The organism is Nisaea sediminum, assembly GCF_014904705.1.
GTDB lineage: Bacteria > Pseudomonadota > Alphaproteobacteria > Thalassobaculales > Thalassobaculaceae > Nisaea > Nisaea sediminum.
On record NZ_JACZCQ010000012.1, the window covers coordinates 1 to 46,548 of the forward strand.

Below are 46,548 nucleotides of genomic sequence, written 5' to 3' on the forward strand. Positions count from 1 at the left end.
GGGCCCGGGGCCAGGCCGGGAATGCCCACCTGGATTGAAAAACCCGCCCCCCGTTGCGGGGCGCCGGCCTTTCAGAGATCACACTTCGCAACCCGCTCAAGCGGCCTTGAAGCCCTTCTCGAAGGGCAGGGTCCGGACCCGCTGGCCGCTGGCGCGGAACACCGCATTCGCGATGGCGGGGCCGATCGGCGGCACGCCCGGCTCGCCGATGCCGGTCGGGCGTTCCGTGCTCGGCACGATATGCACTTCGACCGTCGGCATGCGATCGATGCGGAGCGGCAGGTAGCTGTCGTAATTGCCCTGGTCGACCTCGCCACCGGTCAGGGTCAGTTCCTCGCTCAGCACGGAGCCGAGACCGAACCCGATGCCGCCCTCGACCTGCGCCTTGATGACATCCGGGTTGATCGGCGTGCCGACATCGACCGCCGCGACCACCCGGTGCACGATCACCTGACCGTTCTCGACCGAGACCTCGGCGATCTCCGCGACATAAGAGTGGAAGCTCTCATGAACGGCGACGCCCCAGTGATGCCCCTCGGGCAGCGGCTTGCCCCATTCCGCCTTTTCCGCCGCGAGCCTCAGCACGCCCGCATGGCGCGGATGGTCCTTCAGCAGATCGAGGCGAAACTGGACCTGATCGGCGCCGGTCGCCGCGATCACCTCGTCGAGGAAGACCTCGGTCGCATAGGCGGTATGGGTCGAGCCGACGGAGCGCCACCAGAGCACCGGCACCCCGACCTCCGCCGTCGTCAGCCCGACGCCGAGATTGGGAATGGCATAGGGCAGCGTCGAGGACCCCTCGACCGACGTCGCGTCCACCCCGTCCTTGATCAGGCCGGAGAAGATCGTGTTGGCGACGATGGACTGGCCGACGATGTGGTTGTCCCACGCCACCAGCTTTCCGTCCGCATCGAGCCCCGCCCGCATCTTGTGGACATAGGCCGGACGGTAGCGGCCGCCCCGCATGTCGTTCTCGCGGGTCCACTGGAGTTTCACCGGCGCCTTCCAGCCGATCGCCTTGCCGATGGCCGCGACCTCGGTGATGACCTCGGCATCCGGCGTCGCCCGACGGCCGAAACCGCCGCCGGTCTTCATGACATGCATGCGGATCTTCTCCGGCGGCACGTCCGAGAATTTGGAGGCCATCTGCTGGTAATAGTCCGGCATCTGGTGACCGCCCCAGATCTCCAGCACGCCATCCGCGTTCATCGCGGCGACAGCGTTCAGCGGCTCCATGGCGGCGTGGGCGAGATAGGGGAACTCGTAGGTCGCCTCGATCACCCGGGCGGCGGAGGCAAGCGCCGCGTCCGGATCGCCGTCCTTGCGGGCAACCGCCATCGGCGGCTTGGCGACGAGGTCGCGATACTCGGCCATGATCTCGGCCGAACCGCGCTTCTCCGCCTTGCTCTCATCCCAGGCGACCTTCACCAGGTCGCGGGCCTTGAGCGCGGCCCACATGTCCTTCGCGACCACCGCAACGCCGCGATGGATCGTGACGACATCGGTGACGCCCTTCACCGCCCTGGCTTCGGCGGCTTCGACGGAGGCGACCATCGCACCGAACTTGGGAGGATGGATCATCACCGCGGTCAGCATGCCGGGGAGCTTCACGTCGATGGTGAAATCCTGCTGCCCTTTGGTCTTGCCGACCCGGTCATAGCGCTTGAGATCAGGGTTGCCGATCTCCGTCCATTCGGAACGATCCTTCAGCGCGACATCCTCCGGAATGGTCACGCCCGCTGCTGCCCTGGCGAAGGCGCCGAAGCCCGCGGACTTACCCGAACCGGCATGGGCGATGACGCCCTTCTCGACCGTGATCTCGGAGGCAGGCACGTCCCATTCCTTCGCCGCCGCCTCGGCCAGCATCATGCGACCCGCGGCGCCGGCCTTGCGGTAGCGGTCCCAGGAGGAGGCCATGGAGGTGGAGCCGCCGGAACCCTGGAACTGGCCGCCCCACAAAATGTTGCCGTAATGCGCGACATTGCCCGAAGCGCCCTCGACCTTCACCTGGCTCCAGTCGGCGCCGAGCTCCTCGATCACCAGCGTGGCGATCCCGTGATAGGAACCCTGCCCCATGTCGAACTGGGAGGAATAGATCGTCACCGTGTCGTCGTCGGCGATCGCGATATAGGCCGCGAGATCGGCACCGGCTTTCGCCGGCTCGGTAGCGGCAAGCCCGGCGAGCGGGCGGAAACCGATGGCAACACCTGCCGAGGTCGCGGCGGCGCCGAGCAGGAAGCCACGGCGAGAGACCGCTTCGGTCTTCGCACGTGCGGTCATTTCCCGGGCCATTTCATTGAGTTTCTGTACCAGCATCGATCAGGCCTCCAGACGGTCGGCCGCTTCGTGGATCGCGGCGCGGATGCGTTGGTAGGTGGCGCAGCGGCAGAGATTGCCGCTCATCGCCGCGTCGATATCCTCGTCCGTCGGCTTCGGCGTCTCGGCGAGAAGCGCCGCTGCGGACATGATCTGCCCGGACTGGCAATAGCCGCATTGCGGCACGTCCAGATCGGCCCAGACCGCCTGCACGGTCTCCGCCACCTTGCCGTCAATGCCCTCGATGGTGGTCACCTTCGCGCCCTCGATGTCCCCGAGGAAGGTCTGGCAGGAGCGCACCGGCACGCCGTCCACATGGACGGTGCAGGCACCGCACTGCGCCAGGCCGCAGCCGAATTTCGTGCCGGTCAAACCGACATGGTCGCGGATCGCCCATAGCAAAGGCATGTCGCCTTCGGCATCAAGCCGGTGCTCGGTGCCGTTCAGATTGAGTGTGATCATTTTTCGCTCTCCCACACGCGCGAAAGCCCGTGACGCATCACCGCGCCGCTTCCGTCGCCGTTGGGAAAGAAGATGGGTGCATATGCGAAAATGACATCCACCCTTGAACCGCAAGGATTATTCAATATTTCTCAGCAATGAGCCGTGACCTTCTCCCCCACCTCCCCGTCGTTCTCGCCGTCGCCAGGCGCGGCGGGTTCGCCGCCGCCGCCAAGGAGCTCGGCATGAGCGCCTCGGCTGTCAGCCATTCCGTACGCATGGTGGAGGACCGGCTCGGCCTGCCGCTCTTCGCCCGCACCACCCGCAGCGTCTCGCTAACCGACTGGGGCCAGCTGCTGGTGGATTCGGCCGGGCCGTCACTTGCCGGGCTGGACGATGCGCTGGAGCGGCTGAAGTCTGCGCAGGGCAGCGTTTCGGGTCTGCTCCGGCTCACCGTCGCCCAGCCTTTCAGCTCGATGGCGGTCATCCCCGTGGTGAAGGAAATGCTCCGGCGCTATCCCGACCTGAAGATCGAACTCGATTCCGACAAGCGCTTCGTGGATATCGTGGCCGGGGGATTCGATGCCGGCGTGCGGCTCGGCGGCAGTATCGATCAGGACATGAAAACCTTCCGCCTGACCCCGCCGTTCCGGACCATCATGGCTGCCGCACCGTCCTATGTCGAACGCCGCGGACTGCCGAACTCCCTCGAGGATCTGGCGAACCACGATTGCATGTCCTACCGCATGCCGTCCGGCGGGATCTACGACTGGGAACTGGAATCCGGGACAGGCGAAGTCCGGGTGCCGAGCACCGGAAACATCATCGTCAACGACTGGACGATCGCTCTGGAACTCGCGCTCGAAGGCCTCGCCATCATCTACATGTTCGAGCCGATGCTCACTGACGAGCTGGCCAAAGGCCGTCTGGTCGAGGTGCTGCCGGAGGCTTCCGTCGAGGAAACGGGTCTCTTCCTCTATTACCCGGACCGCATGTCCAACAACCCGAAGCTGCGCGCTTTCATCGATACCGCGAGGTCGGTACTGCGGCGGCGGCATCCCGCCGGCGCGGACTGAACAGCGGCGCTACGCCGGCTCTCTCTCAAAGCTCTCGCATCCGGCGGGAATCGTAATTCCGGGCAGCTTGCTTTGCGTCCAGATGTGCTTGACGCCTGTCAGATCAACAGGAGAGGCAAGCGATCCGCCCTTGATCGAGACCACGTCTTCGGCCGGATCCGCATGAGAGATCCGGCTCCCGCAGGTCTCGCAAAAGAGACACAGGATCTCGCCTCCGGACGCGGTGGGGCGTGTCCAGATCCTGGTCTTGCCTTCGACAATCCGCATCGCCTCGGCCGGCACGATCACCGAGATCCCGAAAGCCGAGGACGACTGTTTCCGGCATTCGGTGCAATGGCAGACGTAAATATCGATCGGCGTGGCATCGACCTCGTAAATCACCGCGCCGCACTGGCAGCTTCCCTTCAACATATGATCGAACCTCCCCGAGAAATCCGGGCGCCGCGACCGAAGTGGACCGCTAAAGCGCGACCTCGAACCCGTCGCCCTCGGCCCGCTCCAGGCCGAGATACTTCAGCCAGCGCTGCAGTTCCGCCTCGATCTTGGCCTTGCGCTGCGGCGTCAGGGTGAGGCGCGGCTCCAGCCAGAGCTTACGTATGCGGAGCGCGCCCGCCGGGCGGTCCGCTTTCATGTCGATCCGGCCGGTCAGCTTGTCGCCCTCCAGCATCGGAAAGACGTAGTAACCGTATTGCCGCTTCTCCTCCGGAACGAAGACCTCGATCCGGTAATCGTAGCCGAACAGGCGCTGCAGCCTCTTGCGGTCGCGCAGCGCCGGGTCGAACGGGCTGAGGAAGCGGACGCGTCCGGGCGGCGGCGGGACCTCGCCGGCGAGATCGAGCGCATCGGGGCGCGCCAGATGGCGCCGCACCGTTCCATCCGCATTGCCGATATCGACAGGGATCGCGGTCTCCGGTCCTTGGCGTTCCGCCCAGTCCTTCGCCTCGGCCGGCGTGATCGCGTCCCAGTAGGCGGCAAGCTCTCCCGGAGTCGCAAAGCCGAGCCTTTCCAGCGCCGAGCGGCAGGCCCAGTCGATGAACTCCTCGTCATGCACCTCCGGCTCGTAATGTTCCGGCGGCACCACTTTCTCGACCAGATCGTAGACCTTCTGGAACCCCTCCCGCGCCGAGACGGCCAGCTGGCCGGTGCGCCAGAGATGCTCGAGCGCCGATTTCGACGGTTTCCAGCCCCACCAGGCCTTGTTCTCGTCCGAGCCATCGTGATGGCTCTCGTCCGCCGTCAGATCGCGCGAGCGGACCGGACCGTTCTCTTCGATATGGGCGCGAATCCGGGCGCAGGTCTCCTCGTAATCCTCTCCAAGCCGCTCGCGCCACCAGTCGAACCGCATGAGCCGCTCGCGCGTGCGGTGGAACTTCGGCTTCCAGTAGCGGAAAAACTCGACCGGGATCACGGAGGCGTCGTGCGTCCAGTTCTCGAACAGGGTCCGCTCGCGCTCCAGGTGATGGTGCAGCCAGTCCGGCTTGTAGGCGTTGGCGCGGGAAAACAGGATGTGGTGATGCGCCCGCTCCACCGTGCGGATGCTGTCGACCTGCACGAACCCGATCCGGTGGATCAGCTCCGGCACGTCCTTGCGCCGGAACGGCCGGCCCGGCGAGTCGCCGAGGGCGTGCAGGTGGAGGAAGAGGCGGCGCGCATCGCGGTTGGGAAGTTGATCGGTCATGGACTATGCTTAATGGAGACGGGGAGAAACTGAAACATAACGTGAACAGAAAGAAAAGCCCATGGCGCTAAAAACCCTCGATCACGTGAATATCCGGACGAAGGATCTCGACGCGATGGTGGCCTGGTACGGCCGCGTCCTCGACATGCACCCGGGCGAGCGCCCGCCTTTTCCCTTCCCCGGCGCCTGGCTCTACGCGAACAGCGCGGCCATGGTGCATTTGGTCGGCGTGACGAAGGATCCGGCTCCCTACCGGCCGGACGCGCAGCTCGAACATTTCGCCATACAGGCCGAGGGCCTGGCCGAGTTCCTGGCGCATCTGCGCAAGGAAAAGGTTGCATATCGTTGCGGTGTGCTGCCGGAAATGGGCATCCAGCAGGTCAACATCAACGACCATGACGGCAACCACATCCATGTCGACTTCGCGCCGGGCGAGAAAGCGGATCTGACGGACTATGTCGGAGACTGACCCACGGCAAAGCGGTATTCGCGCCCTTCTCGAATACCTCGCCTCTCCGGCTTTCGACGACAGGCTCCGTGCCGTCGTCAGTCCTTATCTCGATGACCGGGAGCGGACCGTCGTCGCGCCGTTGCCGCTCGCACGGCATATCGGGCATTTCGGCCCGGAACCGCACTATCTGAAAACCATCTTCGGCCGCAGTTACGACCGGATTGCGCTGATTACCCCTCCGAGACGGGAACCGGGGATCACCCAGGGGCTTTTCGATCTTCTCGGCGAAGAGTTCATGCTGATCGAGACGGACGACAAGGCTGTCCTTAATGCCGGCATCCTCAATCAGGGTGTGACAAACAAAGGCGGCTTCGATTTCTACGGGGCGCAGATTCTGCGGTTCTACAGGGATTACGGACTGATGCGGCACCTTCACGGCCCTCTTTTCCTCGGCATGAGTCCCGCGCTGCTGGAAAAGGGTCGAGCTTGGCTTGCGCAACTCGGCCTTACCCCCGATTCCGGGTTCGTTTTGCTGCATGTCCGGGACAAGGGATATGTGGCATCGGCCGCCAATCGCCTCGAGGGCGAAATGCGCGCGACCTCGCTCGGAAACGTCCGCCCGGCGGTCGACTGGCTCGCCGGCGAGGGAATGCCGGTCTTCCGCATCGGCGGCAAAGACGATGAGCCGCTGGATCACCCGAGCGATATCGTGTTCGACGTCGCGAAGATGCCTGACCGTGAAGATTGGATGGATGTATTCCTCTGCGGCGCCTGCCGGTTTTCCGTGAATTGCCAGTCCGGCCCGGAAGGGCTGGTCCGTGCCTTCGACCGGCCGAGCCTGACGACGAACCTTCTCCCCACTGTTCTCGGACATCACCGGCCGGACGACCTGTTTCTCTACAAGTCCCTGTTCCGGGGCGATGCATCCCTTCCCATGAGCTATGAGGAAATCCTCGCCGCCGACCTGCCTATCGCCCTGAGCGCGGTCCCGTTGCCGAATCCCCAAGTCTATGCCGACATGGCCATCCGACCGGTTGAGAACTCGCCGGGGGTGATCCTCTGTGCCACGCAGGAGATATATGCGCGATGCTCGGGCACCGCTCCGCCGGAGCCCTCGGACCTCAAGAAGCGTTTCCTCGCGGCTAGCCGGGCCTACCAGGCGAAACTGGAACAGAACCCGGAGGCGCGGGCGCGCAATCTCGATCTGTTCACACACGCGCTCGGCTGGGGATCGCCGGCCGACGCACAAGGCGATGAAGTGCCGAACTTCGTCTAGCCGTCCAAAGGCCGGTCGGCGCCCGCAATCCACCGCAGGCGCTCTCCGCGCAGAGCCGCGTCATAGGCCTTTGGGAAGAACGCCTCCAGTTCGCGCACACAGCCCTGATTCTCGATCAGCTCGTGCTTTCGCGCCTCGATCTTCCCAACGACCCGCGCACGCCATTCGGGATCGGTGCCGCAGGCGAGCGCAATGCGGACATAATCGGCATGATCCTTCGCCACCAGTTCCATGACGTCGATCGCCTTCAGCCAGCCGATCGTCATACGGCCGCGGACATAATCCGCCGGCAGCGTGACCGGCGGGATACCCAGCCCGAGTGCCTGGATGGTCGTATTCCCGCCGCAGAAATGCGTTGTGTCGAGCATGACAGCGCTGTGCATCAGGAGTGCGTAGTAGTCGAGCTTCGGCGTGCGGCCGACCCAGTGGATGCGCTCGGTCAGCGCGCCAAGCGTGTCGTCCAGCCGCGCCTGGAGCTGACGGTTGCGGGTCTCCTGCCGGTCCTTCAGCAGAACCACCATGCCGTTCGGATCACCCTCCAGAATACCGCCGAGAATGGCATCGAAATCCGGGTGAAACTTGAACAGGGTCTGCGGACAGAAATAGAGCGTCCGCTCTTCCGGCAGACCGAAATGGGAGAGCGGCTTTGGCGGCACCTTCGGCAATGCCGGGTAGCAGAGCGGAATGTCCGCGGTCCGGATCGGCGACTCGGTATAGTGCGCCTCGCAGCCCTCGATCTCCTGCAGAGCTCCGCAGACGAAATAGTCCATGTGCGGGAGCCCCGTCGTCACCGGATGGCCCTGCATCACGCATTGTACGGGGGCGAAGCGGGAAAAGCCGAGATAGTAGCTGAGCGGCTCCATGCCGATGTCGCCGAAAACCAGGACGTCCAATTCCAGTGCCGCGATCTCCGCCCGCGCCTTGGAAAGATCCTCCGGTATCCGGGTAAATCCGGCGGGCCCGCTGCCGGGTGGGAAGATATCGACCTTCTCTTCCGCCGTGGGGCTGATCAGGTGCACTTCGAACCGCTTCGGATCGAGATTACGGATGATCCCTTCGCTGATGAACTTGACCGAGTGATCGTAGAAGTATCGCGAGAGAAACCCGATCCGGAGCCGTCGCCCGTCAAGGGGGGCCGGGGCGCAGCAATGGGGCGCGACGAAACCGAGCTCCGGGCAGAGCGCCAGATAGGTCTCGGCGATCAGGGTCTGCAGATCCCGATCGTTCCTGCCATGATAGGCGAGGTAGAAATTGGGGCGGCCAACATCCTTGAGGGGATCAGCGATCCGCCCGCCCGAGCTTTTCAAGGTCCGCATCCGGGCCTCGATATCGGCGCGAATGGCATCGATCTCGGCTTCCGAACGCAGGATGGTCGGAAAGGTCATCGCCCTCTTCACCGCCAGAGCCGCGTCGTCAGGCACCAGCGCCAGAGCAGCATCGTAAGCCGTCGCGGCACCTTTCATGTCCGTCATGTCGAACAGCAGGGCTGCGTGATTCTTGATCGCAGGCAGTAGTTCCGGCGCGATCAGTCTGGCACGGCGAAAGGCGGTGTCCGCTGCACCGTTCGCGCCGAACGGTTTCAGCATGGCACCGCGGTCGTTCCACTCCGAAGCGTCGCCGGGGACGAGCAGCAGGCTGCGGCGATGCTCCGCGATTGCTGCCTCCTGCCGTCCTGCGGCAAATGCCGCAAGCGCTTTCGCGGCATGAGCCGTCGCGGAATGCGGTGCCGATGCCACCGCCTCTTTGCCAAGCCGCCGCGCAGTCGCGACCGAACCGTGCAGCGCTTCGAGCCGCGCGCCGAGGGTCAGCCCATCCGCCCATACCGGCGCCAGCGCGCGGGATCGGCTGTTCATCCGTATGGCCGAAGCGAAGTCTCCCAGAAGGTCCAGCATCCGCGCGGCATTATGGGTCGCATCGAGGTCCGTAGGTGCGATGGCGAGGCTCTTGCTGAATGCGGTCAGGGCATCGCGGCTGGCCCCTTTCCGAGCCAGGTGATGCGCTTGCAGGAGGTGCAGCCGGGCCGAGAGGGGAAAGCGAGCGAGCCCCATCTTCAGGAACGCGTCGGTCTCCGCGGACCCGGATCTGACAGCCAGTTCGGCGAGACGTTCCGCCTGGGACTCGTCGAGCCCGCCGGTCTCGGCAAGCCTTTTCCCGCTGGTCACGACATCGGCGTGCGATCCGGCAGCCCATGCGGTTTCGAACAGAAGGCCGGCAGCGGAGGGATCTCCGCTTGCCGCCGCGATCCGCAGAGGCTCCAGAGCCTCCGCTGCCGCGCCCCGGCGGAGCCTGAGACGTGCAAGGTTTAGCGCGACACCGGCATGGGACGGATGCTGGCTGAACGCCTCTGCGAGCGTTGCTTCCGCCATTTCGGCCGCGCCGCTTCCGTCGAGCGCAATCGCCAGCAGATTGCTGACTTCCGGGTCGGGGGCTTCGGCAAGAAAGGCGCGGTATCCCGCGATGGCACGGGGAAGGTCGCCCGCATGATGTGCGGATCGCGCGGCGTCGAGGCTGGAAAGGTCATTCATGACGCGATGATACAAGCTCCGGCGAGGGATGCCAGAAGCCGCTTACGCGTGAAGAAACCGGAATGTCAGTGGATCGGGTCGGGCTCGTCCGCCTTGGCGCGGAAATGCTCGAGCAGGAACATCCGTACGGCCGCGGTCCGGCTCATGTCCGGAAAGGCCTTTTCGGCGTCGGTCACGATCGTGTCGATGCACAACTCGCGGTCGTGCGCACACTCTTCCAGGGCGTCCCAGAAATCCTCCTCGAGGATGATGGACGTACGGTGCCCCGCATACACGTTCTTGCGCGATTTCGACGAGCCCATGCTGCCTCTGTTAAAATCCAACGCCATGGTTAATTCCCGCGGATACTAAAACGATTTGTGGCCGATCACCAACGTGGAACGCCCTGTTTTTCCATCAAAACAGAAAAACATTAATTCTTGCTTAACGAATTTCCCTCGAATTTCGCGGAATTGCGCCGTTGGCGTCTGCACCAATATGTATTCACCTAATCGCGAAGCGCGGCAGCCTCGGCAGCGGGTCTCCCAAGGATGAGATCGGAGGCCTTTTCCCCGATCATCATGGTGGACGCGTTGAGGTTGGCCGACGGCATGGTCGGCATGATCGAGGCGTCCGCGACCCGAAGCCCCTCGATGCCCCGCACGCGCAGCGCATCGTCCACGACCGCGGTCGGGTCGCTTTCCGGCCCCATCCGGCAGCTTCCCATCAGATGGAAGGTCGTCGTGCCCCGCTCCCTGGCTGCCGCCAGCAGTTCATCGTCCGTCTGGACACCCGGCCCAGGATAGAGTTCGCCGGCGAAGAATGGCATCAGCGGTTCCGTCTGGAGCAGCCGGCGCGCCAGCTTCATGCCGGAGAGCAGGACCTGGCGGTCGGTCTCGTCGGCGAGATAGTTCGGCTGGATCGCCGGCGCCTCGAACGGGTCGGCGCTGCGGGCCCGGATATAGCCGATGCTTTCCGGCCGCTGCTGCCAGGAAGCGATGGTCATGCCCGGCTCGTCGTCGAGCTGCGACTGGACCCCTTCCTTGTAGCTCGCCGGCGTAAAGGTGAACTGCAGGTCGCTGTTCCGCGCCGCCTCGTTCGAGTGCCAGAAGCAGTAGACCAGCGTCGGGCTGAGCCCGAGGATGCTCTTCTGCCCGGTGAAATACTTGAAGATCTCGCCCCAAAGCCGCGGGCCACGCGCGAGTTCGTTGATGCTGCTGGAGTTCTTCACCCGTGCCGTGAAGCGCGGCGCGTAATGGTCCCGGAGGTTCTCGCCGACCCCCGGAAGGGCGTGCCGGACCTCGATCCCCAGGCCGCGCAGAAACTCAGGATTGCCGATGCCGGAGAGCTGCAGGAGCTGCGGAGAGTTCACCGCACCGCCCGAAAGAATCACCTCGCGGCGCGCATGCACCTCCATCGGAATGCCGTGTCGGCCGCCATGGGAATAGCGCACGCCAGTCGCTTTCTTGCCGTCGAGCACGATCTGCGTCGCGTGAGCATGGGTGCGCACGGTCAGGTTCTTGCGCTTCATCGCCGGGCGCAGATACCCGCGCGCCGTGCTCATCCGCCGGCCGCCATAGATGGTGCGCTGGGCGTAGGACACGCCCTCCTGCACTTGACCATTATAGTCCTTGTTATGGGGAATTCCGATGCTGACCGCGCCGAGGATGAAGGCATCGCAGAGTGGATGCTGCCAGTCGATATTGGTGACCGCCATATTGCCCTCGCGGCCCCGGAAGGTATCGTCCCCCTCGCCGATGCGGCGCTCGGTCCGCTTGAAGTAAGGCAGGACGTCGGCATAGCCCCAGCCGCGGTTGCCGCGCTGGGCCCAGCCGTCGAAATCGAGTCGCTGGCCTCGGTTGTAGATATGCCCGTTGATCGAACTGGACCCGCCAAGGGTCTTGCCGCGCGGCGCGGCGATGGAACGTCCTCCGGTCCAGTAGCTCGGCTCGCTCTGGTAAAGCCAGTTCACCGATGGATTGACCAGCGTCTTCATGAAGCCCGCCGGAATATGGATCATCGGATGATAATCCGGCGGCCCCGCCTCCAGCAGACAGACCGTGACGGAGGGGTCGGCGCTCAGACGGTTCGCGAGCACGCAACCGGCCGAGCCGGCGCCGACGATGACGTAATCGAAGCTGTCCATTAGGAGGCGTTTCCAGAGGTTGGTTTATTGGGACCTATCTTTGCGCAAGCGGATCGGATTGCGCAAATTGGTTTCCACGGCAAAGCGAAGCGACTAAGAAAGCCGGTATCTTCCGGCGGCATCGCGTCCGCCGCCCAAAAGCAAAATCGGGAGGAACAGGGATGAAGCATCTCTTCTCGCGCCGCGCCGTGATGGCGGGCCTCGCGGCCGTCGGACTGGCGGCCATCACCTGCGGACCGGCACTCGCCGCGGACAAGATCACTGTCGGCGCGCTCCGCTTCACCTCCCATGCGGGCGGCTTCGTCGCCTTCGAAAAGGGTCACTTCACCGAGCAGGGTCTCGAGGTCGAGTTCAAGTTCTTCCAGGCGGCGCAGCCGATGGCGGTCGCCATAGCCTCGGGAGACGTCGATTTCGGCGTGACCTCGATCACCGCCGGCCTCGTCAACCTCGCCGACAAGGGCGCGGTGAAGGTGATCGGCGGCGTGCTGCAAGAGGAGAAAGGGATCGACGGCTCCGCGATCCTCGCGAGCACCGCTGCCTACGAAGCCGGCCTGACGAGCCCGGCGAAACTTGCCGGCCGCAGCCTCGGCATCACCCAGACCGGCTCCTCCTTCCACTACATGGCCTCCCAGGTTGCAGCCAAGGAAGGCTTCGCGGTCTCCGAAATTTCGATGAAGCCGCTGCAGAAAGTCGGCGCGATTATCGGCGCGCTGAAGTCCGGCCAGGTCGACAGTATGATCATCGTGCCGCACATCGCCAAGCCTCTCGCCAAAGGCGGCGCTGCGAGGATCATCGGCTGGATCAGCGACTATGACGACTATCAGGTGACCACAGCCTTCACCTCGGCAAAGAACGCTGCCGAGCGTCCCGAGCTGGTGAAGCGTTTCGTTGCCGCCTACGCCAAGGGCGCGGCCGATTTCAACGCTGTCATGGTGGACAAGACCAAGGGCGACGCGGCGATCGACGAGATGACCGCGCTGATCCACAAATATGTCTACAACACCCAGCCGATCGAGAAGGCCGCGCCGTCGATCAAGAACGGCGCCATGCGCCTGCAACCGAATCTGAAGCTGAACCTCACCAACGTGAAGAAACAGCTTGCCTGGTTCAAGTCCGAAGGCCTCGTCGGCAAGGAAATCTCTATCGACACGCTGGTCGACTCGCAGTTCGTCGAAACCTACTGAGCGCCGGGGCCCGGCGCTGCCGGGCCCTCTCGCCACTTCACGGATCCCCAATGCATCTTTCCCTCGACGGCATCAGTCACCATTACGGCGGAATGCCCGTCCTCAGCGGGATCGATCTTGAAATCCCGGCGGGCGAGATCGTCTGCATCGTCGGCCCGTCCGGCTGCGGGAAGTCGACCCTGCTCAGACTGATCGGCGGCCTCGAGAAACCCGACGAAGGCGCCGTGCTGCAGCATGGCGCACCGCCGGCGGACAGCCTCAACCCGCTGACCTATATCTTCCAGGATTTCGCTCTGCTGCCATGGCGCAGCGTCGCCGGGAACGTCTCCCTAGTGCTGGAGGACCGCCCGGTCGGCACGGCCGAGCGCGCGGCGATCATCGACGACGTACTCGCCCGCACGAAGCTCTCCGACTTTAAGGAGGCCCTGCCGCGCCAGCTTTCCGGCGGCATGAAGCAACGCGTCGCCATCGCCCGAGCGCTCGCGGTGCGCCCGGCGGTCCTGCTGATGGACGAGCCGCTCTCCGCCCTCGACAGCCAGACGCGCGAACTGCTGATGGACGATCTCGTCGGCCTCTGGTCGAAGACGCCCTTCACGGCCGTCTATGTCACGCACAACCTGGAGGAGGCGGTCCGGCTCGGCCACCGCATCGTCGTGCTCTCGCGGCGTCCGGGAAAGATCCGAGACGTGGTCGCGATCGACATGCCGCTCTCAGAGCGGCCAGGCCGTCTCGCCGAGCTGACCGAGGCGCGCGAGCGCCTCTGGGCCCTGATCCGTGACGAAGCGGCCGCCGCCGACATGGAGTTGGTCGATGCCTGAGGCGCGCGCTCCGAAGCCGGTTCCCTTCCGCGGCGGAGGGTTCCGCCCGAAGTCGAATATCTGGGTCGGCGCGGCCGTCTTCGCCCTGCTGATCACCGTCTGGGAAATCGGCAGCCGCACCGGGATCATTCACCCGCTGGTGCTGCCGGCACCGAGCGAGGCAGCAGAGGCCTTTCTCGATCTCTACAACAGCGGCCAGCTCTGGAAGCATCTCGGCGCCTCGCTCTCGCGCCTCGCGATCGGCTGGACCGCAGGCACCGTACTCGGCATTGCCGTCGGGTTCTCAATCGGCCTCTTCTCGCTTGCCCGTGCCGGTCTCGTGCCTCTGGTCGCCGCGATCTTCCCGATCCCGAAGATCGCGCTGCTGCCGCTCTTCATCATCTGGTTCGGCATCGGCGAGGGCTCGAAAGTGGCGACGATCCTCTTCGGCACCTTCTTCCCGACCGTGGTCGCGACCTATGGCGGGGTCGACAATGTCGACCGCGGACTCATCCGCATGGGCCAGTCCTTCGGCCTCTCCTGGTTCTCGATCGTCCGCAAGATCATCCTGCCTGGCGCCCTGCCGGCGATCCTGCCGGGTTTCCGGATCTCGGCCGCCATCGCCATCGTGCTGCTGGTCGCCGCGGAGATGATCGGCGCCGAATACGGCATCGGTGCCTATATCCTGCTCGCCGGCAGCCTGATGGCGATGGACCAGCTCATCGCCGGGGTCGCTATCCTTTCCGCCATCGGCCTCACGGTCTCCTGGATCATCGGCCGGACCGAACGCCTGCTGCTGCGCTGGCGCACCTGAGGCTCATTCGGAAGCATCGTTGAGCCGCCAGTCGTAGGTGTCGTCCGAGATCCGTGTGACGCTCTCCAGAGCGGCGGCAAGGTCGCGCGTCGCGTAGTGCTTCAGATGCGCGATCACGCCCGCGTCCGAGCTTCCGAAATCCTCCTCGAACCAATCGTAGATACTGGAGACGATCAGCCTGCCGTCCTCGATCCGGGCACCGCGCGTGTGGTTGATGTAGGCACGCGCTCCGTCCTCCAGGAATCGCTCTGAATTAACCGCCGTCATAGCCCTCGGCTGCAGGTCCGGGCACCCGAGCGAGGCGCAGTTCACGGCGTAATGGATGCGGGGATCGCGCCAGATCGGGCGCAGGATCCGGTGCTCGATATCGTCGAGCGAGACCTTCTCACCCTCGACCGTCGCCAGTTGGCGCCCCCAAGGACCGTCGGCGAAGAGACCCGGCGAGATGTCGATATCGCGGATCGAGGCGACCGGATAATGGTCGAGCACCACGCGGACGGTCAGGGCATTGTAGAGATTGACCCAGAAGGGCAATTGCTCGCGCCGCGGCAGCGTCCGTAGCGGAACAGCTTCGAGTGCGGAAACATAATCATCCAGAGCCGCGCGGTCTTCACGGGTGACCGCTCCGTAGGCGAAGCGCGTCGATCCGTCTTCCGCGGTCCGCACGTATCTTTCAAGAAATGACGTCCAGGCGCTGTGCGTCAGCGACAACTTGCTGCGCGGTTCATGCGCCTCCCAGCGGGCCCAGAGTTCGGCCTTGGGAGCGGCAAGCGCGGAACCTAGCTGAACCGAAACGAGAACAAGCAAAGCCAGGACGAGGCGGCTGAGGATCATGTGGTCGGACTCCCTGCCCGATACCCGTCGAGCGGTGCTGTATTCGCCGAAGAATGTGCGTATGGTATTCGCCTGCGGCAACATTCCTCGCCCTCACCCGCCTTCACGTTGCCGCCAGCCGACCACCTTCTCCGGGCGGTGCCGGAAACGAAGAAACGACAACGAAGACGAAACACACCATGGATCAGATCATCGCCAGCGGCACGCCTTACGACCTCGGACAGGCGCTCGGACGTAAAGGCGCGAAGGCCATCGCCGACGCCTCCTTCGCGACCCCCCAGTTCCGTGCTCTCGAGCAATGGATCGGCTCCGACCGGCTGAAGGGCCTGGAAGCCGCCGCCCGACGGCATTTCCCGGACCATGTGCGAGAGATCGAGGGGATCGCCGACGGCGCCGGGCAGCCCTTCGAGAAGATCTTCCTCTGGAACTGCCGGGGCGACCTGCGCGATCTGGTGCGCAGCGACGAGGATGCCTGCACCAGCCTGATGATCCCGGCCGAAGCTGGGCGCCCTGCAATTCTCGCTCATAACGAGGATGGCGATGCGGCGCTGGCAGGCCAGGGGTTCCTCGCCCATTTCGAACCGGACCAGGGCACTGCTTTCGCCGCCTATTGCTATCCCGGAATGCTGCCCGGTCATGCCTTCGGCTGGAACGCGGTCGGGATCGTGCAGACCATCAACAACATTCGCCCGCATGACCTCACGGTGGGCATCCCGCGTCACGTCATCACCCGCGCCGTGCTGTCCGCGGAGAGCATGGACGAAGTGCTGGACCTGCTGAAACGCACCGACCGGGCCTCCGGGTTCCATCACAACCTCGCCGACGGATCGGGCCGGATGGTCTCCGTCGAGGCCCCGGCAAGCGGATATGCGGCGATAGAGGTCGCAGCGCCGCACGCCCATGCGAACCATCTTATCCGCCCGGACCTCGCCGGGATCGCGCAGACGATTTCGGACTCTTCGCGGGAACGGCAGAAACGCGCGGAGGAGATGCTCGCGGCCGGTGAACGCGATCCGCTGACGATCCTCTTCGACCGCACAAAGGCCGACAACCCGATCCTCTGCCGCGCGGAGCGCGAGGCAAGCGACAGCTACACTCTCGCGACCTTCTCCTGCAGCTTCGAGGCGGGCGGCATGCAGTGGGGCATCTATCACGGACCCGAGCGGGAGCCGGTGCTGCGCGGCGGCCTCGACAGGGCCGCCTGAGGTTTTCCGCCGGATGCGTCTCGATCCTCCCATCGCCATGCTGGCTGTCGCCGAGACCATCGTCTGGGCAGGCCTCTATTACATCTTCCCCGCCCTGCTGGTGCATTGGGAAGCCGATCTCGGCTGGTCCAAGACCGAGCTGACCGGTGCCTTCACCGCCTCGATCACGGTCTCGGCACTCTGTTCGCCCTATATCGGCAAGCTGATCGACCGAGGATACGGCGCCAAGGTTCTCACCGGCTCCACCCTGATCGGCGGCATTCTGATCGCCTCGCTCTCGCTGGTCGACAGTCTCCCTGTCTTCTACGCCGTCTGGTGCGGCCTCGGCGCCGCCATGTCCGCCTGTCTCTACGAGCCCTGCTTCATGCTGGTGACCCGCACGCGCGGCGTCTCGGCAAAGCGCGGCATCACCCTGATTACGCTGGTCGCCGGCTTCGCCGGAACCGTCTCCTTCCCGAGCGCCCATGCCCTGGTCGCGTTCGCGGACTGGCGCTTCGCGGTCCAGGTTTCCGGCGCCGCCGTATGCCTCGTCGGCCTGCCGCTCATGTTCGCGGGCGCCAAGGCCCTGGAGGCCGGCCGCCTGCATCACGTGCCGGAAACGCCGAAACCCGCAACGGACGGCTCCGCACCCGCAAAGCCGGCGCATTTCCTCTCGAACCCGTCCTTCTGGCTGCTCGCCGTCGGCTTCGCCCTGATGGCGATCTCCCACGGCGTGGTGATCAACCACCTCCTGCCGCTGCTGAAGGAACGCGGCGTCGAGGCGGGACTGGCGGTCGCCGCCGCCTCGATGATCGGACCGATGCAGGTGCTCGGCCGCGTCGTCATGATGTCGGTGGAACGTTTCGTCTCCAACTTCGCCGCAATGATCTACTGCTTCCTCGCGGTCTCCGTCGCCTGCGCGCTGCTGGCCGCAGGCTCGTCGCTCTGGCTGCTCGCCGGCTTCGTCTTCCTGCAGGGCAGCGGCTACGGCCTGACCAGCATCATGCGGCCCGTGGTCACCCGCGAGATCATGGGCCAGGAGAATTTCGGAGCCATCTCGGGCGCCATGGCCCTGCCCTATCTCGCCTGCTTCGCGGGCGCCCCTTTCCTCGGCTCCCTGCTCTGGGAAATCGGCGGTTACGATTTCGCACTGGAGACCGTGGTCGGGACCAGCATTCTCGGACTGCTCTGCTATCTCAGGGCCGCAACCCGCGGACGGCACACGGCCTGACAGCTGCACAGCAAAGCAAGGGCTTGACCTTCGGCGCCGGACGGATAGAACCGTCCGGACGCTCCGTCGAACCGCTGGGGATGGCGCCATGCTGACCGGGTCCGTGACAACCATGCTCGAAGAGCGGCCCGCCTGGCTCGTCCCGGCAGCGGTTTCCCTGTTCTCCGCCACCATGCTCGGAGGGGCCTTCGCCTTCCAGTATCTCGGCGGTCTCGCCCCCTGCGTACTCTGCCTCTACCAGCGCTGGCCGCACGCGGCGGCGATCCTGTTCGGACTGTTCGCTCTGGTGCTCGTGGCGCGCAATCCGGGCGCCTCGCGCTGGCTGACAATCTTCGGCGGTCTCGCCCTTCTGACCAGCGCCGGCATCGGCCTCTACCACGTCGGGGTGGAGCAGCTCTGGTGGGAAGGCACAGCGGAATGCGGTGCAACCGGAACGCCGGACAGTCTCGAAGCGCTGAAACAGCAGCTGATGGCGCAGCCCGTCGTGCGCTGCACAGACATCGCCTGGGAAATGTTCGGGATCTCGATGGCCGGCTACAATTTCCTGCTCTCGGCCGCCGCGGGGCTCCTCGCCATCGCGCTCAGCCTCCCGCGCCGCCGATGAGCCCGCAGCGAGAAACGGAGCGCCGCTCCTGGGTCGAGATTCTTCTCGTCTTCCTCCGCCTCGGCTGTACCAGTTTCGGCGGGCCGGTGGCTCATATCGGCTATTTCCGCGAGGAATTCGTCAACCGGCGCAAATGGCTCGATGATCGGGCCTATGCGGACATGGTCGCGCTCTGCCAGTTCCTGCCGGGCCCGGCAAGCAGCCAAGTCGGCTTCTCGATCGGCCTAACCCAGGGCGGACCGCTCGGCGCGCTGGCGGCCTGGGCCGGCTTCACGCTTCCCTCCGCGATCCTGCTGGTGGCGTTCGCCTATGGCGTCGACGTCGCCGGCGGGGCGGACGGAGCGGGATGGCTGCACGGTCTGAAACTGGTCGCCGTCGCGGTCGTCGCGCAGGCGGCTCTGCAGATGGGCCGCTCGCTCTGTCCCGATGCACCACGCGCGACACTCGCAGTACTGGCCGCCGGCTTCTTGCTGGTGGCGGCGCCGGCTTACGGCCAGCTCTTGGTGATCCTCGCGGGCGGCATCTTCGGCCTGCTGTTGCTGAAGCCGGACGAAACAGGAGAGGTGCCAGCCGCCTACGAGACGCGGGTCGGCCCCCGGACCGCTCTGGTCATGCTCGCGCTCTTCCTCGTACTGCTGGCTGCGCTGCCGCTTCTGGCCGCCGGCACGGACAATATCCACCTCCGGGTCGCCGACACATTCTACCGCGTCGGCGCGCTGGTCTTCGGCGGCGGCCATGTCGTCCTGCCGCTGCTCGAAGCGGAGATTGTACCGCCGGGACTGGTCGACCGGGACACCTTCCTCGCCGGCTACGGCATGGCACAGGCGATCCCGGGCCCGCTCTTCACCTTCTCCGCCTACCTCGGTACCGCTGCGGCTCCGGAAGGTGGCGAGATCGCGGTCGCGGCAACGGCCCTGATCGCGATGTTCGGCTCGACCTTCCTGCTGGTTCCGGCGGCCCTGCCATTCTGGGTGAAACTGCGCGCCAGTAGCCGGGCGCAGGCCGCGCTCGGCGGAGTCAACGCAGCGGTCGTCGGGTTGATCCTCGCCGCACTCTACAATCCGGTCTTCATCGGCTCTGTGACGAAACCGATCGACTTCGCGCTGGTCGCGCTCGCCTATCTCGCCCTTGCAATCTGGAAACTGCCGCCCTGGCTGGTCGTGTTGCTCGGAGCGGCCATCGGATGGGGAACGCAGGCGGCAGGACTGTAGGCGAGACGCCCCGATTTAGACCCGGATCCCCGCCAGAAACGCTTCGGCCCGTTTGCGCAGGTCAGTGACCACATCGCCGACCTGCGAGGCGAATTCGCTCACTTTCTCGGCGTAGACCCCGGTTTCGGCTGCGGAGGCGTTGAGATTGCCTACTTCATCCGCGACACTTGCAGCACCATCGGCGGCCGCCTGGACGTTTTGCACAATCTCCTGGGTGGCGGCGCTTTGTTCCTCAACGGCCGAGGCGACCGAGCTTCCGACCTCATTGATCTGCGAGATTACCTGCTTGATCTCCGCGATGGCGGAAACCGCGCTACCGGTCTCCGCCTGAATACCGGCGATCTTCTCTCGGATATCGTCGGTCGCTTTCGCTGTCTGGCTGGCAAGATTCTTGACCTCGCTCGCGACGACCGCAAAACCTTTCCCCGACTCGCCAGCCCGCGCCGCCTCGATGGTCGCGTTCAGCGCCAGCAAGTTGGTTTGTTCAGCAATCTCGCTGATGAGCGCGACGACTTCGCCGATTTCGTTAGCCGACACTTCGAGCGACGCAACGATTTGGTTCGTCGCTTCGGCCCGGTCGACCGCTTCACCGGAAATCTTCGTTGCCTGACTGGTCTGGCGACTGATCTCGGCAATCGAAGCCGTGAGTTGCTCCGCCGCAGCCGCGACGGAGTTCACATATTCGGAAGCCTGGTTTGTCAGACGAGCCGCATTCTCGGCCTGACTCTTGGTTCGGCCGGCAACTTCCCGCATGGAAGCCGCGTTCCCGGTCATTTCCTGCGTCGTTCCCGAGACCGTCTCGGTTGCCCCGCCGACATCGCGTTCGAATCCATCAGCCAGCGTCTCAAGTGTGCGCTTCTGCTCGTCCCTGTTGCGACGCTCCGCCTCGGCGTTTTCAGCCCGCAATTCCTCCGCCTCGGCCACCCGGTCGCGAAGAATCAAGAGTGCCTCGCGCATGCGCTCGATTTCCTGCACCGAGGACGGAGCTGGCTCGTCGAAATGAGTGTTACCGCCCGCAACTTCAGTCAGGCCGCCAATAATACGGTCGATGTCCTTACGCAATCGGGTCACGAAGAAGAAAAGGAGCCCGCCGATGAGGACGCCTATTCCGGTCCCGACGACGGCTTGGCGGATCAACTCGGCGCGCAGTACTTCCTGAAAATCGTCAAGGAAGACACCGGTCGCGACGTACATGTTCTGTCCCGCGATCGGCCGCGCGTAGGATACTTTCGGGCGCCCCTTACTGGTGACGTATTCGAACGCTCCACCACCGCCGGCGGCGGCTTTCTGCAGGCCCTGGCGGACCGACGATTCAGGATTGCATTTACCTTCGCTCTTGGGATCATCCGGATCCAGCACCATGCAATGGTCGTAGCCGATGATGAAAACGTAGTTGCCTTCGTCGTACCGGAAGTCGCGCAGCACTTCTTTCGCGCTAGCAATATCCTGGCCATCGCGCAAAGCGCTCTCCAGGACTTTACTTGCACCTTCAGTGATCTCGCTTGCCTGTTTGATCTTCTCGTTGATCAGGGCTGCTTCCTGCGCCCGGTAATTGACCACGGCGAGCAGTGCAATGATTGCCAAAATGGCTGCGATGAGGATGAAGACGAGATGATTGAACCGCACGGTGCCCTCCCGGGCTCGATACCTGCCAGAGACAAGCCTCAGGAGTAGTACAGTCGTAGTAACTTTTCCGTTAATGCCCTTCGGGAGCCGCGATGCGGGACGACAAAGACCCGACGCGAAAGCCGTTAGACGTGCAAATGCCAGCGGCAAAGCAGTGGTCGGATAAACGCTTAGAAAGCCGGCTGGCTGTCGAACTCGTCCTGCTCCAGCTCGCTGTCCCAGTAGAGATAGTCGCGCCAGCTCTCATGCAGGTAATTCGGCGGGAAGGCCCGGCCGTTTTCCTGCAACAGGTAGGTCGAGGGCTGGGCCGGTTTCACGATCGGCATGAAGCCTTTCGGGGTCGGCATCCGGTCGCCCTTGCGCAGATTGCAGTGACCGCAGGCCGTTACGACATTTTCCCAGCTCGTTCGACCGCCCCGCGAGCGCGGCACCACATGATCGAAGGTAAGGTCATGGGTCGGGAAGCGGGCGCCGCAATACTGGCAGCAGAAACGGTCGCGCAGGAACACGTTGAAGCGCGTGAAGGCCGGGCGCCGCGACTGCGGCACGAACTCTTTCAGCGCGATCACACTCGGCAGTTTCATCTCGAAACTCGGCGAGCGCACCACGTGATCGTATTCGGAGAGGATGTTCACCCGGTCAAGGAACACCGCCTTCACGGCGTCCTGCCAGGCCCAAAGGGAAAGCGGGAAGTAGCTCAGCGGTCTGAAGTCCGCGTTCAGGACGAGTGCCGGAGAAGGATGAGCCGCCGATTGACCATTCATGCGTGTCTCTCCCTCCGGCCCGAGGCTTACCGACTAGGAAGCCGGCGAAAGAGTACCGCGCCCGACCACAACATTTTGTGGGGTATCACGATGTACATGTGTCGCCGACCTCTGTTTCCAACAAGTTGTGCCTGAGCGGCAATGGCTAGATATCAATATATTGTTACGGTTTTTGTAACTTGTCACCGGGTTTTTCCGCACCGCGAAGAGGTCCGGAAAAACGCCGCGATAACCGCCGCTATTGAGGTAGCACACGCTGCAGGAAAACAAGCCCGCGGCGCAGTCCGTCCTCATCGATTCCGTGCCCAAGACCCGGCCGCGACAGCGATTCGACGTCGATCCCGGCGCCGGCGAGCGTGGCCTCGGCGGCGGGCATCGCACCGTGCGGCACCACCTCGTCCGCCTGGCCGTGGATCAGGGAGACCGGCGGCCGCGACTTGATCTCGTCCGACAGCAAGTCGCCGCCAACCAGAGCTCCGGAATAGCCGACCACACCCGCAACCGCGTTCTCGAGGCGCGGCGCCAGATGGAGCGACATCATCGTGCCTTGCGAGAAGCCGACCAGCGCGAGCCGGTCCCAGCCAAGGCTGCGGCGGGCCAGTTCCTGCGCGAGATAATTCTCGAGGATTGGCGCCGCCTCGCGCACCCCCTTCAGCATGACCTCCTCGGTCCGCACCTGCAGGCTGAACCATTGCCGGCCGAACGGCGCCATATCGCAGGGGAACGGCGCATGCGGCGAAGCGAAGGCGACATGCGGCAGATGCGGCGCCCAGACCGGGGCCAGCCCGATCAGGTCGTTGCCGTCCGCGCCCAGCCCATGCAGCAGCACCACGAGCGCCGTCGCTTTTTCACCGCTGGCCGCCTCCATCCTCGGGCCGTCGAGTTCGATCATCGCCGTCTCTCCTAAAAGCAATCGGGAGACAGGTTTCGCTCCCGCACTGGCTAAGCTACCTATAGCAGGAACCGCGTCGCGCCAAGTTTGGAGCCTTTGCCCTGCCGCCGATCCCGCCAGCCGCCAAACCGTCCGGCACCGTCACCCGCTTCGCCCCGTCGCCCACCGGCGACCTGCATCTGGGCCATGCCTATTCGGCGCTCTTCGCCGCGGAAGCGGCGGCACGGGAGGGAGGCACGTTCCTGCTCCGCGTCGAGGATATCGACGTCACGCGCTGCCGGCCCGAAATCGAGGCCCGCAACCTGGAGGATCTCCGCTGGCTCGGGCTCGACTGGCCGGAACCGGTGCGCCGGCAGTCGGAGCATTTCGCGGACTACCAGACCGCACTCGACCGCCTGGAGGAGATGGGGCTGCTCTACCGCTGCTACCTCTCCCGCCGCGAGTTGAACGAAACACTGTCAGCCCCGCACGGTGCTCCTGAAGCTGCTCCGACCGATACCGATCTCCTGCTGTCCGACGAGGAACGCGCGCAACGCGAGGAGGAAGGCGCGCCCTTCGCACTCCGACTCCGTATGGCGCGCGCCATGGAGCGCGCCGGGCCGCTCCACTGGCATGACCGCGGAAAGGGCGAACAGACCGCGCGGCCGGACCTCTTCGGCGACGTCGTGCTGGCCCGCCGGGACATTCCGACGAGCTACCACCTTTCGGTGACGCTCGACGACGCGCTGCAGGGCGTCACACTGGTCACCCGCGGCGAGGATCTGTTCGAGGCGACCCATATCCACCGTCTGCTGCAGGCACTGCTCGGTCTGCCGGCACCGGACTACCACCATCATGGCCTGCTGCGTGATATGACCGGCAAGCGCCTTGCGAAACGCCATCAATCGGCTGCGATCCGCGATCTGCGCGCGGAAGGCCTCACGCCTGAGGAGGTCCGCAGGATGGCCGTTCCCGACCGCTTCGTGGAATAGGAACGGCACCGCTTGCCGGACGGCACTACCCGGAGCTTAATTTGCAGTAACGCATGTCAATTGCGGCCGGGAGGAAAACATGGCGCATTCCAGGAAGGTCGAGCCCGCGCTCGATATCCGTCCGATAGCGGGGGCGCTCGGCGCCGAGATTTACGGCATCGACGCATCGCGCGAACTCGACGAGACGACGGTCGCCGCCGTCAGGCAGGCCCTGCTCGACCATCTCGTGATTTTCCTGCCGGACCAGAAACTCACTCCCGTTCGGCAGCTCGCCTTCGCGAAACGTTTCGGCGAACCGATGATCTATCCCTTCGTCAAGGGATTGGAAGACTTCCCAGAGATCACGCCGATCCTGAAACGCGAGGAGGACCGGAACAATTTTGGCGGCATCTGGCATTCCGATACGGTCTACCAGCAACAGCCGCCAATGGGCACGATGCTCTACGCGCTTGAACTCCCGCCCTATGGCGGCGACACCCTGTTCGCCAACCAGTACCTCGCCTATGACGCGCTGTCCGACGGCATGAAGGGTCTGCTCGGCGGGCTGAAGGCGATCCACATATCCGGCAAGAGTCGCGTGCAGCAGACCCGCACCGACATGATGAAACACGCGTCGGTCGGCAAGAAGGGCGACGAGCTGCAATCCCTCCATCCCGTCATCCGCACGCATCCCGAAACCGGACGCAAGGCACTCTACGTGAACGTTGCCCACACGATCCGCTTCGACGGCATGACCGAAGAGGAAAGTGCGCCCATCCTGGATTTCCTCTTCGAGCACCAAATTCAGCCGGAATTCACCTGCCGGTTCCGTTGGAGTCCCGGCGCATTGGCATTCTGGGATAACCGTTCCGCGATGCATTACCCGATCAACGACTATCATGGGTTTCGCCGGCTGATGCACCGCATAACCCTGGCGGGCGATACTCCATCGTGAGACGATTTCCCGCACGACGCCACCATTCGAAATTGAGTACAATTTCGCTAAACCCACCACTAAATAAAGTGGATCGAGAACCCATTTGCACTTAGTCTTGTGATGTGGCGGCAAAGAATGGCCGTCGGCTGCCTGTTCGGATGGGGGGGATAGGCTGGGCCGGATCTGTTCATAAAATCAGCCGGGAACGACCACATTGCCGCATACGAGCCTCCGGGGCCAAAGTAACTTGGGGAATGACTCAGAGCCGCCATTTGGCAAGGCCTCGGGAGGTCTTAGCCAGAATGATCTGCCGATTCCGATCGATGCGGTTCCGGATCCTTTGGTCGTGTTCGATGCCGAGGGAATCATCCGCGGCGCCAACCGGCTGCTTGGACAGTTGCTCGGCTACAGATCCTCCGATCTGATCGGCCAGCAGGTCGAAATCCTCTTCCCCGATGCCGACCGGGCCGCCCACCGCTCAATCCGCCGCAGCCTTCTGGCGCGCTCCGACGACGCCTCGCCGACCCTGCACCGGGAAGTCTTCGCACGGCAACGGCAAGGCAGCCTGGTTCCCGTCGAAATGGCCATGATGCGGGTCCCGACCGATATCGGCATCATGTTCACCGCATCGATGCGGGACAGTTCGCGCCATGTCGAGATCGAGAAAGCACTGACAGAAGCGGTCGACGAGGCGGATGCCGCCAATGTCGCGAAGAGCCGCTTCCTCGGCACCATGAGCCACGAGCTGCGCACGCCGCTGAACGCGATCATCGGCTTCTCCGAGATGATCCAGCACGAGACCCTCGGACCGATGCCGCACGAGAAATACGCGGACTATGTGAAGACCATCGGCGTCTCTGCCCGGCACCTGCTCGATCTGATCAATGAGCTGATCGACCTCTCGCTGATCGAGGACAACAATCTCCGTCTCAAGCTCGAGCGCTGTGACCTGAAGGAAATCCTCCGGGAATGCCGCTCGGTGATCGAGCCGCGCGCCCGGTCGGAAAAGCTGAAGATCCGTGTTCTGCTGCCGAAGGACACGGTGCACCATCCGGTCGATCCGCAGAGACTGCGTCAGGTTCTGCTGAACCTGCTCAGCAATGCGGTGAAGTTTACCGATGCGGGCGGCACGATCACCCTTGCCCTCTGGCGCGATGCGACCGGCGTGAAAATCCAGGTCGCGGATACCGGAACCGGAATCGCGCCCGCGGTCCTGGAGAATATTTTCGAGCTCTATGTCCGCTCGGAGGCGAAACGCAACGTCACGGCGGGCGGGCTCGGCATCGGCCTGCATGTCTCCAAGCGGCTTACCGAAGCGATGGGCGGCACCATCGGCGTGGAAAGCGAGCTTGGCCGCGGAACCTCGGTGACTCTATCCTTCCCTCCGACGACTGCGACACCCGCCAACGAGAGATAAACACCCCATGCCCAGCATCAGGATCCCGGCTTGTTTCATGCGCGGCGGTTCCAGCAAGGGCGTGTTTTTCGCCGCGGCCGATCTCCCGGCGGCACGTGCCGAGTGGGATCCTCTTTTCCTCTCGGTCATCGGCAGTCCGGATCCCTACGGCCGGCAATTGAACGGCATGGGCGGCGGCGTGTCCTCGCTCTCGAAAGCCGCGGTGATTTCCGCGAGCCTGCGTGAAGAGGCCGATCTCGATTTCACCTTCACCCAGGTCGCTGTCGGCGAGGCTCTGGTCGATTACAGCTCGAACTGCGGCAATCTCTCCTCCGCCGTCGCGCCTTTCGCGCTCGAACGCGGATTGATCCAGCTTGAGGATGGACCGACCTCGGTCCGTATTTTCAACACCAATACGAGCAAGATCCTGATCGCCCATTTCCAGGTCTCGGACGGGCGCGCGGTCGAGACCGGGACCTTTGCCATCCCCGGCGTTTCGGGAACCGGCGCGGCGATCCGCCTCGAATTCCTCGATCCTGCGGGTGCAGGGACGGGCCGCCTGTTCCCGAGCGGAAACCTGAAGGACCGGATCGTGGCCGAGGACGGGCGCGTCTTCGAAGCCACCCTGCTCGATGTCGGAAATCCCTGCGTCTTCCTCGATGCGGGCGCTTTCGGACGGACGGCGAACGAGACGATCCGGGAACTGGAGAGCGACACCGCCCTGATGGCCCTTCTGGAGGAACTCCGCCGCAAGGCCGCCGTATTGATGGGACTGGCAGAGGACGAGAGCGCGGCTCCGTCAGCGGTCCCGAAGATCGCAATCGTCGGCGTACCTCTCCCCGCAAAGGACCTCGCGGGCAATGCGATCGATCCGGAGAAAGCCGATCTCGCAGTGCGGATGCTGTCGATGGAGAATGTTCACCGGGTACTTCCGCTGACGGGTGCCATGTGCTCCGCCGTCGCGAGCCGCATTCCCGGCACCGTTCCGGCAGATCTCGCGAAACAGGCCGACGGAGATGTGCGGCTCGCCAATCCCTCGGGCATCCTTCCGATCGGCACCGACGTCAGTCTGGAGGGCGCCCCCACCGTCCGCTCGGTGACCGTGATCCGAACGGCGCGGCTTCTCATGACCGGGGAGGTCGTGCTGCCAGCTTAGCGGTAGATGGCGGCCTAGCGGTAGAACGCGATCAGAGCCACGGAGCCGCAGACGATCAGCACCGCCAGAGCGATCTTCACGGTCAGCACCTCGCGGCGGAAGATCGCCAGACTGAGCATCATGCTGAAGATCGGTGCGGCGGCGATGATCGGCACGACGGTCACGACCTTGCCGAGCAGGAGCGCCTGGTTGAGGCAGACCACCGCAAACCCGAATGCAAGCCCCGCGAAGGCGAAATATCTCGGCCCCGGCGCGTTCCAGACGAAGGGCGCATCGACCTTCTTTACGAAGCGCGCGCCGGTCGCGATGACCGCCGAAACGGTGAACCCGACGAGGGTGGCGAAATAGGAATCCGGAATGAATTCCATTCCGACCTTTGAGAGGACGTGTGCCGCTGCCCGCAGCATGGCCGCGCCCAGCGGAAAGAGCAGAGCCCAGAGAGGCCAGGAATGCGCGCTCAGCTTTCCCCGCCGGGAGAGCATGAAGACTCCGGCAACGATTCCCGCCGTTCCGAGGCCGGTCGCGGGAGTCAGCTGTTCGCCAAGCGCCAGGATACCGAGCGCGAGGCCCCAGAGCGGCGAGGTCGAGGCCAGCGTCGAGGCCAGTGTCGGGCCGAGATAGCGGATGCCGATGACCGAGAGGTTCGCGGAAAGCGCCGGACGGAAGAGACCGACCGCGGCGAAGATCAGCACCGCCGGGTGCAGCCAGTGGGACCAATCCATGAAGATCGGCGCGACGACCCAGTACATCAATGCGGAGAAGGTGATCGATATCGCCGCTCCGGTACGCGAGTCCAGGGTTTGGACCCCGAGACTCTGGAACTGCCCGCCGACGGCGAACATGAAGGCGGCGAACAGCGCCAGCAGCGGGGGGACGTATTCAGTCATCGATAGACCAGTCGGCAGGACATGAAGCTACGGGCCGACGCATCGTCCCCACCGACTGATATTCAAGCATAATTTGCTGGCGTGAAAGCGCCGATCGCGGCAAGGGTGCTATGCCATATCGCGGCGCCAATGCTGCTCGGTGAGCGCCTGTCCGTAGATCTCCATATCCTCGCTCCGCTCAAGCGAGAATCCGGCGGCCTGGTAGACCCGGCGCGCTGCCGTCAGCACACTGAAGGTGGAAAGCACCATATCCCTGTATCCCCGGCTTCGTGCGAAATCGATACAGGCGCCAACCAGCTTGTGCCCTAACCCGAGACCGCGTGCCGATGGCTCCACATAGACAATCCTGAGCCTGGCTGTCCCGGTACCGTCGCGCACCACGGCGGCAGATCCGGCAATTCGTCCTTCATGTTCCGCGATCCAGAGACAATCGTCCTGCGGATTGTAGTTTTCGAGGAATTCGCGCCCGATCTTCAGCAGCGTCAGTTCGAATGCGCCATCCCAACCATATTCCTCGGCATAGAGCGTGGCCTGCCGTGAGAGGATCCAGGAGAGCTCGCCGATGCGATGAGGTCGGATAACCGGAACGGAAGGAGACGCCGCGCCGCGGAGAAGTCGTTCCACCGCTTCCAGACTGTTGACCAGTTCGCGCTGCTTCACCGGCGCAAGCGGTTCGAGCACTTCGCCGATCTCAGCCCGCGAGCGCGCCTCGAGAATTTCGAGCGCCGCCCTGCCGGCTTCGGTCAGGGACAGCAGCTGCCGGCGCCGGTCCTGCTCCGACACCCGGTGCGAAACCAGTCCTTTTCGCTTCAGCCCGCCGAGCAGACGGCTGAGATATCCGGGATCGAGCGCAAGCAACTCCGCGAGGTCGCGTGCCGTCATGCCGTCGTGATGCCCGAGTTCGAAGATCACGCGTGCTTCGGGCGGGGTGAAATCGCTGTCCAGCAGACGCTCTTTCAACACCCCGATCTTGCCGGTGAAAAAGCGGCTGAAATGCCGAACAGCCTCGACCGGATCCTGACGCAGTTCCACCATGCGAACCTCCTTTGAGATCCGCATGATGATGCAATCGATTGCTTATGGCAATAAAATCATTGCCAAAGGCAATTATTTTGCCTTTGGCGGACGCTGCGAGAACCGGCGCCCGAAGACGCCCTCGGCGATCCGGTTCTTCATCATCTCAAGGCTGCCGCCGGCGATCTGCCAGCCGCGGGTCCGGCGCCAGCAATATTCGACAAGGCTCTCCTCGGTATAGCCGAGCGCGCCCAGCACCTGCATGGCGTCATTCGCGGCGCGGAACCCCGCTTCGTTACAGAGGAGTTTGGTGATTGCCGTATCATAGGCGGACGGCAGCCGGTCCGCCGCTTCCGTCGCGACCTTGTAGAGCATGAGCTGTGCCGCCTCCATCTGCGCTGCGGCTTCGGCGAACTTCCACTGGATGCCCTGGAAATCGGCCAGCTCGCGACCGAACTGCTTGCGCGTCAGAGCGTGTTCCCTGGCGATCTCGAAGGCATGCCGGCCGAAGGCGAGCGCCCGCGCGGAATTCCCGATCCGCTCCACATTGAAAGCCGAGATCTGCTTGCGGAACCCGCCCTCGCCAAGGAGCACGTTCTCCGCCGGGACAAAGACATTGTCGAAATAGAGCTGGCACCAGTGCTCGCCGCCGACATAGCGCACCGGCTCACCAAAGGTAAACCCCTCCTGCCCGCGTTCGAGGATTACGGAGCCGATGCCGTCGATCCCGGGGCCGTAGCGCACATAGATCAGGAAGATCTCCGCCTCGGGGCTATGCGTGGAGAAGACCTTGCTGCCATTGATGCGGAAGCCGTCTCCGTCTGGTGTCGCCGAGGTGACGAGTTCGGTCGCCGCGGAGCCCGCTTCCGGCTCGCTCATCCCGAGCGAGATCGCGATCTCGCCGGCGAGCAGGCGGGTCAGCCACTTCTCCTTCTGCAGCGGGGTCGCATATTCGGCGAAGGTGCGGATAGGACCGAAATTCCCGGCCTGGATGACGTCGGCGCTGCGCGGGCAGACTTCCGCAACGGCCTGGATCGCGAGCACCGCGTCCATCACCGTACCGCCCTGCCCGCCATCCTCCTCGGCGAAGGTGATGCCCATCAGGCCCTGCTCGGCCATCAGCTTCGCGATCGCGAACGGGAAGCCGTCCTCATGCGCCCGGGCCAGCGCCCCATCGCGAAGATGACGTTCCGCGAAGCCGCGCACCGCATCCTGAAAGAGCCGCTGCTCCTCGCTCAAACTGAAGTCCAAGTCCGCCTCCCGGTGTTTCTTATTGGCGGGCGACTGTCCCATCCGGACGCCATTCGCTCAACAGCGCTTTCCGTCAACATGTGGCGATGACTTGGGAAAGATTGCGGCCCGCGCCGGTGCTATCCGGCTTTGAGCGCCGGAACCCTGACCGGCAGATCCGCCAGTGTCGGCAGCTTGTCGATACCCCAGATCGCTTCTCGCAGAGCGTCGCTCTCGGCGCCAAGGACGTCCGCCGCCAGTTCGGTGAACTTGGCATCGAGCTCCGCATCGCTGAGCGGAGCGTCGGGATCGCCCTTGCGGGTCGGCGCGTAGTGGCTGAAGTGACGTCCGTCTACCGTCTCGATCGTGACTCGCGCGGACCGCTTCTTCGGGAACGCCGCCTCGCAATCCGGATCGACCGAATGGTCGACCTTCGCCGCGACCGCTCGAATGTCCCGGTCGGCAAGCGCCTCGGGCGTGAAGGCGGCGATGCGCACGGCACCGGTCGCGATCGCCGCGCCGACGCAATAGGGCAGCGAGAACTTCGCCTCGAACGCCGTCTTCGGATCGGCATTGCCGCAGATTTCGAGCGACTTCGCATAGGATCCGACCTCGATGCGGGCGATCTCGCCGGCCTTGAGGCCGTTCGCCGTGACGATTTCACGGGCGGCGTCCACAGCGGCGTGAACATGACCGCAGGCGGCATGGTTCTTCTGCGTCGTCCGCTCAATGGTCCAGTCCGTCCCGAGACCGGCAACCGCCGCCGTCCAATCGACGTTCCGGCTCATCGCGGCGCCGAACCCGGCCGCACCGTCGAGAATGTCCAGTGCGCCGGTGATCCCCGCTTCCGCCATGCGCGCCGAAAGCACGCCGCCTTCGGCCGCGCGGCCGGCATGCAGCGGCTTGCTCATCGCCTCGGCACGGAACGCCTGCTGCAGTCCCGCCGCCATGGTGCCGGCGCTGGCCAGTGCATGCGCCGTCTGCGCCGCAGTCAGACCGAGCACCACGGAAGACGCGGCAGCTGCGCCGAAGAAGCCGACCGTCGCGGTCGTGTGCCAGAAATCGTAATGCGCCGGATTGACCGCGGCGGCGATCCGGTTGGCGGTCTCGTAGCCCGCAATGACCGCGCGCAGGAATATATCGCCGGAAACGCCCTTGTCCTCGGCAAGCGCGAGCGCCGCCGGGATTACCACCACGCCCGGATGGAACAGCCCGTCCCGGTAGATATCGTCGAACTCGACGGTGTGCGACGCGGCCCCGTTAATCAGTGCCGCCGCCCGCGCCGTCGCATGACGGCCCGACGGAACAATCCTGCACATTCCCCGGTCGAGATCCTCGGCGATCGCGTTCTCGAGAAGAGTTGCTGGTGGCAGAACCCCTCCCGGCACCGCAGCGGCGAACCAGTCCAGCACGCAGCGCCGGGCATGATGACGCGTGCTATCCGGCAGTTGCGTCTTATCAAGGCCGGCGACAAAACCGGCGAAAGTCTCGATCGGGCTCTTTGCGGCCATTTTTCATGCTCCCTCTCCCGCGTTCAGCAGCCAAGCTTGTCGGCGACGCCTTCCATGGACTCCGCGATGACGTCGAAATCGTGCTCGGCCTTGAAATCGACCGTCTGCTCAGGTCCGTATTCGGTCGGCCGGGCGATGAAGGCCGTCTTGAGTCCGAGATCCCGGGCGGCGACCAGATCGCTGTTGTGCGCGGCGACCATCATGCATTCCTCGGGCGCCAGATGCAGCAGGCGGCAGCCGGTCAGATAGGTCTCCGGCTGCGGCTTGTAGCTCTGCGAAATTTCGGCGCCGAGGATCATGTCCCACGGCAGTCCGCCGTTCTTCGCCATATTGACCATGAGGGCGACGTTGCCGTTGGACATGGTGGCGATGATGAACTTCTTCTTCAGCCGCGTCAGTCCCGGCACGCTGTCCGGCCATGGCGAAAGCCGATGCCAGGCCCGATTCAGGTCGTCTATCTCGGCGTCGCTCAGGCTGTCGACACCGAACTCGTCCAGCACCTCCAGCAGATTTTCCCGATGCAGCGTGTCCAGCGCGACGAATCCCCGGTTTCCGGACCGGATCGCCTTCATCGCCGGCTGGTAGCGCCGGCGCCAAGCCAGCGCGAAGGCCTGACCGTCGATACCGAGCCCCTTCTCATCGGACAGCCGGTCAACTTCGCAAGCGATGCTGTTGCGCCAGTCGACCACGGTCCCGAAGACATCGAAGAATAGCGCTTTAACCATGAGCCGTTCATCCTCCCAGAATTATTGTTGCGTTCCCGTACTCCGGAAAAGCCTCTGCCGTATTGCACAGATTCCTTGACCGGAAATCGAAAGCCGGGACAATGGTATACAGTTCGTACGGCTGGAAGACCGGGAAACAACGGTTAGCAGACCGACGAAAGGGTAGGCGAACGGAGGAACGTCAGGCAACGCTCCCAAATGGCAAGAGTCTCTTCTTCGCTATGCGAAGAAGCGTTGCTGCGCGTGACCAACCGCGCCTCTCAAACAAAAAAATTCCGTATGTAGGGAAGGAGTTACGTCCATGAAGAAGTTTTGGCGGTCTACCGCCACCACAGCGCTGGCCATCGGTGTCGCGGCCCTCTTCGGCCCCGCCGCCGCGAAGGCCGAAACACCGCAATACGGTGACGAACTGCGCATGGTGGTCGGCTCGAATATCCCGTCCTTCGACGCGCATATCGAGTCCACCTTCGGCATGATCCACCCGATCCGGCCGTTCTACAGCGTCCTGATCCGGGTCAATCCGGACAATCCGTCCTCGCCGACCGACTTTGTCTGCGACGTCTGCGAGGGTACCGTTCCGAAGCCGACCGAGGGTGGCACGAAATACACCTTCAAGATCCGCAAGGACATCAAGTTCCATGACGGCACGCCGCTGACCGCGCATGACGTCAAGGCGACCTTCGACAAGATCATCTTCCCGCCGGAAGGCATCGCGTCGAACCGCATCGCCTATTTCCGGATGGTTGAATCGGTGACCACGCCGGACGACTATACGGTCGAGTTCAAGCTGAAGAACCCGAGCGGCACGTTCCTGCCGTCCGTCGCCATGCCGTTCAACTTCATCTACGCGAAGAAGGACCTCGACGAGCACGGCTACACCTGGCACCAGAAGAACGTGAACGGCTCCGGCGCCTTCAAGTTCGCCGAATACGTTCCGGGCAGCCACGTGAAGGGCGTCAAGTACGAGGGCTACCATCACAAGGGCCAGCCGTATCTCGACGGCTTCACCGCGATCGCGGCTCCGAAAATGTCGGTTCGCCTGCAGGCGATCCGCGGCGGTCAGGCCGATATCGAGTTCCGCGGCTTCCCGCCGAAGGCGCGTGACGACCTTGTCTCTGCCCTCGGTGATCAGATCACCGTGCAGGAAAGCGACTGGAACTGCGTCCTCATCGTAACGCCGAACCACGAGGTCAAGCCGATGGACGACGCGCGCGTCCGGCGTGCCCTGTCCCTCGCCATCGACCGCAAGGGCGGTTCGCAGTACCTCTCGAAGATCGCGATCGTGAAAACGGTCGGCGGTATCGTGTTCCCGGGTCACCCGCTGGCGGCGACCGAGGCCGAACTGTCCCAGCTCGCCGGTTACGGCAACGACATCGAGGCGAACCGGGCGGAAGCGAAGCGTCTGCTCAAGGAAGCCGGTCACGAGAACCTGAAGATCACCCTGCACAACCGCGGCGTCGACCAGCCGTACAAGGTTGTCGGCACCTGGCTGATCGATCAGTGGAAAAAGATCGGCGTCGAGGCGGACCAGTGGGTCCAGCCCTCCACTCCGTTCTACGCGACGCTGCGGTCCAAGAAGGACTTCACGATCTCGCTCGACTTCAACTGTCAGTCGATCATCAACCCGATCGCCGACATCTCGAAGTTCCTTCCGGGAGCGGGTGCCAACTATGCCTACTTCCAGGACGAGCAGCTGGTGAAGTGGTATGACGAACTGCTGGCCGAAGGCGACGAAGGCAAGCAGCGCGAACTCATCCGCAAGTACGAGAAGCGGGTTCTGGACGAGCTGGCTTCCCAGTTCATCACCCTCTGGTGGTACAAGATCAACCCGCACCGTTCCTACGTGAAGGGCTGGAAGATCGCGCCGAGCCACTATCTGAACCAGGCTCTGGACAATATCTGGATCGATCAGGCCGAGAAGAAGCGTCAGCTCGGCGGCTGATCCCAGACGACTGAACTTGGCCGTCCCGCCGGTGCGGGGCGGCCATCCTTTATCAGCTAAATTCGGAAACGACGGACGGCATGTACGGATACATCGTCAAACGCATGCTCATGCTGCTGCCCACCCTCCTCGGCGCGGCTATTCTCGTATTCCTTCTTCTCCGACTTGTTCCTGGCGACATCTGCCTGATCAAGTTTGGTGGCGAAGGGTCCTACGCGGATCCAGAGCAGATCAAGCAATGCCAAGAGCAGCTCGGCCTATCGGAACCAATCTACATCCAGTTCGTGGACTATATGGCAGGCTTCCTGACATTCGACCTGGGCACCTCCATGTGGACAGGACGGGCCGTCGAACACGAGATCGGAATCCGTTTTCAGCTATCGCTGCAAATCGCGATCATGGCGACCCTGACCTCGATCGTCATCGCTATTCCGCTGGGTGTGATCTCGGCCGCCAAGCAGAACACAATGACCGACTATTTCGTCCGTGGCTTCAGCATTGCCGGCATCGCGATGCCGTCTTTCTGGCTCGGTATCCTGATCATTCTCGGACTTCTGATCGGCACGCAGGAATTCCTCGGCCGTCCATGGATGCCGCCAATTCACTACGTGCCGATCTGGGAAGATCCCGCGCACAATCTTTCACAGTTGATCTGGCCGGCGCTGGCGACCGGATATCGCTACTCGGCGGTCGCAACCCGCATGACCCGGTCGGCGATGCTCGAGGTCCTGGGCGAGGACTACGTCCGCACAGCCCGGGCGAAAGGCCTGATCGAAAAGGTCATCGTCAACAAGCATGCGCTGAAGAACGCCATGCTCCCGGTGGTCACGATCATCGGCATCGAGTTCGCCTTCCTCATGGGGGGGCTCGTGGTGACGGAGCAGGTCTTCAACCTGAACGGCATCGGCAAGCTCTTCGTCGAGTCCGTCACGCAGTCCGATTTCACACTGACCCAGGCACTGGTGATGCTGGTGGTTGTGATCTTCGTCGTCATGAACTTCGTCGTCGACGTGCTCTATGCGTGGCTCGACCCGCGAATCCGGTACAGCTAAGGGAGATCTGAGACATGACCACTATGGACGTGAGCCCAGAGACCAATACCGGATTCCGCCGGAAGACGATCTGGGACCATCTCAGCCGCCTTGTCCGGCGCCAGCCGCTCGGCGCCGGCGGCGCGGTCGTCATCATCGTCATGCTGACGATGGCGCTCTTCGCCAACGTGATCGCGCCTTACGATCCGGAAGCGAACAGCTTTGAGTACATGCTGGTTCCGCCGAGCCTCGACTTCCTGCTCGGCACGGACCAGTTCGGACGCGACCTGTTCTCGCGCATCGTCTACGGCGCCAGGACCGCACTCTTCGTCGGTTTCGCCTGCGCCATCATCGGCGCGTTCGGCGGACTGATACTCGGTGTGGCCAGCGCCTATTTCGGTGGCTGGCTCGACCTGATCATGCAGCGGGTCATCGACGTGTTCATGGCGTTTCCGCTCATCATCATGGCGCTGGCGATCGTCTCTATCTTCGGGACCGGGACGGACAAGGTGATCATCGCCATCACCATCCCGTTCATTCCACGTTGCGCCCGCGTCGTGCGTTCCAGCGCGCTGGCTGTCCGCGAAATGCCCTATATCGATGCCGCAAGGTCGATCGGCTACGGCCATTTCCGGATCATCATGAAGCATATCGCGCCGAACGTGGTGGCGCCGTTCCTGATCATGCTGACGGCCTTCCTCGGCGAAGCGATCCTGCTCGAGGCCTCCCTCTCCTATCTCGGTCTCGGGGTGCAGGAGCCGACGCCGGCCTGGGGCCTGATGCTGCAGGGCGGAGCTGAGGAATATGCCGAGAGCGCGCCGTGGGTCCCGGTCTGGCCGGGGCTTGCGATCACCATCGCGGTGTTCGGCTTCAACCTCTTCGGCGACGCGGTCCGCGACATGCTGGATCCGAAACTGCGGACCCGGTAAGCGGCAAACATCAAACGAGAAACCCCGCCGGATGGCGGGGTTTTTTTTGTCGCAACGGAGGGTCACCTGCGGTGAGGAACCTTGTCACGGGAAAGAAAAACGGCGCCTTGAGGCGCCGTTCTCCAAACAGTGATGCAACCGAGCGAAAGGTCGCTCAGTTCTCCAGAACGAAGTGTCCCTCGCCGACCTGGCGATATTCCCGCTTCGGCGGCTCGTAGCCCATCGGCTTCAGCGGGCTCGGGATCTCGTCCGTCATCAGGTTGAGCTCCCGCTTGCGCCGGGACGGATCGGCGACCGGCACGGCCGACATCAGCTTCTTGGTGTAGGGGTGCTGGGCGTTCTCGAACACCGCCGCCCGAGGCCCGATCTCGACGATCTCACCGAGATACATCACCGCGACCCGATGGCTGACCCGCTCCACGACCGCCATGTCGTGGCTGATGAAGAGGTAGGCGAGGCCGAATTCCTCCTGCAGATCCATCATCAGGTTCACCACCTGCGCCTGGATCGACACGTCCAGGGCCGACACCGCCTCATCGGCGATGATCAGTTTGGGTCCGAGGCCAAGCGCGCGGGCAATGCAGAGGCGCTGACGCTGGCCGCCGGAGAATTCATGCGGATAGCGCTCGGCATGCTCGGAATCGAGGCCGACGCGGCGAAGCAGGGAAACCACCCGCTCGTCCGCTTCCTTGCCCTTGGCGAGACCGTGCACGACCATCGGTTCGGCAATCGTCGCGCCGGCCGTCATGCGCGGGTTCAGGGACGCGAACGGATCCTGGAAGATCATCTGCATGTCGCGGCGGAGCGGACGCATCTTCTTCGGGTCGAGCCCCATGAGCTCGGTGCCCTCGAACTGGATGCTGCCGCGGTTCGGCTCCACCAGCTTGATGATCGAACGGCCGGTGGTCGACTTGCCGCAGCCGGACTCGCCGACAAGCGCCAGGGTTTCGCCCGGCTGCAACTCGAAGGAGACGCCCTCGACCGCATGCACCCGTGCGGTCGCCGCACCGAACATGCCCTTGCGGATATCGAACCGCGTGGTCAGCCCCTCGACTTTGAGCAGAGGTGCCGCCTCGTGCCGCACCGTGTCCTGCATCTCCTCGAGCGTCGCCTCGGCACTGGCGCCTTCCTTCACGACGTCGCCCTCGGCCCGATTCACGTCCACATTCGCGAACTTGGCGGGGAAGGTCTTGCCTTTCATGGACCCGAGCTTCGGCACCGCCGCGAGCAGGGCCTTGGTGTAGGGATGCTGGGGCTCGTGGAAGATCTGCTCGGCCGGGCCTTCCTCGACCTTCTCGCCCTTCAGCATAACGACGACCCGGTCCGCCACCTCGGCCACGACACCCATGTCGTGAGTGATGAACATGACCGACATGCCGATTTCCTGCTGCAGCATCTTGATCAGATCGAGGATCTGCGCCTGGATCGTCACGTCGAGCGCGGTGGTCGGCTCGTCCGCGATCAGCAGGCTCGGCCGACAGGCGAGCGCCATGGCGATCATGACGCGCTGGCGCATGCCGCCGGAGAGCTGGTGCGGATACTGGGTGAGTTGTTTTTCCGGCTCCGGAATGCGCACCAGCTTCAGCATCTCGAGCGCCATGTCGAGCGCTTCCTGCTCGCTCTTGCCCTGGTGCAACATGATCGTCTCGGCGATCTGGAAGCCGATCGTGAACACCGGGTTCAGCGAGGTCATCGGCTCCTGGAAAATCATCGAAATGTCGTTGCCGCGGATATCCCGCATCACACCCTGCGCGGAGGTCGCGATATCGATGACTTCGCCGTTCTTGCGCCGGAAGTTGATGTCTCCGGAAACGATCTGACCGCCCGCATAGTCAGTCAGCCGCATGAGCGTCATCGCGGTCACGGACTTGCCGGACCCGGACTCCCCGACCACGGCCAGAGTCTCGCCCCGATCGATGTGCCAGGAAACCCCGTCGACCGCCTTAACGGTCTGATCGTCCAGCGGAAAATGTACCCGAAGATCGTTCACTTCGATCAGTCGGTCCTGATGCATTTATACGGCCTCCCTGGCTCGCTCGTCAGATGCCGGTGCTTTTGAAGTGTTTTTCTTGTTGCACCCTTTTCAAGCCGGGGAGTGTGTCCGCTTTTCCGCATTGAATCCAGACGCAATATGCCAAATTTCGCTTGCCGGAACCCGGGCCGCCAATCGGTTTCGCGCTTCAGCGCCAAACATGCGAAAGCTCTGCGGCGCTCCCCGATAGGCTTATGGATTCTCGGGACTTTCCGTCTCTCAGGTCGCACAGTCCCACTCCCCGCGCTTTGCGGCGTCGGCTTTTCGTAGCCACGGCCGGGCACGATCTGGCAGGTTTCGGGTTCCGATCATTTAGGGACCCAGGAAGACATGAAGGTGGGGACAGAGGCGTCCGGCCCAGGGCCGGACCGCCGCGCGGCATTCAACGAAGGTGTTCGTCACGGGCTCGCCGTGCCGTCGATCGTCGTCTTCTCCACCATGCTCGGCTTCGGTTCCATGGCCCACGCGACCGGCTTTTCGGCCTTCGAGGCCTTCCTTTCGACCCTGCTGGTCTGGGCCATGCCGGGCCAGGTGGCGATGGCGGACCTCAGCGCTTCCGGCGCCGACCTCTTCGTAATCCTGCTCGCCGTATCGATGGCGAGCGTCCGCTTCTTTCCGATGGCGACCATCCTGGTCGGCACGTTCCGCAGCGCGACGCCGGATCTGCCGCGCCAGCTGCTGATCGCGCATCTGATGTCCGCCTCGACCTGGCCCATGGGCATGGCCGCCTCCCAGCGCATGCCGGTCGCCTCCGCGATGGCCTATTACTGGCCGGTCGCCACGCTCTGCATCACTTTTGGCTGTATCGGCACACTCGCCGGCTACTGGCTCTCCGCCGACATGCCGGAGATCGCGCGGCTGACCCTGGTCTTCCTGAACGTGGTCTTTCTCTCGCTGCTATTCGCGCAGAACCGGGACCGGCTGGTGATCCTCGCGGTCGCGACCGGCGCTGTGCTCGGCCCTCCGCTGCACGCGCTGGAGCCGAATTACGGCGTGCTGCTGACCGGCGTGATTGGCGGCACGTTTGCCTATGCCCTCCTGGGGAGGCGGCGATGAGCGGCACCGCCATCACGCCCCTCGCCCTCGTCCTGCTGGCGGCGTCGGTCACCTTCCTCTGGCGCGCGCTCGGCGCCCTGCTCGCCTCCAAGATCGACACCGAAGGCGCGCTCTTCCGCTGGATCGCCTGCGTCTCTTACGCCACCGTCGCGGGGCTGATCAGCCGCATGGCGGTGCTGCCGACGGGCGACCTCGCGGAAACGCCGCTCGTCCTCCGCCTCGGCGCCGTCGCAATCGGCTTCGCGGTCTATTTCCTCGCCCGGCGAAACCTGCTGCTTGCCGCCGCAGCGGGCGCCGCGAGCTTTGCGGGCGGGCTCGCCTTCCTTCCGCTCTGAACCGGCAGGGCCGGACCAAGCCCCGGCAACAATTAGGAAATTCCAATTTCGCGCGATATCGGGCACACTCTTCGGGGATGGGAGAGCCCGGCGGCCGGCAAAGGCCGCATGCGTGAAGGAGCCGTTCCATGGCCAAGACGCTCAACCCGATCGACACCGAAGAGGAACCGCGCCCCGATCCGCTCAACCCGGCGGAGGACATGCCGAGCGAGCTGGCGGAAACGACCCATGCCGAGTTCCTCGCGATCTACAGGGACGCCTCGGACAATTTGCGTTTCGCGAAGACTCAGCAATGGCGCTCCGTGCTCTATTTCTCCGTCGGCGCGACGCTCGTGACCGGCTACGGCGAGTGGACGCATTGGCAGGACAAGGACCTCGCCCGTCTGCTGCTCTTCATGGTCTGGGTCTTCAGCCTCGCCAGCGCAGCCGTGATCGTCAGCCTGCAATGGTGGCAGGCAGCCGAGAACAGCAAGATCGCCTATGTCACCTCGAAATGGGGGACTTTCAGCACCGCCGCGCGGAACCGGAAGTCCAAGCTGATGAGCGACATCCAGCGCTACGGCATCCTGATCGCGATGATCCTCTATCTCGAATTCGCCACCATCGCGGTGACGCGGATCTTCCTGCTCAACATTTGATCCCCGGGAGAAGGGAGCGGTAATGGCGGACGAGACGGCGGGGGGTGAAGCGGCCTGCTTTCTGCACACCCTGATCAACGGCCAGCCGGTCGATCCGGAGACTTGGCGCGATGTCGAGCGCTTCCGCCGCGCCGAACGTCAGCGGCTCTACGACCTGCGCAGATCCTTCGCCCCGGAACAGCGCGGTGCCGCCACAGAGGCGATCATCCGCGACCTGACCTCCGTGACCGGTTCCCTCGAAGGCCGCAACGTCTCGGTCTATTGGCCGATCCGTGGCGAGCCGGACCTCAGACCGTGGATGAGGGTGGCCCATGAGGCGGGAGCGCGGATCCTGCTGCCGGTCGTCGAGCAGAAGGGCCAGCCGCTCTCCTTCCGGCGCTGGGAGCCCCGGGCGAAGATGGAGCGCGGGATCTGGAACATTCCGGTGCCGGCGAGCAGAGAGACCTGTCTGCCGGATCTGGTGATCTCGCCGCTTGTCGGGGTCGACGAGGCCTGTTTCCGGCTCGGCAATGGCGGCGGCTATTACGACATGACCCTCGCGCGTCTGGAACCGCGCCCGCGGATCATCGGCGTCGGCCTGCCCGGATGTACGCTGAAGACGATCTTCCCGATGCCCTGGGACGTGCCCATGGACGTGATCGTGCTCGGAGACGGCGCCCCGCGCGCAAGAATTCCCAAGCCCGGTCGCTGATCGAAGGCACGCGGAGAGGATGTCTCACTGATAGGCGACGCAGGACTCGCAGGGCGTTCCGGCGACCGATTTCCTCAGATGGGCCGCCCGCAGATCCCGAAACCTGTCGGAATGCCAGGCCTCGAGGAACGGCGTCGTGGTCAGGTCTCCCATATGAAAACGGCCGTCATGGTCGAAACAGCAGGCGCTCAGCTGGCCGTCCCAGGTCACGTGCCCTTCGGTGAAGATCGACCAGCAGGGCAATGCATCGCGGAGCGCGCCGGCGCGGCCGCGATTGCCCGCCGTCGGCGCCCATCCCCGGGCCTTTTCCCGCTCGGTCACAAGCGAGGCCTGGTTGTAGAGCGGCAAGGCATAGACCTCGTCCGCGACCTCGGCGATGCGCGCCACGGTCTCCCGCATCCGGTCGCCCTGCTCACCGTCATATTCGATGTAGCTCGCATAGATCCCGCAGCGGTGCCCCGTTTCCGCATGGACCCGGTCGCGCACCTCGGCGGCGCTCCGCAGATTGCGCTCGATCGCGGCGTAGAGCTTGGGCTTAACCTGGGCGACGCTCTGGAACTGGCCGGCATCGGCGTAGTTCATGGAGAACTTCAGGCTGTCCAACCCGGCCCGGATCGCCGCCTCGACCCGCTCCGGCGTGCTGACGGTGCCGTTGGTCGTGAGAAACACATACGGAAAGCCCGCCTCCTCCTTCGCGAACCGGACCGCGTCGGCGAGCCAGGGCAAAAGAAAACTTTCCCCGAGATAGAACAGGCCGAGTTCCTCGACCCCGGCCTGGCGCATCTCGACGGTCAGCCGGTCGAAGAAAGCGCGGTCCATGTCGGCATGCCGGCGGAGCGACATCGAACGGGCGCAAAAGGTACAGGCAAGATTGCACCGCGCCGTCAGCTCGATCTTCACCGAACGCGGCGCTGGCGGCAGCGCCATCCGGTAAGCCGGATCGATTTGCGTCACCCGGTCGATACGCTCTGTGATTCCCATTTCCGCCCCCTTTCAGCGATCCCTCCGGGGCGCATGGCCGGCCGGAATGCCGGGGAGCAAAGCAGGCGCTTCACAGTCAATCCTTGACTTATATCAAGACTGCCAGACCCTGCGTCGATTTGACCGGGCATGCCTCCTCAATGCAGGAAGGCGAGCAGGACGTAGCGTTCGCCGCTGGTGACCGGACGCGCCTCGTGCAGCAGGGAGCAGGAGAAAGCAACCGCATCGCCGGGGCCCGGGCGGTAGCCGAAATCGCCGGATTCCGGGAAGACGAGATAGCCGCCGGTATAGTCACCTGCCCCCTCCGCCTCCGCGCCCGTATTGAGGTTGAGCGTGACCGCGAATTTCCGGGTCTGCGTCGCGGCCGTCGTGTTGTCCCGGTGAGCACGGAAATGCCCGCCGTCGGCACCGCTGTAGCGCACGATCTTGAATTCCTCGTGACGCTGGATCGGGCAATGCGTCGCCTTCTGGATCTCCGGGATCACCCGGCGGGCGAAGATCTGCTCGATCTGCTTCTCGAGCGCGCTGCCGGAGGCGATCACATGATCGCGCCGCACCTTGACCGAGGGATCGGTCTTCAGGACGCCCTTGCCCTTTTCCTGCTGCATGAAGCCGGACGGCTCGCTGCCTTCGGTGTCATGGACATGGATCAGCCAGCGGCACCAGTCCGGGCTCAGCACGCGCGGGATCGGCACCACCGGCGCCTGGATCGCCGGCCCCGGCCGGAACGCCGTCGGGGTCGCCTCTCCGACCGCTTTCATCACGGTGGCGAAATGCGCCTCCACGCTCTCGCCCGGCGCGGCGGGCAGGACCGCCAGCAGACGCGTGTCCGGGCCGACGAGCAGCGTGCCGTTGCCTTTCAGATTGACGTTATGCGCCAGCGCCCCCGGCTCGTCCGCGAGCACCGGAAAGCCGAGCCCGAGCTTCTTCTCCAGCGCAAGGTTGCGCACCGGCGCTGCGCGGCGCACGAGATAGGGGCTGGCCCCCACCGCCTCCAGCTCTCCGCGCAGCTTCTCGAGCGCGGCAGCGGCCTCTTCTGCGCCCGCATCGTCCGAGACATGCACCACGGCGATGCTGCCCGCCATCCGGTTCGGCGGCTTCGGCTTGCCGTCCGAAAGCTTCAGATCGATCGGCGGTATGGTGTCGCCGATATCGAACCACGGATTGAGCGCGGGCTGTTTCATCGATGTATGGCCTTCCCCGGTCTGCGGGATTTGATCCCGTTCTGGGGATGAGGATAGCGGGAGGGCGCGCGGGCGGCAAAGGGCGAAGGCACCGGAAACGGGCTGCGACGGCTCGTTCCGGTCAGGCGCCGGAAGGATGTTCCGGGTCTCTCGCCACAGCCCGAACCCGGCCCGTCCTCAGTTCCAGAAACCTTCCTGGACCATTGCCTCCCGCGGCCCTTCGGGCGTTTCGACCGTCACCGCCGTTCCCGGATCCCAGTGGGTCATTTTCACCATTCCGATCGCGACATTGGTCTTGAAATCCGGCGACCAGACCGCGGAGGAAACCCGGCCGACATTCTGACCCTTGGCGAGGATCGGCCAGTGACGATCGCAGCGCGGAACGGGCGGCCCGTCGATGGCTATGGCGCGGATCTGCTTCACCGGCCCTTCCTTCGCGACCCGGAGAAGCGCGTCGCGGCCGATACAGCCAATCGCCGATTCCGTGTTGCAGAAGCGCCCGAGGCCGCATTCGTGCGGCGTATTGTCGTCGGTCATGTCATTGCCGTAGGAGAGAAGCCCGCTCTCGATCCGCTCGATCAGGTTCGGACAGCCGGCCCGGACATCCATATCCTTTCCGGCGTCCATCAGTGCGTTCCAGAGCGGCATCCCGATATCGCCGCCCTCGACATAGATCTCGAACCCGCCCTGTTTGGAATAGCCGGAGCGCGCGATCACCAGGTCCCGCCCGGCAAAGCCGAAGAGGCTGAACCTGAAGAACCGCAAAGACCGGATCTGCTCGCCGAAGACGGCGCACATCAGGTCCTCCGCCTTCGGTCCCTGCACGGCGAGCGGCGAGACGTCGGGCTCGTCCACCAGGACATCCAGACGGTAGCCGAAGGCGATGCCCTTGACCCAGTAGAGCAGGTCGCTGTCGGCAATCGAGATCCACCAGCGATCCTCGGCCAGCTTCACCGCCACCGGATCGTTGAGCATGCCGCCGGTCTCGTCGACGATGGGCACGTAATAGCATTGCCCGGGAAGCATCCGCGTCAGGCTGCGCGGGGTCAGCATCTGCACGAGCCTGCCGGCATCGGGGCCGCGGATCTCGACCTGGCGCTCGCAGGCAACGTCCCAGACCTGAACCGCCTCCTTCAGATGACGGTAATCCTCCTCCACCGAGCGGAAGACCGTCGGCAGCAGCATGTGATTGTAGACCGTATAGCCCTTCACACCCGCGGCCTCGACGCCGTCGCTGAAGGGCGTGCGCCGCAGACGGCGCGAAAGCGAGATTTCCACCATGGACAGGTCCCCGAACTCCCAGAAGCAACAGCACTGCCCTTCCGGGCGCCGACGGGCAGGTGCACGACCTTGTTGACGGCACGTGACGGGCCCGATGGCGTCAATTTAGGGAAAGTCTTTCGACCGGACTGTCCGGTAAACGCCTGCCTGAATGACTGATTGCGACATGGAGGGGGACGGCTGGCGGATCTGCGGGATCCGGGGACGTGACGGGTTGGATGACCGGAGGCCCTCTTGTCTCGCATTTCACGAATTGAGCGGGCGAGTTAAGTCATGTCCCCTTAACCTGTTCCCTTAACCTAACCTCCTGTGTCCCCTTAACCCCGGGATCTCTTAGTCTCGCCGAGACATAATTCTCCATGTAATTCTGAACAATTTTCGCTGATGCAGTAACAGCGCCACTATCTTGAAATCCACTATTGATCGCTGCCGCAAACTCAAGCCAAGGATTTCCGGTTAATTCAAAAACTTTGAGATGCCTTTGCCAAATCGATTGATTATAGGCGGCGGATATTGCATTCTCCTGCGCTGGGGAAAGATCGATTCCGTTTTGCCAAAAATCAGACATCACACGCCTCATTTTCCAGAATCAAACAGTCGATCAAGTCTCGGGTTAGATCAAATATGCGCGCTAGTTCCTCGATGCTTTTGATCCTCTCAAAAACACCTTTTTCTGCTTCTATCGTGTAATTTGTCGAAATATGTAACTTCAACGTAAAAATAATTCTGTACAAAACGTCATCTCTGTATCTCAAAACAATAAAATCGTTATTATAAATAATATAAACTGACCCATTTCCATTGCTGTCTTTCTCTTCAAATATTTTGCAACATATTGAGAAGTCCACATTATTTACTATATATTTTTTGAATTTCTTGAATTTATCCTTTTTATTTTCTACGATTGACCACGAAGAACCATCACATTGCTCATGCAATTCTCCAAAATGCGTCCATTGACGGAAAAATTTGTCTTCCCCGTGCAGTATATTCTTTAATGCTTTATACCTATTCAAATTTTCCAGCTTCTTAGTTGATATTATAGTATTCACAAAAACCGGACCTTCAATATTGAAGTTTTTTACAAACAATTCTTTATCCACAAAATATTCATTTCCGCAATTCAGGAGTACGTATTTTTCATTATTTTTTTTGCTTGCAGCATTGGTGATTCCAGCACAATACAAGATGGCTATTATTATGGCGCAAAGTTTAATACCTTTTTGTCCATAATAGATCATCGCTCCCGCATCCCTTCGCTCGCATAGCGCAGCACCGGCTGCAGCACGTATTCCAGCACCCGTCGTTCCCCCGTCAGCAGGTCCGCCGTCACCGACATGCCCGGCACCAGGCGGACGTCCCGTCCGTCGACGCGGAGATGTTCCCGCTCCAGTTCGATCCGTGCCGTGTAGGACAGCATCTGCGGCGCCGCCTGCGGCCCGCTGGTCGCCGCGCCCGGGGCGCCGGCGGCGTTGTTCGCGTCCTGCGGCACCACGGCATCGGCGCTGAGGGCGACGACCCGCCCCTCGATGCTGCCGTAGCGCATGTAGTTGAAGGCATCGACCTTCACCGCCGCGCGCTGGCCGATCTCGATGAAGCCGATATCCCGGTTG

42 protein-coding genes and 2 pseudogenes are annotated in these 46,548 nt (G+C 63.6%); 21 read left to right on the forward strand and 23 right to left on the reverse strand.

The genetic code is table 11. The features are described from left to right. Window positions 1-96: 96 nt before the first annotated feature. On the reverse strand, window positions 97-2,316 hold the full coding sequence (locus tag IG122_RS20860) for a xanthine dehydrogenase family protein molybdopterin-binding subunit (RefSeq protein ID WP_226893822.1): 2,220 nt from the start codon (window positions 2,314-2,316) through the stop codon (window positions 97-99). A 3-nt stretch (window positions 2,317-2,319) separates the two neighbouring features. Next, window positions 2,320-2,778, reverse strand: coding sequence for a (2Fe-2S)-binding protein (locus tag IG122_RS20865; protein ID WP_193188279.1), 459 nt, complete (start codon window positions 2,776-2,778; stop codon window positions 2,320-2,322). Window positions 2,779-2,915: 137 nt separating this feature from the next. Here IG122_RS20865 and IG122_RS20870 point away from each other — a divergent pair, with 137 nt between their 5' ends. Then, window positions 2,916-3,833: a LysR substrate-binding domain-containing protein gene (locus IG122_RS20870; protein WP_193188280.1), complete on the forward strand. Its 918-nt coding sequence runs from the start codon at window positions 2,916-2,918 to the stop codon at window positions 3,831-3,833. 9 nt (window positions 3,834-3,842) lie between these two features. On the opposite strand, the gene IG122_RS20875 is transcribed toward IG122_RS20870, so the two are convergent. Continuing rightward, window positions 3,843-4,244, reverse strand: coding sequence for a GFA family protein (locus tag IG122_RS20875; RefSeq protein ID WP_193188282.1), 402 nt, complete (start codon window positions 4,242-4,244; stop codon window positions 3,843-3,845). A gap of 49 nt (window positions 4,245-4,293) precedes the next feature. After that, a complete protein-coding gene (locus IG122_RS20880; protein WP_193188284.1) occupies window positions 4,294-5,511 on the reverse strand; it encodes a winged helix-turn-helix domain-containing protein in 1,218 nt (405 codons plus the stop codon). Window positions 5,512-5,572: 61 nt separating this feature from the next. On the opposite strand from IG122_RS20880, the gene IG122_RS20885 reads away from it, so the two are divergent. Continuing rightward, the gene (locus tag IG122_RS20885; protein WP_193188287.1) at window positions 5,573-5,980 is read left to right on the forward strand and encodes a VOC family protein; all 408 of its coding nucleotides are present in this window, start codon (window positions 5,573-5,575) and stop codon (window positions 5,978-5,980) included. Continuing rightward, the gene (locus tag IG122_RS20890; RefSeq protein WP_193188289.1) at window positions 5,967-7,238 is read left to right on the forward strand and encodes a TIGR04372 family glycosyltransferase; all 1,272 of its coding nucleotides are present in this window, start codon (window positions 5,967-5,969) and stop codon (window positions 7,236-7,238) included. Before IG122_RS20885 ends, IG122_RS20890 begins: the two co-directional genes overlap by 14 nt. Here IG122_RS20890 and IG122_RS20895 read toward each other — a convergent pair. The 3 genes from IG122_RS20895 to IG122_RS20905 all read right to left on the reverse strand — a co-directional run bounded on the left by IG122_RS20895 (window position 7,235) and on the right by IG122_RS20905 (window position 11,888). Further along, a complete protein-coding gene (locus IG122_RS20895) occupies window positions 7,235-9,763 on the reverse strand; it encodes an O-linked N-acetylglucosamine transferase family protein (protein ID WP_193188291.1) in 2,529 nt (842 codons plus the stop codon). The genes IG122_RS20890 and IG122_RS20895 overlap by 4 nt on opposite strands. A 65-nt stretch (window positions 9,764-9,828) precedes the next feature. Further along, a complete protein-coding gene (locus tag IG122_RS20900; protein WP_193188293.1) occupies window positions 9,829-10,092 on the reverse strand; it encodes a ribbon-helix-helix domain-containing protein in 264 nt (87 codons plus the stop codon). A gap of 158 nt (window positions 10,093-10,250) precedes the next feature. Further along, window positions 10,251-11,888, reverse strand: coding sequence for a GMC family oxidoreductase (locus IG122_RS20905; RefSeq protein WP_193188295.1), 1,638 nt, complete (start codon window positions 11,886-11,888; stop codon window positions 10,251-10,253). A 161-nt stretch (window positions 11,889-12,049) separates the two neighbouring features. On the opposite strand from IG122_RS20905, the gene IG122_RS20910 reads away from it, so the two are divergent. The 3 genes and pseudogenes from IG122_RS20910 (at window position 12,050) to IG122_RS20920 (ending at window position 14,683) form a co-directional block, all read left to right on the forward strand. After that, a complete protein-coding gene (locus tag IG122_RS20910) occupies window positions 12,050-13,072 on the forward strand; it encodes an ABC transporter substrate-binding protein (RefSeq protein WP_193188297.1) in 1,023 nt (340 codons plus the stop codon). Window positions 13,073-13,164: 92 nt separating this feature from the next. Then, window positions 13,165-13,615, forward strand: a pseudogene (locus IG122_RS24575) (ABC transporter ATP-binding protein); the annotation flags it as partial. Between the two features lie 267 nt (window positions 13,616-13,882). Further along, complete coding sequence (locus IG122_RS20920) at window positions 13,883-14,683, forward strand: ABC transporter permease (RefSeq protein ID WP_193188301.1); 801 nt, start codon at window positions 13,883-13,885, stop codon at window positions 14,681-14,683. Between the two features lie 3 nt (window positions 14,684-14,686). Here IG122_RS20920 and IG122_RS20925 read toward each other — a convergent pair whose 3' ends face one another. After that, on the reverse strand, window positions 14,687-15,517 hold the full coding sequence (locus IG122_RS20925) for a DUF547 domain-containing protein (RefSeq protein WP_193188303.1): 831 nt from the start codon (window positions 15,515-15,517) through the stop codon (window positions 14,687-14,689). A gap of 179 nt (window positions 15,518-15,696) precedes the next feature. On the opposite strand from IG122_RS20925, the gene IG122_RS20930 reads away from it, so the two are divergent. From IG122_RS20930 to chrA, 4 genes are all read left to right on the forward strand, one after another. Then, window positions 15,697-16,722 (forward strand): C45 family autoproteolytic acyltransferase/hydolase, encoded by a 1,026-nt coding sequence (locus IG122_RS20930; RefSeq protein WP_193188305.1) that lies wholly within the window; start codon window positions 15,697-15,699, stop codon window positions 16,720-16,722. A 13-nt stretch (window positions 16,723-16,735) separates the two neighbouring features. Beyond that, window positions 16,736-17,932, forward strand: coding sequence for an MFS transporter (locus tag IG122_RS20935; RefSeq protein ID WP_193188307.1), 1,197 nt, complete (start codon window positions 16,736-16,738; stop codon window positions 17,930-17,932). Between the two features lie 88 nt (window positions 17,933-18,020). Beyond that, window positions 18,021-18,536, forward strand: coding sequence for a disulfide bond formation protein B (locus IG122_RS20940; protein ID WP_226893823.1), 516 nt, complete (start codon window positions 18,021-18,023; stop codon window positions 18,534-18,536). Next, window positions 18,533-19,747: a chromate efflux transporter gene (gene chrA / locus IG122_RS20945; protein WP_193188309.1), complete on the forward strand. Its 1,215-nt coding sequence runs from the start codon at window positions 18,533-18,535 to the stop codon at window positions 19,745-19,747. Before IG122_RS20940 ends, chrA begins: the two co-directional genes overlap by 4 nt. 15 nt (window positions 19,748-19,762) lie before the next feature. Here the strand turns inward: chrA and IG122_RS20950 are convergent, their stop codons facing one another. From IG122_RS20950 to IG122_RS20960, 3 genes are all read right to left on the reverse strand, one after another. Then, entirely contained in the window at window positions 19,763-21,373 is a 1,611-nt protein-coding gene (locus tag IG122_RS20950) for a methyl-accepting chemotaxis protein (RefSeq protein WP_193188311.1), read from the reverse strand. Between the two features lie 170 nt (window positions 21,374-21,543). Next, window positions 21,544-22,137 carry an HNH endonuclease gene (locus tag IG122_RS20955; RefSeq protein WP_193188313.1) on the reverse strand — a complete coding sequence of 198 codons (594 nt, stop codon included), beginning with the start codon at window positions 22,135-22,137 and terminating at the stop codon, window positions 21,544-21,546. A gap of 238 nt (window positions 22,138-22,375) precedes the next feature. After that, window positions 22,376-23,029 (reverse strand): alpha/beta hydrolase, encoded by a 654-nt coding sequence (locus tag IG122_RS20960; RefSeq protein ID WP_193188315.1) that lies wholly within the window; start codon window positions 23,027-23,029, stop codon window positions 22,376-22,378. A 110-nt stretch (window positions 23,030-23,139) separates the two neighbouring features. Between IG122_RS20960 and gluQRS the strand changes: the two genes are divergently transcribed. The 4 genes from gluQRS to IG122_RS20980 all read left to right on the forward strand — a co-directional run bounded on the left by gluQRS (window position 23,140) and on the right by IG122_RS20980 (window position 27,468). Beyond that, window positions 23,140-24,000: a tRNA glutamyl-Q(34) synthetase GluQRS gene (gluQRS, locus tag IG122_RS20965; protein ID WP_193188368.1), complete on the forward strand. Its 861-nt coding sequence runs from the start codon at window positions 23,140-23,142 to the stop codon at window positions 23,998-24,000. Window positions 24,001-24,079: 79 nt separating this feature from the next. Next, window positions 24,080-24,934, forward strand: a complete 855-nt coding sequence (locus IG122_RS20970) for a TauD/TfdA dioxygenase family protein (RefSeq protein ID WP_193188317.1) — start codon at window positions 24,080-24,082, stop codon at window positions 24,932-24,934. Between the two features lie 229 nt (window positions 24,935-25,163). Continuing rightward, entirely contained in the window at window positions 25,164-26,333 is a 1,170-nt protein-coding gene (locus IG122_RS20975) for a sensor histidine kinase (RefSeq protein ID WP_226893824.1), read from the forward strand. A 7-nt stretch (window positions 26,334-26,340) separates the two neighbouring features. After that, a complete protein-coding gene (locus IG122_RS20980; protein WP_193188321.1) occupies window positions 26,341-27,468 on the forward strand; it encodes a 2-methylaconitate cis-trans isomerase PrpF family protein in 1,128 nt (375 codons plus the stop codon). A 14-nt stretch (window positions 27,469-27,482) separates the two neighbouring features. Here the strand turns inward: IG122_RS20980 and IG122_RS20985 are convergent, their stop codons facing one another. The 5 genes from IG122_RS20985 to IG122_RS21005 form a co-directional block, all read right to left on the reverse strand. Beyond that, a complete protein-coding gene (locus IG122_RS20985; RefSeq protein ID WP_193188323.1) occupies window positions 27,483-28,355 on the reverse strand; it encodes a DMT family transporter in 873 nt (290 codons plus the stop codon). 108 nt (window positions 28,356-28,463) lie between these two features. Further along, entirely contained in the window at window positions 28,464-29,390 is a 927-nt protein-coding gene (locus IG122_RS20990) for a bifunctional helix-turn-helix transcriptional regulator/GNAT family N-acetyltransferase (RefSeq protein ID WP_193188325.1), read from the reverse strand. 72 nt (window positions 29,391-29,462) lie between these two features. After that, window positions 29,463-30,620, reverse strand: coding sequence for an acyl-CoA dehydrogenase family protein (locus IG122_RS20995; RefSeq protein WP_193188327.1), 1,158 nt, complete (start codon window positions 30,618-30,620; stop codon window positions 29,463-29,465). 119 nt (window positions 30,621-30,739) lie between these two features. Beyond that, a complete protein-coding gene (locus IG122_RS21000; RefSeq protein WP_193188329.1) occupies window positions 30,740-32,110 on the reverse strand; it encodes an MmgE/PrpD family protein in 1,371 nt (456 codons plus the stop codon). 23 nt (window positions 32,111-32,133) lie between these two features. Then, on the reverse strand, window positions 32,134-32,835 hold the full coding sequence (locus IG122_RS21005) for a haloacid dehalogenase type II (RefSeq protein WP_193188331.1): 702 nt from the start codon (window positions 32,833-32,835) through the stop codon (window positions 32,134-32,136). Window positions 32,836-33,136: 301 nt separating this feature from the next. On the opposite strand from IG122_RS21005, the gene IG122_RS21010 reads away from it, so the two are divergent. The 3 genes from IG122_RS21010 (at window position 33,137) to IG122_RS21020 (ending at window position 36,737) form a co-directional block, all read left to right on the forward strand. After that, window positions 33,137-34,777 carry an ABC transporter substrate-binding protein gene (locus IG122_RS21010; RefSeq protein ID WP_193188334.1) on the forward strand — a complete coding sequence of 547 codons (1,641 nt, stop codon included), beginning with the start codon at window positions 33,137-33,139 and terminating at the stop codon, window positions 34,775-34,777. 80 nt (window positions 34,778-34,857) lie between these two features. Further along, complete coding sequence (locus IG122_RS21015; RefSeq protein ID WP_193188336.1) at window positions 34,858-35,829, forward strand: ABC transporter permease; 972 nt, start codon at window positions 34,858-34,860, stop codon at window positions 35,827-35,829. Between the two features lie 14 nt (window positions 35,830-35,843). Beyond that, on the forward strand, window positions 35,844-36,737 hold the full coding sequence (locus IG122_RS21020) for an ABC transporter permease (RefSeq protein ID WP_193188338.1): 894 nt from the start codon (window positions 35,844-35,846) through the stop codon (window positions 36,735-36,737). A gap of 154 nt (window positions 36,738-36,891) precedes the next feature. On the opposite strand, the gene IG122_RS21025 is transcribed toward IG122_RS21020, so the two are convergent. After that, on the reverse strand, window positions 36,892-38,751 hold the full coding sequence (locus tag IG122_RS21025) for an ABC transporter ATP-binding protein (RefSeq protein ID WP_193188340.1): 1,860 nt from the start codon (window positions 38,749-38,751) through the stop codon (window positions 36,892-36,894). A gap of 348 nt (window positions 38,752-39,099) precedes the next feature. Between IG122_RS21025 and IG122_RS21030 the strand changes: the two genes are divergently transcribed. From IG122_RS21030 to IG122_RS21045, 4 genes are all read left to right on the forward strand, one after another. Beyond that, window positions 39,100-39,825, forward strand: a complete 726-nt coding sequence (locus IG122_RS21030; RefSeq protein ID WP_193188342.1) for an AzlC family ABC transporter permease — start codon at window positions 39,100-39,102, stop codon at window positions 39,823-39,825. Next, a complete protein-coding gene (locus tag IG122_RS21035; protein WP_193188344.1) occupies window positions 39,822-40,160 on the forward strand; it encodes an AzlD domain-containing protein in 339 nt (112 codons plus the stop codon). The genes IG122_RS21030 and IG122_RS21035 overlap by 4 nt, the downstream gene beginning before the upstream one ends. A 128-nt stretch (window positions 40,161-40,288) precedes the next feature. Next, window positions 40,289-40,798, forward strand: a complete 510-nt coding sequence (locus IG122_RS21040) for a hypothetical protein (RefSeq protein WP_193188346.1) — start codon at window positions 40,289-40,291, stop codon at window positions 40,796-40,798. 22 nt (window positions 40,799-40,820) lie between these two features. Then, complete coding sequence (locus IG122_RS21045) at window positions 40,821-41,489, forward strand: 5-formyltetrahydrofolate cyclo-ligase (RefSeq protein ID WP_193188348.1); 669 nt, start codon at window positions 40,821-40,823, stop codon at window positions 41,487-41,489. A gap of 24 nt (window positions 41,490-41,513) precedes the next feature. Here IG122_RS21045 and IG122_RS21050 read toward each other — a convergent pair whose 3' ends face one another. The 6 genes and pseudogenes from IG122_RS21050 to IG122_RS21075 form a co-directional block, all read right to left on the reverse strand. Next, complete coding sequence (locus IG122_RS21050) at window positions 41,514-42,470, reverse strand: radical SAM/SPASM domain-containing protein (protein ID WP_193188351.1); 957 nt, start codon at window positions 42,468-42,470, stop codon at window positions 41,514-41,516. 137 nt (window positions 42,471-42,607) lie between these two features. Beyond that, window positions 42,608-43,654 (reverse strand): 2OG-Fe(II) oxygenase, encoded by a 1,047-nt coding sequence (locus IG122_RS21055; RefSeq protein WP_193188353.1) that lies wholly within the window; start codon window positions 43,652-43,654, stop codon window positions 42,608-42,610. Between the two features lie 177 nt (window positions 43,655-43,831). Continuing rightward, window positions 43,832-44,935, reverse strand: coding sequence for a dimethylsulfoniopropionate demethylase (locus IG122_RS21060; RefSeq protein WP_193188355.1), 1,104 nt, complete (start codon window positions 44,933-44,935; stop codon window positions 43,832-43,834). A gap of 271 nt (window positions 44,936-45,206) precedes the next feature. Next, window positions 45,207-45,503 (reverse strand): hypothetical protein, encoded by a 297-nt coding sequence (locus tag IG122_RS21065; protein WP_193188358.1) that lies wholly within the window; start codon window positions 45,501-45,503, stop codon window positions 45,207-45,209. Then, window positions 45,496-46,176, reverse strand: coding sequence for a hypothetical protein (locus tag IG122_RS21070; RefSeq protein ID WP_193188360.1), 681 nt, complete (start codon window positions 46,174-46,176; stop codon window positions 45,496-45,498). Before IG122_RS21070 ends, IG122_RS21065 begins: the two co-directional genes overlap by 8 nt. After that, a pseudogene (locus IG122_RS21075) lies at window positions 46,173-46,548 on the reverse strand (HlyD family secretion protein); the annotation flags it as partial. The gene IG122_RS21070 and the pseudogene IG122_RS21075, both read right to left, overlap by 4 nt.

Excerpts from the sequence above, each read along its gene's own strand:
- IG122_RS20860 (WP_226893822.1), bottom strand. The coding sequence starts at position 2,316 with ATGCTGGTACAGAAACTCAATGAAATGGCCCGGGAAATGACCGCACGT.
- IG122_RS20865 (WP_193188279.1), bottom strand. The coding sequence starts at position 2,778 with ATGATCACACTCAATCTGAACGGCACCGAGCACCGGCTTGATGCCGAA.
- IG122_RS20870 (WP_193188280.1), top strand. The coding sequence starts at position 2,916 with ATGAGCCGTGACCTTCTCCCCCACCTCCCCGTCGTTCTCGCCGTCGCC.
- IG122_RS20875 (WP_193188282.1), bottom strand. The coding sequence starts at position 4,244 with ATGTTGAAGGGAAGCTGCCAGTGCGGCGCGGTGATTTACGAGGTCGAT.
- IG122_RS20880 (WP_193188284.1), bottom strand. The coding sequence starts at position 5,511 with ATGACCGATCAACTTCCCAACCGCGATGCGCGCCGCCTCTTCCTCCAC.
- IG122_RS20885 (WP_193188287.1), top strand. The coding sequence starts at position 5,573 with ATGGCGCTAAAAACCCTCGATCACGTGAATATCCGGACGAAGGATCTC.
- IG122_RS20890 (WP_193188289.1), top strand. The coding sequence starts at position 5,967 with ATGTCGGAGACTGACCCACGGCAAAGCGGTATTCGCGCCCTTCTCGAA.
- IG122_RS20895 (WP_193188291.1), bottom strand. The coding sequence starts at position 9,763 with ATGAATGACCTTTCCAGCCTCGACGCCGCGCGATCCGCACATCATGCG.
- IG122_RS20900 (WP_193188293.1), bottom strand. The coding sequence starts at position 10,092 with ATGGCGTTGGATTTTAACAGAGGCAGCATGGGCTCGTCGAAATCGCGC.
- IG122_RS20905 (WP_193188295.1), bottom strand. The coding sequence starts at position 11,888 with ATGGACAGCTTCGATTACGTCATCGTCGGCGCCGGCTCGGCCGGTTGC.
- IG122_RS20910 (WP_193188297.1), top strand. The coding sequence starts at position 12,050 with ATGAAGCATCTCTTCTCGCGCCGCGCCGTGATGGCGGGCCTCGCGGCC.
- IG122_RS20920 (WP_193188301.1), top strand. The coding sequence starts at position 13,883 with ATGCCTGAGGCGCGCGCTCCGAAGCCGGTTCCCTTCCGCGGCGGAGGG.
- IG122_RS20925 (WP_193188303.1), bottom strand. The coding sequence starts at position 15,517 with ATGATCCTCAGCCGCCTCGTCCTGGCTTTGCTTGTTCTCGTTTCGGTT.
- IG122_RS20930 (WP_193188305.1), top strand. The coding sequence starts at position 15,697 with ATGGATCAGATCATCGCCAGCGGCACGCCTTACGACCTCGGACAGGCG.
- IG122_RS20935 (WP_193188307.1), top strand. The coding sequence starts at position 16,736 with ATGCGTCTCGATCCTCCCATCGCCATGCTGGCTGTCGCCGAGACCATC.
- IG122_RS20940 (WP_226893823.1), top strand. The coding sequence starts at position 18,021 with ATGCTGACCGGGTCCGTGACAACCATGCTCGAAGAGCGGCCCGCCTGG.
- chrA (WP_193188309.1), top strand. The coding sequence starts at position 18,533 with ATGAGCCCGCAGCGAGAAACGGAGCGCCGCTCCTGGGTCGAGATTCTT.
- IG122_RS20955 (WP_193188313.1), bottom strand. The coding sequence starts at position 22,137 with ATGAATGGTCAATCGGCGGCTCATCCTTCTCCGGCACTCGTCCTGAAC.
- IG122_RS20960 (WP_193188315.1), bottom strand. The coding sequence starts at position 23,029 with ATGATCGAACTCGACGGCCCGAGGATGGAGGCGGCCAGCGGTGAAAAA.
- IG122_RS20970 (WP_193188317.1), top strand. The coding sequence starts at position 24,080 with ATGGCGCATTCCAGGAAGGTCGAGCCCGCGCTCGATATCCGTCCGATA.
- IG122_RS20980 (WP_193188321.1), top strand. The coding sequence starts at position 26,341 with ATGCCCAGCATCAGGATCCCGGCTTGTTTCATGCGCGGCGGTTCCAGC.
- IG122_RS20985 (WP_193188323.1), bottom strand. The coding sequence starts at position 28,355 with ATGACTGAATACGTCCCCCCGCTGCTGGCGCTGTTCGCCGCCTTCATG.
- IG122_RS20990 (WP_193188325.1), bottom strand. The coding sequence starts at position 29,390 with ATGGTGGAACTGCGTCAGGATCCGGTCGAGGCTGTTCGGCATTTCAGC.
- IG122_RS21000 (WP_193188329.1), bottom strand. The coding sequence starts at position 32,110 with ATGGCCGCAAAGAGCCCGATCGAGACTTTCGCCGGTTTTGTCGCCGGC.
- IG122_RS21005 (WP_193188331.1), bottom strand. The coding sequence starts at position 32,835 with ATGGTTAAAGCGCTATTCTTCGATGTCTTCGGGACCGTGGTCGACTGG.
- IG122_RS21010 (WP_193188334.1), top strand. The coding sequence starts at position 33,137 with ATGAAGAAGTTTTGGCGGTCTACCGCCACCACAGCGCTGGCCATCGGT.
- IG122_RS21015 (WP_193188336.1), top strand. The coding sequence starts at position 34,858 with ATGTACGGATACATCGTCAAACGCATGCTCATGCTGCTGCCCACCCTC.
- IG122_RS21020 (WP_193188338.1), top strand. The coding sequence starts at position 35,844 with ATGACCACTATGGACGTGAGCCCAGAGACCAATACCGGATTCCGCCGG.
- IG122_RS21025 (WP_193188340.1), bottom strand. The coding sequence starts at position 38,751 with ATGCATCAGGACCGACTGATCGAAGTGAACGATCTTCGGGTACATTTT.
- IG122_RS21030 (WP_193188342.1), top strand. The coding sequence starts at position 39,100 with ATGAAGGTGGGGACAGAGGCGTCCGGCCCAGGGCCGGACCGCCGCGCG.
- IG122_RS21035 (WP_193188344.1), top strand. The coding sequence starts at position 39,822 with ATGAGCGGCACCGCCATCACGCCCCTCGCCCTCGTCCTGCTGGCGGCG.
- IG122_RS21040 (WP_193188346.1), top strand. The coding sequence starts at position 40,289 with ATGGCCAAGACGCTCAACCCGATCGACACCGAAGAGGAACCGCGCCCC.
- IG122_RS21045 (WP_193188348.1), top strand. The coding sequence starts at position 40,821 with ATGGCGGACGAGACGGCGGGGGGTGAAGCGGCCTGCTTTCTGCACACC.
- IG122_RS21050 (WP_193188351.1), bottom strand. The coding sequence starts at position 42,470 with ATGGGAATCACAGAGCGTATCGACCGGGTGACGCAAATCGATCCGGCT.
- IG122_RS21055 (WP_193188353.1), bottom strand. The coding sequence starts at position 43,654 with ATGAAACAGCCCGCGCTCAATCCGTGGTTCGATATCGGCGACACCATA.
- IG122_RS21060 (WP_193188355.1), bottom strand. The coding sequence starts at position 44,935 with ATGGTGGAAATCTCGCTTTCGCGCCGTCTGCGGCGCACGCCCTTCAGC.
- IG122_RS21065 (WP_193188358.1), bottom strand. The coding sequence starts at position 45,503 with ATGTCTGATTTTTGGCAAAACGGAATCGATCTTTCCCCAGCGCAGGAG.
- IG122_RS21070 (WP_193188360.1), bottom strand. The coding sequence starts at position 46,176 with ATGATCTATTATGGACAAAAAGGTATTAAACTTTGCGCCATAATAATA.